Source organism: Denitromonas halophila (genome assembly GCF_007625155.1).
Taxonomy (GTDB): Bacteria; Pseudomonadota; Gammaproteobacteria; order Burkholderiales; family Rhodocyclaceae; genus Nitrogeniibacter; species Nitrogeniibacter halophilus.
In genome coordinates this window covers 166,643-220,394 of sequence record NZ_VMNK01000003.1, presented here as the reverse complement: position 1 = coordinate 220,394, position 53,752 = coordinate 166,643, and the positions used below count along the sequence as shown (strand labels likewise).

60 protein-coding genes (3 of these 60 running past the window's edge) are annotated in these 53,752 nt (G+C 65.3%); 34 read left to right on the top strand and 26 right to left on the bottom strand.

Translation table 11 applies throughout. The features are described 5' to 3' along the window. Positions 1–69: the 3' portion of a hypothetical protein gene (locus FHP91_RS21255; RefSeq protein ID WP_222105094.1), read on the top strand. The gene continues 402 nt to the left of window position 1, outside the view; only the last 69 of its 471 coding nucleotides appear in the window; the start codon falls outside the window, past its left edge; its stop codon occupies positions 67–69. After that, positions 1–1,055, top strand: partial view of a glutathionylspermidine synthase family protein gene (locus FHP91_RS03125; protein ID WP_222105093.1) — the 3' portion only. The gene continues 19 nt to the left of window position 1, outside the view; 1,055 of the gene's 1,074 nt are visible here — the last part of the coding sequence; the start codon falls outside the window, past its left edge; the stop codon is at positions 1,053–1,055. Before FHP91_RS21255 ends, FHP91_RS03125 begins: the two co-directional genes overlap by 88 nt. Positions 1,056–1,064: 9 nt before the next feature. On the opposite strand, the gene FHP91_RS03120 is transcribed toward FHP91_RS03125, so the two are convergent. Both FHP91_RS03120 and FHP91_RS03115 read right to left on the bottom strand, forming a co-directional pair. Beyond that, entirely contained in the window at positions 1,065–1,538 is a 474-nt protein-coding gene (locus tag FHP91_RS03120) for a copper chaperone PCu(A)C (protein ID WP_144308201.1), read from the bottom strand. A 46-nt stretch (positions 1,539–1,584) separates the two neighbouring features. Further along, complete coding sequence (locus FHP91_RS03115; RefSeq protein ID WP_144308200.1) at positions 1,585–2,091, bottom strand: hypothetical protein; 507 nt, start codon at positions 2,089–2,091, stop codon at positions 1,585–1,587. A 217-nt stretch (positions 2,092–2,308) separates the two neighbouring features. Between FHP91_RS03115 and nosZ the strand changes: the two genes are divergently transcribed. The 14 genes from nosZ to FHP91_RS03045 all read left to right on the top strand — a co-directional run bounded on the left by nosZ (position 2,309) and on the right by FHP91_RS03045 (position 15,593). Beyond that, a complete protein-coding gene (nosZ, locus tag FHP91_RS03110) occupies positions 2,309–4,606 on the top strand; it encodes a Sec-dependent nitrous-oxide reductase (protein WP_144308199.1) in 2,298 nt (765 codons plus the stop codon). 82 nt (positions 4,607–4,688) lie between these two features. Then, positions 4,689–5,000, top strand: coding sequence for a c-type cytochrome (locus FHP91_RS03105; protein WP_144176351.1), 312 nt, complete (start codon positions 4,689–4,691; stop codon positions 4,998–5,000). A gap of 162 nt (positions 5,001–5,162) precedes the next feature. Next, positions 5,163–5,876 (top strand): c-type cytochrome, encoded by a 714-nt coding sequence (locus tag FHP91_RS03100; protein WP_144308198.1) that lies wholly within the window; start codon positions 5,163–5,165, stop codon positions 5,874–5,876. 185 nt (positions 5,877–6,061) lie between these two features. Continuing rightward, positions 6,062–7,072, top strand: coding sequence for a hypothetical protein (locus FHP91_RS03095; protein ID WP_144308197.1), 1,011 nt, complete (start codon positions 6,062–6,064; stop codon positions 7,070–7,072). Then, a complete protein-coding gene (nosD, locus tag FHP91_RS03090) occupies positions 7,069–8,526 on the top strand; it encodes a nitrous oxide reductase family maturation protein NosD (protein WP_246116203.1) in 1,458 nt (485 codons plus the stop codon). Before FHP91_RS03095 ends, nosD begins: the two co-directional genes overlap by 4 nt. Beyond that, positions 8,523–9,431, top strand: coding sequence for a 4Fe-4S dicluster domain-containing protein (locus FHP91_RS03085; protein ID WP_144176348.1), 909 nt, complete (start codon positions 8,523–8,525; stop codon positions 9,429–9,431). The genes nosD and FHP91_RS03085 overlap by 4 nt, the downstream gene beginning before the upstream one ends. Then, a complete protein-coding gene (locus tag FHP91_RS03080) occupies positions 9,428–10,396 on the top strand; it encodes a NapH/MauN family ferredoxin-type protein (RefSeq protein WP_144308196.1) in 969 nt (322 codons plus the stop codon). The genes FHP91_RS03085 and FHP91_RS03080 overlap by 4 nt, the downstream gene beginning before the upstream one ends. Before the next feature lie 10 nt (positions 10,397–10,406). Beyond that, a complete protein-coding gene (locus FHP91_RS03075) occupies positions 10,407–11,279 on the top strand; it encodes an ABC transporter ATP-binding protein (protein WP_144308195.1) in 873 nt (290 codons plus the stop codon). Then, positions 11,276–11,722, top strand: a complete 447-nt coding sequence (locus FHP91_RS03070) for a protein NosL (protein WP_144308194.1) — start codon at positions 11,276–11,278, stop codon at positions 11,720–11,722. Before FHP91_RS03075 ends, FHP91_RS03070 begins: the two co-directional genes overlap by 4 nt. Continuing rightward, a complete protein-coding gene (locus tag FHP91_RS03065) occupies positions 11,723–12,550 on the top strand; it encodes an ABC transporter permease (RefSeq protein ID WP_144308193.1) in 828 nt (275 codons plus the stop codon). It begins immediately after the preceding gene. A gap of 12 nt (positions 12,551–12,562) precedes the next feature. Continuing rightward, positions 12,563–13,051 (top strand): TlpA family protein disulfide reductase, encoded by a 489-nt coding sequence (locus tag FHP91_RS03060; protein WP_144308192.1) that lies wholly within the window; start codon positions 12,563–12,565, stop codon positions 13,049–13,051. Continuing rightward, positions 13,048–14,334, top strand: a complete 1,287-nt coding sequence (locus tag FHP91_RS03055; RefSeq protein ID WP_144308191.1) for an FAD-dependent oxidoreductase — start codon at positions 13,048–13,050, stop codon at positions 14,332–14,334. Before FHP91_RS03060 ends, FHP91_RS03055 begins: the two co-directional genes overlap by 4 nt. Positions 14,335–14,354: 20 nt before the next feature. Then, positions 14,355–14,756 (top strand): hypothetical protein, encoded by a 402-nt coding sequence (locus FHP91_RS03050; RefSeq protein ID WP_144308190.1) that lies wholly within the window; start codon positions 14,355–14,357, stop codon positions 14,754–14,756. Positions 14,757–14,894: 138 nt separating this feature from the next. Then, entirely contained in the window at positions 14,895–15,593 is a 699-nt protein-coding gene (locus FHP91_RS03045) for a glutathione S-transferase N-terminal domain-containing protein (RefSeq protein ID WP_144308189.1), read from the top strand. Positions 15,594–15,798: 205 nt separating this feature from the next. Here FHP91_RS03045 and FHP91_RS03040 read toward each other — a convergent pair whose 3' ends face one another. Continuing rightward, entirely contained in the window at positions 15,799–16,302 is a 504-nt protein-coding gene (locus FHP91_RS03040; protein WP_144308188.1) for a DUF411 domain-containing protein, read from the bottom strand. Between the two features lie 10 nt (positions 16,303–16,312). Further along, positions 16,313–16,816, bottom strand: a complete 504-nt coding sequence (locus tag FHP91_RS03035; RefSeq protein WP_246116202.1) for an ankyrin repeat domain-containing protein — start codon at positions 16,814–16,816, stop codon at positions 16,313–16,315. Between the two features lie 412 nt (positions 16,817–17,228). Between FHP91_RS03035 and FHP91_RS03030 the strand changes: the two genes are divergently transcribed. The 5 genes from FHP91_RS03030 (at position 17,229) to FHP91_RS03010 (ending at position 21,755) form a co-directional block, all read left to right on the top strand. Further along, entirely contained in the window at positions 17,229–18,515 is a 1,287-nt protein-coding gene (locus tag FHP91_RS03030; RefSeq protein WP_144308187.1) for a hypothetical protein, read from the top strand. Then, a complete protein-coding gene (locus tag FHP91_RS03025; protein WP_144308186.1) occupies positions 18,512–19,342 on the top strand; it encodes a hypothetical protein in 831 nt (276 codons plus the stop codon). Before FHP91_RS03030 ends, FHP91_RS03025 begins: the two co-directional genes overlap by 4 nt. A 130-nt stretch (positions 19,343–19,472) precedes the next feature. Continuing rightward, positions 19,473–19,841: a response regulator gene (locus FHP91_RS03020; protein ID WP_144308185.1), complete on the top strand. Its 369-nt coding sequence runs from the start codon at positions 19,473–19,475 to the stop codon at positions 19,839–19,841. Next, entirely contained in the window at positions 19,838–20,449 is a 612-nt protein-coding gene (locus FHP91_RS03015) for a hypothetical protein (RefSeq protein ID WP_144308184.1), read from the top strand. Before FHP91_RS03020 ends, FHP91_RS03015 begins: the two co-directional genes overlap by 4 nt. Position 20,450: 1 nt before the next feature. Further along, complete coding sequence (locus tag FHP91_RS03010) at positions 20,451–21,755, top strand: ATP-binding protein (RefSeq protein WP_144308183.1); 1,305 nt, start codon at positions 20,451–20,453, stop codon at positions 21,753–21,755. A 27-nt stretch (positions 21,756–21,782) separates the two neighbouring features. On the opposite strand, the gene FHP91_RS03005 is transcribed toward FHP91_RS03010, so the two are convergent. The 5 genes from FHP91_RS03005 to FHP91_RS02985 form a co-directional block, all read right to left on the bottom strand. Then, positions 21,783–22,547: an ABC transporter ATP-binding protein gene (locus FHP91_RS03005; protein ID WP_144308182.1), complete on the bottom strand. Its 765-nt coding sequence runs from the start codon at positions 22,545–22,547 to the stop codon at positions 21,783–21,785. After that, complete coding sequence (locus tag FHP91_RS03000; protein ID WP_144308181.1) at positions 22,544–23,272, bottom strand: ABC transporter permease; 729 nt, start codon at positions 23,270–23,272, stop codon at positions 22,544–22,546. The genes FHP91_RS03005 and FHP91_RS03000 overlap by 4 nt, the downstream gene beginning before the upstream one ends. Continuing rightward, positions 23,269–23,955 carry an ABC transporter permease gene (locus FHP91_RS02995; RefSeq protein ID WP_144308180.1) on the bottom strand — a complete coding sequence of 229 codons (687 nt, stop codon included), beginning with the start codon at positions 23,953–23,955 and terminating at the stop codon, positions 23,269–23,271. Before FHP91_RS02995 ends, FHP91_RS03000 begins: the two co-directional genes overlap by 4 nt. Before the next feature lie 66 nt (positions 23,956–24,021). Continuing rightward, positions 24,022–24,813 carry an ABC transporter substrate-binding protein gene (locus FHP91_RS02990; RefSeq protein ID WP_144308179.1) on the bottom strand — a complete coding sequence of 264 codons (792 nt, stop codon included), beginning with the start codon at positions 24,811–24,813 and terminating at the stop codon, positions 24,022–24,024. Positions 24,814–25,005: 192 nt separating this feature from the next. Then, complete coding sequence (locus FHP91_RS02985) at positions 25,006–25,923, bottom strand: ATP-grasp domain-containing protein (RefSeq protein ID WP_144308178.1); 918 nt, start codon at positions 25,921–25,923, stop codon at positions 25,006–25,008. Positions 25,924–26,076: 153 nt separating this feature from the next. Between FHP91_RS02985 and FHP91_RS02980 the strand changes: the two genes are divergently transcribed. Further along, entirely contained in the window at positions 26,077–26,922 is an 846-nt protein-coding gene (locus tag FHP91_RS02980; RefSeq protein WP_144308177.1) for a DMT family transporter, read from the top strand. Here FHP91_RS02980 and FHP91_RS02975 read toward each other — a convergent pair. The 6 genes from FHP91_RS02975 to FHP91_RS02950 all read right to left on the bottom strand — a co-directional run bounded on the left by FHP91_RS02975 (position 26,919) and on the right by FHP91_RS02950 (position 31,126). After that, on the bottom strand, positions 26,919–27,773 hold the full coding sequence (locus tag FHP91_RS02975) for a bile acid:sodium symporter family protein (protein WP_144308176.1): 855 nt from the start codon (positions 27,771–27,773) through the stop codon (positions 26,919–26,921). The two genes, FHP91_RS02980 and FHP91_RS02975, sit on opposite strands and share 4 nt — an antisense overlap. 16 nt (positions 27,774–27,789) lie before the next feature. After that, positions 27,790–28,704 carry a 1,4-dihydroxy-2-naphthoate polyprenyltransferase gene (locus FHP91_RS02970; protein ID WP_246116201.1) on the bottom strand — a complete coding sequence of 305 codons (915 nt, stop codon included), beginning with the start codon at positions 28,702–28,704 and terminating at the stop codon, positions 27,790–27,792. Then, a complete protein-coding gene (locus tag FHP91_RS02965; RefSeq protein WP_144308175.1) occupies positions 28,701–29,441 on the bottom strand; it encodes a class I SAM-dependent methyltransferase in 741 nt (246 codons plus the stop codon). The genes FHP91_RS02970 and FHP91_RS02965 overlap by 4 nt, the downstream gene beginning before the upstream one ends. Positions 29,442–29,520: 79 nt before the next feature. Continuing rightward, positions 29,521–30,114: an SCO family protein gene (locus tag FHP91_RS02960; protein ID WP_144308174.1), complete on the bottom strand. Its 594-nt coding sequence runs from the start codon at positions 30,112–30,114 to the stop codon at positions 29,521–29,523. Next, the gene (locus FHP91_RS02955) at positions 30,114–30,455 is read right to left on the bottom strand and encodes a hypothetical protein (protein WP_144308173.1); all 342 of its coding nucleotides are present in this window, start codon (positions 30,453–30,455) and stop codon (positions 30,114–30,116) included. The genes FHP91_RS02960 and FHP91_RS02955 overlap by 1 nt, the downstream gene beginning before the upstream one ends. Beyond that, entirely contained in the window at positions 30,455–31,126 is a 672-nt protein-coding gene (locus FHP91_RS02950; RefSeq protein WP_144308172.1) for a c-type cytochrome, read from the bottom strand. Before FHP91_RS02950 ends, FHP91_RS02955 begins: the two co-directional genes overlap by 1 nt. Before the next feature lie 174 nt (positions 31,127–31,300). Between FHP91_RS02950 and FHP91_RS02945 the strand changes: the two genes are divergently transcribed. Further along, entirely contained in the window at positions 31,301–31,903 is a 603-nt protein-coding gene (locus FHP91_RS02945; RefSeq protein WP_144308171.1) for an FmdE family protein, read from the top strand. 73 nt (positions 31,904–31,976) lie between these two features. Further along, positions 31,977–32,861, top strand: coding sequence for an HDOD domain-containing protein (locus FHP91_RS02940; protein WP_186301427.1), 885 nt, complete (start codon positions 31,977–31,979; stop codon positions 32,859–32,861). Between the two features lie 63 nt (positions 32,862–32,924). Here the strand turns inward: FHP91_RS02940 and FHP91_RS02935 are convergent, their stop codons facing one another. The 3 genes from FHP91_RS02935 to FHP91_RS02925 all read right to left on the bottom strand — a co-directional run bounded on the left by FHP91_RS02935 (position 32,925) and on the right by FHP91_RS02925 (position 36,163). Next, positions 32,925–33,677 (bottom strand): pentapeptide repeat-containing protein, encoded by a 753-nt coding sequence (locus tag FHP91_RS02935; protein ID WP_144308169.1) that lies wholly within the window; start codon positions 33,675–33,677, stop codon positions 32,925–32,927. Positions 33,678–33,791: 114 nt separating this feature from the next. Next, entirely contained in the window at positions 33,792–34,856 is a 1,065-nt protein-coding gene (alr, locus tag FHP91_RS02930) for an alanine racemase (protein WP_144308168.1), read from the bottom strand. Further along, on the bottom strand, positions 34,853–36,163 hold the full coding sequence (locus FHP91_RS02925; protein ID WP_144308167.1) for a D-amino acid dehydrogenase: 1,311 nt from the start codon (positions 36,161–36,163) through the stop codon (positions 34,853–34,855). Before FHP91_RS02925 ends, alr begins: the two co-directional genes overlap by 4 nt. A 133-nt stretch (positions 36,164–36,296) precedes the next feature. On the opposite strand from FHP91_RS02925, the gene FHP91_RS02920 reads away from it, so the two are divergent. The 8 genes from FHP91_RS02920 to FHP91_RS02885 all read left to right on the top strand — a co-directional run bounded on the left by FHP91_RS02920 (position 36,297) and on the right by FHP91_RS02885 (position 43,445). Next, entirely contained in the window at positions 36,297–36,761 is a 465-nt protein-coding gene (locus FHP91_RS02920; protein ID WP_144176318.1) for a winged helix-turn-helix transcriptional regulator, read from the top strand. A gap of 16 nt (positions 36,762–36,777) precedes the next feature. Next, positions 36,778–37,176: a TerB family tellurite resistance protein gene (locus tag FHP91_RS02915; RefSeq protein WP_144308166.1), complete on the top strand. Its 399-nt coding sequence runs from the start codon at positions 36,778–36,780 to the stop codon at positions 37,174–37,176. Next, positions 37,176–37,481, top strand: coding sequence for an RNA-binding protein (locus FHP91_RS02910; protein WP_186301426.1), 306 nt, complete (start codon positions 37,176–37,178; stop codon positions 37,479–37,481). The genes FHP91_RS02915 and FHP91_RS02910 overlap by 1 nt, the downstream gene beginning before the upstream one ends. 134 nt (positions 37,482–37,615) lie before the next feature. Continuing rightward, a complete protein-coding gene (locus tag FHP91_RS02905) occupies positions 37,616–39,676 on the top strand; it encodes a TonB-dependent receptor (RefSeq protein WP_144308165.1) in 2,061 nt (686 codons plus the stop codon). 1 nt (position 39,677) lies between these two features. Further along, the gene (locus FHP91_RS02900) at positions 39,678–40,670 is read left to right on the top strand and encodes an ABC transporter substrate-binding protein (protein ID WP_144308164.1); all 993 of its coding nucleotides are present in this window, start codon (positions 39,678–39,680) and stop codon (positions 40,668–40,670) included. After that, positions 40,670–41,458, top strand: coding sequence for an ABC transporter permease (locus tag FHP91_RS02895; RefSeq protein ID WP_144308625.1), 789 nt, complete (start codon positions 40,670–40,672; stop codon positions 41,456–41,458). The genes FHP91_RS02900 and FHP91_RS02895 overlap by 1 nt, the downstream gene beginning before the upstream one ends. Beyond that, entirely contained in the window at positions 41,440–42,246 is an 807-nt protein-coding gene (locus tag FHP91_RS02890; protein ID WP_144308163.1) for an ABC transporter ATP-binding protein, read from the top strand. The genes FHP91_RS02895 and FHP91_RS02890 overlap by 19 nt, the downstream gene beginning before the upstream one ends. Next, positions 42,240–43,445: an NnrS family protein gene (locus FHP91_RS02885; RefSeq protein WP_144308162.1), complete on the top strand. Its 1,206-nt coding sequence runs from the start codon at positions 42,240–42,242 to the stop codon at positions 43,443–43,445. The genes FHP91_RS02890 and FHP91_RS02885 overlap by 7 nt, the downstream gene beginning before the upstream one ends. Here the strand turns inward: FHP91_RS02885 and FHP91_RS02880 are convergent. Then, positions 43,437–44,141 (bottom strand): SDR family oxidoreductase, encoded by a 705-nt coding sequence (locus FHP91_RS02880; protein WP_144308161.1) that lies wholly within the window; start codon positions 44,139–44,141, stop codon positions 43,437–43,439. The two genes, FHP91_RS02885 and FHP91_RS02880, sit on opposite strands and share 9 nt — an antisense overlap. A 178-nt stretch (positions 44,142–44,319) precedes the next feature. Here FHP91_RS02880 and FHP91_RS02875 point away from each other — a divergent pair, with 178 nt between their 5' ends. Further along, positions 44,320–45,213: a LysR family transcriptional regulator gene (locus tag FHP91_RS02875; RefSeq protein WP_144308160.1), complete on the top strand. Its 894-nt coding sequence runs from the start codon at positions 44,320–44,322 to the stop codon at positions 45,211–45,213. Here FHP91_RS02875 and FHP91_RS02870 read toward each other — a convergent pair. The 6 genes from FHP91_RS02870 to hpf form a co-directional block, all read right to left on the bottom strand. Continuing rightward, the gene (locus FHP91_RS02870; protein ID WP_144308159.1) at positions 45,141–47,105 is read right to left on the bottom strand and encodes a sensor histidine kinase; all 1,965 of its coding nucleotides are present in this window, start codon (positions 47,103–47,105) and stop codon (positions 45,141–45,143) included. The two genes, FHP91_RS02875 and FHP91_RS02870, sit on opposite strands and share 73 nt — an antisense overlap. Further along, the gene (locus FHP91_RS02865; protein ID WP_144308158.1) at positions 47,105–49,351 is read right to left on the bottom strand and encodes a putative bifunctional diguanylate cyclase/phosphodiesterase; all 2,247 of its coding nucleotides are present in this window, start codon (positions 49,349–49,351) and stop codon (positions 47,105–47,107) included. The genes FHP91_RS02870 and FHP91_RS02865 overlap by 1 nt, the downstream gene beginning before the upstream one ends. Positions 49,352–49,538: 187 nt before the next feature. Further along, positions 49,539–49,937 carry a c-type cytochrome gene (locus FHP91_RS02860; protein WP_186301425.1) on the bottom strand — a complete coding sequence of 133 codons (399 nt, stop codon included), beginning with the start codon at positions 49,935–49,937 and terminating at the stop codon, positions 49,539–49,541. Positions 49,938–50,052: 115 nt separating this feature from the next. Then, the gene (locus FHP91_RS02855; protein ID WP_144308157.1) at positions 50,053–50,487 is read right to left on the bottom strand and encodes a CBS domain-containing protein; all 435 of its coding nucleotides are present in this window, start codon (positions 50,485–50,487) and stop codon (positions 50,053–50,055) included. A gap of 49 nt (positions 50,488–50,536) precedes the next feature. Then, positions 50,537–50,932 (bottom strand): tellurite resistance TerB family protein, encoded by a 396-nt coding sequence (locus tag FHP91_RS02850; protein WP_144308156.1) that lies wholly within the window; start codon positions 50,930–50,932, stop codon positions 50,537–50,539. Between the two features lie 58 nt (positions 50,933–50,990). Next, entirely contained in the window at positions 50,991–51,359 is a 369-nt protein-coding gene (gene hpf, locus FHP91_RS02845) for a ribosome hibernation-promoting factor, HPF/YfiA family (protein ID WP_186301424.1), read from the bottom strand. A 109-nt stretch (positions 51,360–51,468) separates the two neighbouring features. Here hpf and FHP91_RS02840 point away from each other — a divergent pair, with 109 nt between their 5' ends. Next, a complete protein-coding gene (locus tag FHP91_RS02840; RefSeq protein WP_144308154.1) occupies positions 51,469–52,407 on the top strand; it encodes a LysR family transcriptional regulator in 939 nt (312 codons plus the stop codon). A gap of 30 nt (positions 52,408–52,437) precedes the next feature. Here FHP91_RS02840 and FHP91_RS02835 read toward each other — a convergent pair whose 3' ends face one another. Further along, a protein-coding gene (locus FHP91_RS02835) for a c-type cytochrome (RefSeq protein WP_144308153.1) crosses the window boundary here: on the bottom strand, positions 52,438–53,752 show its 3' portion. The gene runs 149 nt beyond the window's last position; 1,315 of the gene's 1,464 nt are visible here — the last part of the coding sequence; the start codon falls outside the window, past its right edge; the stop codon is at positions 52,438–52,440.

The window sequence follows — 53,752 nt, the reverse complement described above, 5'->3', positions numbered from 1 at the left end:
AGGCGGTGCTGCATGACGACAGTCTGCTGGTGCACTTCAATATTCCGTCGGTGCTGTGGCCACGCCTGAAGGTGTCATGGGATCGTCGGCGCAGCCAGATGATCACCGGTCGCTTCGATTTTTCGGTGTCGGAGCGGGGCGTCAAAGTCTACGAATACAACGCCGATTCGGCATCCTGCCGTATGGAAACGGGCAAGGTGCAGGGGCGCTGGGCCGAACATTTTGGCTGCGATGACGGCGTGTGCCCGGGCGACGGGCTGTTCGACGGCTTGATCGAGGCCTGGCAGGAGAGCGGGGTGGATGATGTGCTGCACATCATGCACGACCGCGATATGGAGGAAACCTATCACGCCCGCTACATGAAGTCTGCCATCGAGGCCGCGGGCATTCCATGCAAGATGATCAAGGGCGTTGCCGGCCTGGGCTGGAACGCACAAGGGCAGGTGGTGGATGCCGACGGCCAGCCGATCCGCTGGGTGTGGAAAACCTGGGCGTGGGAAACTGCGCTGGATCAGTTGCGGGCCGAGTGCGATGAAGACGACGCGCGACGGCTGGCCGAGATCAATTCCGGCGAGGGCTCGCCGCAACCGCCGCGCCTGGTGGATGTGCTGCTGCGCCGCGACGTGGTGGTGTTCGAGCCGTTGTGGACGCTGATCCCCAGCAACAAGGCGATCCTGCCCATTTTGTGGTCAATGTTTCCGAAGCACCCGTATTCGCTCGACGCACGCTTCGCGCTGGATGCTGATTTTCCGGTCGAGGCGGGCTATGTGGTCAAGCCGATCGCCGGGCGCTGCGGTAGTAATATCAGCATTTTCGACGGCCAGGACGCCCTGGAAACTGAAACCGAGGGGCGCCTCGATCGGCAGGCGCAGGTTTATCAGGCCTTTTTCGGCCTGCCACATCTGGGGGGCTTGAATGTGCAGGTGTGCACCTTCTCGGTCGGCGGCGTCTATGGCGGCGCGTGTGTGCGGATCGATCCGTCGCTGGTGATCACCACCGACAGCGATCTGCTGCCGCTGCGGGTGGTGGAGGATGCATATCTGCTGCGGGCATGAGCCGAGTTGTCAGTGCTTCATGCCGGGCATGACGGCGGGGCGGATCGGGGTGACCGGGGCGCTGAGGGCATACTCGCTGCCGTCGGCGAATTGCAGGGTGAGCTGCACCTGGGTGCCGCCCTTGAGGGGTTGCTTCAGCCCGATCAGCATTACATGCTTGCCGCCCGGCGCCAGCGCGGCGCGGCTGCCGGCGGGGATGTCGACGCCGTCGATGCGGCGCATGCGCAGGATGTCGCCATCCTGGATGTGATCATGCAGCTCCACGGTGTTGGCCACCGCGCTGCGCGCGCCGGTCAGGCGGATCGGTGTGGTGGCGGTGTTGATGACCGTCAGAAACGCGGCCGTATTGGGCGCGGCCGGCGGCATCTGGCGGACATGCGCGTCTTCGATCGCCACGCTATCGGCCATGCCGGCAGCCGGGGCAAGGGCGGGCAGGCCGAGGGCCAGCAGTGCGGTGGCGAGGTGGAGCGGGGAGCAACGCATGGGGCAGGTCTCGTTGGGAGCGGGCGCGCGGGTTGCGCAAACGCGGCTATTTTAGCGGCTTGGCGAGCTCGGTGTCGTCGCTGTGCGCCGAGTCGAAGACAAAGGGCAGCAGATAACGGGTGCGTCCGTAGTCGACCTGCAGTATGGCCTGCCATTGCATGGCGCCGGTAATGCACACCGACAGCGCGGTCTTGCCTTCAAACCGGTTGTTGCCAACGGGCTGCAGCTGCGGCTGATTGGCTGCCATTTTCATGGTGGTGCCGTTCAGATCGACGGCCACGCGGTCAGGCGTCTTGCCGGTGAAGTCAGCCTTCAGATCGAGGTCTTCCATGACCGGGATCGGCTGCGGCCCGATGGCGAAGCGCACTGTCGCACCGGTGGGCAGCATTTGTGCGCATGCGCCGGCATTGAGGTCGCAGCTTGAGCGCGGCAATAACACCTCGGTGGGCGGCGCTGTCCACACTTGCCAGCCATAGAGGGCGGCTGCCAGTGCGGCAAGCACACCGCCGAGGGCGGTAAGTTTGGGCGTCAGGGAGCGCAAGGATTCGGTCATGAAAGGGGGGCGACGGGGGAGCCCTGATTAGTGCCGCGCCTTAGTTGGCGAGGGTTTCAAGCATAAGTGCGACACTTCGTCGCATAACTTGATTAACATCAACGTTAGGGAAACCTGATGCGCGCAACATGTGCGGCAAATTATCGCAGTGTACTTTTTTGCGACGATTGGCGTGTTTGTGCCCTTATCCGAGCTTTCTGTTCAGGGAGAGAACAATATGAAAACCCGTATCAAGCAGGCGGTTGGACTGGCGCTTGCGGCTGGCTTCGGTCTCGCAGCGACTTCTTCGGCATTTGCGGCCGAATCGCTGCAGGACGTCATGAAGCGCCGTGGGCTGTCCCAGCAAGACCTTATGGCTGCGGCCAAAACCTATGTGCCCACCGGCAAGCGCGATGAATTCCTCGCGTTCAGCTCGGGCGGTCAGTCTGGCCAGATCATTGTGTATGGCATTCCGTCCATGCGCATCCTCAAGTACATCGCCGTGTTTACGCCGGAACCGTGGCAGGGCTATGGCTTCGACGAGAACTCGAAGGCCGTGCTGCGTCAGGGCAACATCGATGGCAAGGAAATCAACTGGGGCGATACGCACCACCCGGCCATTTCCGAGACGCAAGGTCAGTACGACGGTCAGTTCCTGTTCATCAACGACAAGGCCAACCCACGCCTCGCCGTGATCGACCTGCGTGACTTCGAAACCAAGCAGATCGTGGTCAACCCGATCTTCAAGTCCGAGCACGGTGGCGCCTTCGTGACGCCGAATACCGAGTACGTGATCGAAGCCGCGCAATACGCCTCGCCGCTGGAAAACCAGAAGTTCGAGCCGCTCACGTCGTTCAACAGCAAGTACCGTGGTGGCGTGACCTACTGGAAGTTTGATCGTCACGAAGGCCGTCTGGTCCCGAACGAGTCCTTCTCGCTCGAACTGCCGCCGTATTCGCAGGATTTGTCCGACGCCGGTAAAGGCCCGTCGGAGGGCTGGTCCTTCACCAACTCCTTCTGCTCCGAGCGTTATGTGGGCGGTATCGAGAAGGGTCGTCCGCCGTATGAAGCCGGTTGTTCCGCCAAGGACACCGACTACATGCACGTGGTCAACTGGAAGAAGGCTGCCGAGCTGGTCAAAGCCGGCAAAGCCACCAAGATCAATGGCCACGACGTGCTGCCGATCGAAGTGGCCGTCAAGGAAGGCGTGCTCTTCCTGGTGCCCGAGCCCAAGTCCCCGCACGGTGTCGACGTGACGCCTGACGGCAAGTTCATCACCGTCTCCGGCAAGCTCGACACGCACGTGTCGGTGTACAGCTTCGAGAACATCATGGCCGCCATCAAGGCCGGCAAGTTCGAATCGAAAGATCCGTACGGCATCCCCGTGATCGCCATGAAGGATGCGCTGCACACCCAGGTCGAACTCGGCCTTGGCCCTCTGCACACCCAGTACGACGCCAAGAACTGCGTAGCCTACACCTCGCTGTATGTGGACTCGCAAGTTGCCAAGTGGAACTACTGCGAAGGCAAGGTGCTCGACAAGATCAGCGTGCACTACAACATCGGTCACCTGATGACCATGGAAGGCGACACGATGGCGCCGCAGGGCAAGTATCTGGTGGCCCTCAACAAGCTGTCGATCGACCGCTTCAACCCGGTAGGCCCGCTGCATCCGCAGAACCACCAGCTCATCGACATCAGCAACGACAAGATGCAGCTGCTGTACGACATGCCGCTGCCGCTGGGTGAGCCGCACTATGTGGTCGCCATCAAGGCCGACAAGCTGAAGCCTGCCGTGCGCTACAAGGTCGGCACCGATAGCCGCACCGACAAGCCGCACCCGGGTGCCGTTCGTGCCGGTCAGGAAAAGACCGTCCGCAATGGCAACAAGGTCGAAGTGTTCGGTACGCTGATCCGCTCGCACATCACGCCGGAAACCATCGAAGTCGAGAAGGGTGATGAAGTCACGATTCACCTGACCAACCTTGAGCGTGCGCAGGACGAGACCCACGGCTTCACCGTCTCGACCTTCAACGTGCATGCGTCGGTTGAGCCGGGCAAGACGGTTACCGTCAAGTTCAAGGCCGACAAGGAAGGTGTGTATCCGTACTACTGCACCGAGTTCTGCTCGGCGCTGCACCTCGAAATGCAGGGCTATCTCCTGGTCAAGCCGAAGGGCTGGAAGCCGGAGAAGGACGCCTCGCTGGCGGGTGCTGGCTATACGGAAGAGGACTACAAGAAGACGCTGAAGAAAGTGGCAGACACCCAGGTCGTCATCGACCAGGTTGTGGGCTACATCACCAGTGTTAACTACACCGACTTCCCGGACGTGGTTGCCATGATGGAAGACGCTGTCGATCAGCTCAACCGCACCAAGGAAGCCAAGGCCAAGCACGAAGATGCCGCTCGCGGCGCTGACTGGGACCAGGCTAACCTCTGGGCCGAGCAGGTGTGGCAGTACCAGGTGAAAGCCGCCGACCTCGGTCTGCGTGCCAAGACCTACCTTGAGCAAAATGGCGCCAAGAAGGTTGAGTAATTCTTGACCTGAACCAAAGCGGTACCGACCGGGGAGTGATATCTATTGCTCCCCGGTTTTTCATTTACGAGAGGGAATACCCATGAAGAAAGCAGTAGTATTCGCCGCATTGATCGGCCTGATGGCTACGCCGGCGCTGGCCGAAGATGGCGCCGCGCTTTACGCATCAAAGACCTGCGCCGCCTGTCATGGCGCCGACGGCAAGAAAACCCTGATGCCGAACTACCCGAAGATCGCTGGTCAGAATGCCGCTTATCTTGAAGCGCAGATGGCCGACATCAAGAGCGGCAAGCGCAACAACGGCCAGACGGCTGCGATGAAGGGTGTGATGCACCTGGTCGATGATGCACAGATCAAGGTGCTCGCCGACTACATCTCGAAAATGGCACCCTGAGCGATTCCGGCTGTTCGTGCCGCACCGTGCATTGGCCTTCGGGTCGATCCACGGTGTCTGTCTTTCAGGCGCATGCGGGCAGTTTTTGATGGGTATCAACGTACGCTTGCGAATGTTCGCGTACTTTAGCGATTACTAATTCTCCTCGGAGGGATGAGAGTCATGAAACAGTTTTTGATTGCAGCGTCGCTGGCCGTATTTGCCGTCGGCGCAGTGCAGGCGGCCGGCGGCCCCGCACCGAAGAAAACCGGTATTGAAGGCGAAGGCTATGTCTGGAACGCCGAGGGTGGCGAAAAGAACGAAGCGCTGACCCTCAAGGGCGATCTCAAGAAAGGCAAGGAAGTCTACGAAATCTGTGGCGCCTGCCACCTGCCCTCGGGCGCGGGCCGTCCGGACGGCACCTTCCCGCAGCTGGCGGGTCAGCACTCGACCGTGCTGATCAAGCAGATGGCCGACATCCGCGCCGGCCTGCGTGACAACCCGACCATGTATCCGTTTGCCGCAACCATGACCGACGCGCAGGACCTGGCCGACGTCTCCGCCTACATTGAAAGCCTGTGCGTGCCGGTCGATCATGGCAAATACGACGAAGCCGACAAGATGCTGCAGATCGCCAAGGGCCGCACCCTGTACAAGAAAGAGTGTCAGGAATGCCATGGCGACAACGGCGAGGGCGTGAAGGACAAGTTCTACCCGGTGATCGCCGGTCAGCACTATGCCTACCTGCTGCGTCAGATGACCGAAATTCGCGACGGTCACCGCCGCAATGCCAACCCGGACATGGTGAAAATCATCTCCAAGTATTCGGACAAGGATCTGGTGGCGATTTCGGCTTACCAGTCCAGCCTGAAGATGCCGGGCAGCATGTGTAAGTAATGCATCATTCCCGACATCGCGACCGGTGGTTGCGGTGTCGGGGTTCAGCGCGACATGAATGATTGCGCGACAACAATAATCATTGGCGCCGAAAGCGCCCGGACGGACCCCGTCCCGATCGGGCGCACTGTGTCCATGGTGCTGGCACCACACCGCGACGGGACTTCCAACGACACGGTGAACGTATGCAACCCCAAAACACTGCCGCTGCGAGCAAGCAATCGCTGATCGTGCGCGGATTGACCCTGATCGCTCTGGTGCTGATGATCGGCGCCTATTTTTCGCCGACCTGGTGGGTCGCGCTGACCGCGCCCAACTACCCGGAAGACGCCTTTCCCGATGGTATCCGCATCCACTTCAGCTTTACCGGCGTGGAGAACGGCTGCAGCACGGCACCGAAAACCAGCCGTCTGATGACCGAGACCTTCCAGGAAGACCTCGGCTCCCAGAAAGAGCGCTACAACCCGATTCTCGAAGCCCAGAAAAAGCAGAAGACCGACGTCAACAAGAACGCCGAGGCCCTCGACTGCGTGCACGAGATGAACACCATCAACCACTACGTCGGCATGCACCCGATCGGCATCGGCGCGCCCGTCGAGCGGCAGGTGTCGCGTTACATCTTCGGTTTCTTCGGGGTGATGCTGCTCGGCTTCGCGATGGCCAAACGCAAGGCGCGCCTGACCGTGATGGCCATCGGTTTCGCCGCGGTCGCCGCCTGGATGGTCGGCGAGCTGTTCGTGATGGGCAAGCTGCAGTCCTACGCCGAGTACTACATGGGCGAGGCCGGTGCGTTCTTCAATGAACCCGAGCGCATTGCCGAGTGGGGCAGCATGCTCAAGAGTGTGACCACTGGCGTGGCGGTGGGCCTGATGGCGGCGATGGCCGTGGTGTGGGTCGGTGTCTGGAAGATCCGTGGCTTTTCCTTGCTGCTGGCCTTTGTGCCTGCGCTCCTGCCGATCTTCTTCGTCATCGACTACGCGGGCTGGCTGTGGTTCTTCGGCCACAACCTGCACCCGTGGGGCGCATTTACCGTCAAACCCTTCATGCCGACGGTGTTCGGCGTGGGCAAGGTGGCCCAGTTCTCTACCTATTCCTACCCCTACTGGGGCTATCTGCTGGTGGTGCTCATGAGCCTGTGCCTGTTGCTGGCCACGCTGCTGCGTCGCAAGCAGATGCGAGAGGGGACGGCCGAGTGAAAACCCTGGCGCGGCTTTTGCCGGTCGTCGCGGTGCTCGCTGGTTCGCTGTTCCCGCAAACCATCGCCCTGGCCGATGTCGATTCGATTCTCGACAAACTCAAGGCCTCGGGCCTGAAGGCGGCGGGAGAGGCGCCCAAGGCGGGGCCGGCCGAGCCGTTTGATCCCCGGGTGGCGTTTCCTGGCGCCGGCATGGAAAAAGAGGCGCCGAGCGAATCGGCTGCCGACTCCTGGGGCGATTCCAGCCGGCCGGCGCCCAAGCCGACCGCGCCCAATCGCACCGACATGCCCTGGTTCCAGACCCTGGTGGATGCGGCGCCGGTCGGCAGTGTGCTCAAGGTGCCGCCCGGCGACTACGCCGGCCCGGTGCTGGTCGACAAGACGCTCACCATCGAAGGCGATGGCAAGGTCGTGATTCATGGCGGCGGCAGCGGTACCGTGATGGTCGTGCAGGCGGCGGGCGTGACCTTGCGAGGGCTGCACCTGACCGGCTCTGGCGGTTCGCACGACTCGGACGACGCCTGTCTGAATGTGCGCGGCCAGCACGGCCTGTTCGAATCGATCCGGATGGATGATTGCCTGTTTGGGGTCGATCTCAAGCAAGCGAACCACAACACCCTGCGCAATAGCTACATCAGCTCCAAGCCCGCTGAGCTGGGTCTGCGAGGCGACGGTATCCGGCTGTGGTCGAGCCATCACAATCTGGTGGAGGGCAACGAGGTTGTCGATTCACGTGACGTGGTGGCCTGGTACTCGAACGACAACATCTTCCGCAACAACCTCGGCCGACGCTCCCGCTACTCGCTGCACTTCATGTTCGCCAACCGCAATCTGGTGGAGGGCAACAAGTACTACGAAAACTCGGTGGGCGTATACGTCATGTATGCCGGCTACTCGACCATCCGCAACAACGTCATTTCGCAGGCCAATGGCGCCACCGGCATGGCGGTCGGCATGAAGGAAGCCTCGGATGTGATTATCGAAGGCAACGAGATCATCTACTGCGCAGTCGGCATCGGCAGTGACATCTCGCCCTTTGAGCCCGACAGCACCGTAACCATCCGCGGCAACCGTATCGCCTACAACGGCATCGGCATTCAGTTCACCTCCGACATCGGCGGTACTGAGGTGAGCGGCAACGTCTTCGAAGGCAATCTGTCGCAGATCGCCGTCGGCGGTGCCGGCGCCGCCACCAAGAGCAAGTGGCACGGCAACTACTGGGACGATTACCAGGGCTTTGACCGCAATACCGATCGTGTGGGCGATACGCCTTACGAGCTGTACGCCTTCACCGATCAGCTGTGGATGGAGCAGCCCTACGCCCGCTTTTTCAAGAATGCGCCCATGCTCGAGGCGCTCGATTTTCTGGAACGGCTCGCGCCCTTCACCAGCCCTGTGCTGTTGCTCAAGGACGACGCACCGCTGTTCTACAACCCCAAAGAGGCAAGATCATGAGCCAGGAGACCGAATCCGGTCCGGCCGTGCCGGCCGAGTCTGACGCTGCGGCCGCACCCCGTGCCAAAAAGGGCGGCGCTGCACCGCGCTCGAACGCCCGGGCGCTCGAGGCGCGACGGCGATTCATTCGCACCGCGGTGATGAGCACTGGTGTGGTCGGCGCGGGGCTGGCCGGCTATCTGCCAGTGGCCGCGCAGGCCGACAATCCCCGCCTGCGCCCACCCGGTGCGCTGGACGAAAACGATTTTCTGTCGTCCTGTATCAAGTGCGGTCAGTGCGTTCAGGTGTGTCCGGTCGAAGCGATCGTGCTCGGTGACATCACCGATGGCTTTGGCCTGGGCGTGCCGCATATCGACTCGCGCAAGCAGGCCTGTGATTTCTCCTGCGATGCGGTGCAGTGCATTCTGGCCTGTCCGACCGGTTCGCTGGTCTATCGCAAACCCGATTTCCTGAAGATCCGACCCGGTGCAGAACTGGCACACAAGCCGGTGCTCAAGGCCAAGGCCAATGACCCGGAGCCCACGCTCAACCTGATCGAGCGTGCCGGTCTTGCGCGTCTGTCGCGTCCCGAGGCCTGTCTGGCGACGCAGGGCAAGGGCTTCAAGGGGCCGGCGCGTGGCGCCGACTTCACCGGGCAGATGCGCTACATGGACGTGGATCGCTGGGCGCCCATTCCGGTGGCCGACCACCCCTATGAGCGCGATCTGTGCGACCTGTGTGTCACCGAGTGCCCGATTCAGGACGCCATTCGCCTGGAAGTGACCGAAGCCGCCGACGGCAGCAAGCGCGGCATCCCGGTGGTGATGGAGCAATGCGTGGGCTGTGGCGTGTGTGAAATGATCTGCCCCGTGGAGCCGACCGCCATCGTGGTTGATTCGCGGGCAGTGTGGGAGGGCGAAGCATGAAAGGCCGATTCCTGGAGCAGATCATGCTCATGCTGGGGCAGGCGCCGAAGAAGCCGGTCGAGTTCACGCCCGAGGCCCAGAAGATTCACAAGATGAAGCGCCTGACCAAGGATGATTTCGAGGCCATGAAAAAGCATGTGCGCGACCATGCCCTCGAAAAGAACACTTGGCGCAACCGCCGCTGGACGGTGCTGATTCTGGTGAACATCCTGTTCACCTTCTCGTTCTGGCTCGACATCCAGATTCTGGAAGGTGCGCTCACCGCCTCACGCTTTGTCGGCTTTCACCTCATCGACCTGAACTCCGCCTTGCAGGTGATGCTGGCGCACAAGCACATCATCGTGAACCTGTTCATCGGCACGGCCACGGTGTTTCTGCTTTGGGCGGCGCTGGGCGGGCGCAGTTTCTGTTCCTGGGTGTGCCCCTATCACCTGGTGGCCGAGCTGTTCGAAAAGCTGCACCTCAAGCTGGTAGAGAAGAAGCTCGTTACCGACCATGAGTTCCATCGCGGTGCCCGTACCGTGATGTGGGTGCTGTTTTCGCTGCTGGCGATCGTCACCGGCTTCACCGTTTTCGAAACCCTGTCGCCGACGGGCATCCTCAGCCGCGCGCTCATTTACGGGCCCAGCCTGGCGCTGGGCTGGGTGGCGCTGCTGCTGGTGTTCGAGGTGGTGTATTCTCGTCGCGCCTGGTGCCGTTATGTGTGCCCCATCGGGCTGACCTACGGCGCAGTCGGTGTGATCTCGCCTGTGCGCGTGGTGTATGACCTAAATCATTGCTTCCACGAGGGCGACTGCCGCAAAGTGTGCCTCGTGCCCCACGTGCTCGAAGTTGTTATCAAGGGCCGCTCGCCGGATGTCAAAGTCCCGATCGGACCCGACTGCACCCGCTGCGGTCTGTGCGTGGATACCTGCCCCAGCGGTGCCCTCAAGTTCGAGGTCAAGGGGCTTAACAAGCTGCTTTAAGCGACCCCGGATGATTCGTTTCGATAGCGTCAAAAAACTGTTCCGGCGTCACCCCGTCCTTGACGGCGTGACGCTGGACATCGCCACTGGCGAGCGTATTGCCCTGATCGGCTCCAACGGTGCCGGCAAGACCACCTTGATCCGTTGCCTGCTGGGTGAGTACACCTTCGACGGCGAGGTACTGGTCGATGGCGAATCGCCGCGCAAGCAACGCGCCAGTGTGCTCGGCAAGATCGGCTTCGTGCCCCAGTTGCCGCCGCCGCTCAAGATGCCGGTCGGCCAGTTGGTCACTTTTGCCGCCGCGGTGTGCAATAGCGACCCCAAGCGGATCGAGACCATCGGCACCCGGCTCGGTCTGAACATCGACGAGCTGCGCAATCGCCCCTTCAATCGCCTCTCGGGCGGCATGAAGCAAAAGCTGCTGATCGCCATCGCGCTCGGGCGCGACGTGAAAGTGCTGGTGCTCGACGAGCCCGCCGCCAACCTCGACCCCGAGGCCCGGCATATTTTCTTCAGCCTGCTGGCCGAGCGGATTGAAAACACCTCGATGATCATCTCCAGCCACCGTCTCGACGAAGTGGCGCAGTTGGTCAATCGTGTGATCGAAATGGACATGGGTATGGTGGTGCTCGACGACCGCGTGGCCGACGACTCGAATCTCGCCGCCATGCTCAACACCAAACTGCGTCTGCATCGCGCGGATGACGCCATTGCCCGGGCCCTGAGCGAGTGGAGCTTCACCGACGTGGGTGAGGGCATGGAGTGGCACGGGCTGGTGGCGGGCCCCGACCGGCTGCGCTTCCTCGGCATGCTCTCGCGCTACGTGGGTCTGCTCAAGGCCATCGATATGGTCGAACTCGACCCGGGAGTCACCCTGCAATGAGTCGCCGCCACTTTTTTCGCCAGATCGGTGCACTCGCCGCCGTGCCGCTGGCCGGCAGCTTGCTGACCGCCTGCGGGCCGGACGACCCGAACACCGGTCCGGTCGAGGTCAAATGGGATCGTGACCCCTGTGAGCGCTGCAACATGGTGCTCTCCGATCGCCGCTTTGCCGCCCAGATCCGCGACCCGCAGAAGCTGCCGCACAAGTTCGACGACTTCGGCGACGCCATCATCTTCATGAGCGAGAAAGGCTGGCCCGAAGACCAGATCGAATTCTGGGTCACCGACTACAAAACCACCTTGTGGATTGACGCCTTCAAGGCCCGTTATTTTGGCGGCAAGATCACGCCGATGGGCTACGGCCTCGGCGCCACCACCATCCCCAATCCGGGCGACATGTCCTACGAAGAAGCCAAGCAGTACGTGCTGGCGCGAGGCAAGTAAATGAAACACCTGTGGCTCACTGCCAAGCTCGACTTGGTCGAATCCCTGCGCTCGCGCTGGTTCCTCATCTACTCGCTGGTCTTCGGCGGCATCGTGGCGCTGCTCTTTGCCTTCGGCCTGACCGAATCGCGCGTCCTCGGCTTCATCGGCCTGTCGCGCTTGCTGGTCACCTACATCCAGCTGGCCATGGCAATCCTGCCCATCTTCGTGCTCATCACCACCGTGCGCTCCGTCGCCGGTGACCGCGAAGCCGGCGTTTTCGAATACCTGCTCTCGCTGCCCGTGTCGCTGTCGGCCTGGTACTGGGGCAAGATCGTCGGGCGCTACGTCTCCATCTTTCTGCCGGTGTTCGCCGCCATGGCTGGTGCCGCGCTGTGGGCGATGTTCCAGGAAATCGAAGTGCCCTGGGGCATGTTCCTCTACTACACCGCCATCCTCGCCGCCATGGGCTGGTGCTTCCTCGGCATCGGCATGCTGCTGTCCACGCTGGCGCGCAGCACCGACGTCGCCCAAGGCCTGGCCTTTGTCACCTGGCTGGTGATGCTGCTCTTCCTCGACCTGATCCTGCTCGGCCTGCTGATTCAGTCGCGCGTCGCGCCCGAGTTTGCCATCACTCTGGCGCTGGCCAACCCGCTGCAGGTCTTCCGTACCGCCGCGCTGTCGATGTTCGATCCGCAGTTGATCGTCTTCGGCCCCTCGGCTTATGTGATTCTCGATCTGTTCGGCGTCGCCGGTTTCAAGATTTTCGCGGTGGTTTATCCTGTGCTTCTTGGCACCCTGTCTGCCGCGACCGGCTTTGTGCTGTTCCGCCGCAGCGATCTGCCTTAAAAAGGAATCGCCATGCGCCACCTGTTTGCCCTGCTGTTTTTCGCGGTCACCAGCCTGTCGGCACACGCTGCCGACGAGGCCACGGCGCTGTTCGCGGCGGGATTTCCCGGTCTGGATGGCAAGCCGGTCGCGCTGGCATCGCTCAAAGGCAAGCCGGCGGTGGTCAACTTCTGGGCGCGCTGGTGCGGCCCCTGCCGCAGCGAGATTCCGCATCTGGCCGAGCTCGCCAAGCAGCACAAGGCGGCCGGCTTGCAGGTGGTTGGCATCGGGGTTGAAGACCTCGGCGACAGCGCCCGCGACTTTGTCGCTGCGTATGAGATGGACTATCTCGTCGTTTTTGCCGGTGCCGGTAAAGGCGTCGAACTCATGAAGGCGCTGGGCAACACCAAGGCCGGCTTGCCCTTCACGGTGGTCATCGACGCCGACGGCAAGATCACCACCCGCAAGCTCGGCGTGATGAGCGCCGACGACATGCAGGCCGCCGTCGCGCCCCTGCTGTGAAACGCCGCCAGGCCCTGCACGCGCTGGCCGGCCTCGGGGCCGGCCTCGTTTTCGGTCAGGCGCGCAGCGCGCAAGCCCTGCTGCCGCCCGCCAAGAAAGGCCGGGTGGTCGTTGTCGGCGGTGGCTGGGGCGGCCTCTCCGCCGCCGCCCACCTGCGCCGCGCGCTCCCGGCGAGGGACATCGTCCTCATCGAACGGCAGCCGCGTTTCTTCTCCCTGCCGCTGTCCAACGCCTGGCTCATCGACCGGGTGCCCGACGCCACGCTCGAGCACGACTACCGGCAAGCGGCCGCGCGTCATGGCTACACCTTTGTGCAGGCCGAGGTGCAGGGCATTGACCGGCAAACCCGCCATATTGAAACCGCCGACGGCCGCCTGAGCTACGACTGGCTCGTGCTCTCGCCCGGCATCGCCGAAAATCTCGCGCCGTGGGTCGGTGGCGACGCTGACGCGCTCACCGCGATTCGCCAGCAATTCGATGGCGGCTTCGTTGGCGCGGCCGGCGTCCGGCAGCTCAAGCAACGGCTGCACGCCTTCAAAGGCGGCGATCTGCTCATGACCATCCCGCCCGCGCCCTACCGTTGCCCGCCCACGCCCTACGAGCGGGCCATCGCCATCGCCACCTGGTTTCGCACGCACCAGATCAAGGGCCGGCTCATCGTGCTCGACCCCGGCGCCGGCATGGCGGGCTTCCGCGACAGCTTCGACCGCCAGCTCTCTGACTATGTCGACTTCAAGCCTTTTCAGCGCATCGAGCGTGTCGACCCGTTCAAGAAAGTCGTCGTCACCGATTTCGATGAATTCCCCTTCGCCGACGCCATTCTCGCCGGCCCACAACAGGCTGGTGCGCTGATCCGTCTCGCCGGCCTTGACCGACGTAACGACCACGGCGAGCCCACCGGCTGGGCCGACGTCGATGCCCGCACGCTGCAATCCGTCGCCGACGAGCAGGTCTTCGTCATCGGCGATGCCGCCGGCCTTGTCTCGCCGCTCTTCGGTCACTACCCCAAGACCGGCCATATGGCCGTCCACCACGGCCGCATCGCCGCCGCCGCCATCGCCGCCCGCGTGCAAGGCACAGCGTTCGACCCCCCGTTCCCCGACAGCACCTGTTGGGTCTACGACAGCTTCACCCCGCCCGAAATGGTCCGTATCGACGCCAGCTACCGTATCCGCGGCGACGGCGCGCTCGAACAGCGTATCGACCAGGCGCGCGAGAACCAGCCACGCGGCGAGGAGATGGCCTGGGCGGCGGGGATGTTTGCGGAGATGTTCGGGGAGTAGTCCGGCACCGAGGATTTAATTTGTCGTATCCTTATGGGGTGGAAAAGAAAACAATAGAATTGGCATGGGTAGTCGGTGGCTTGGTCGCTTTGGCCACCAGTTTTGTGCTTGGTCGTCAGTTCGCCTTGAAAAGAGAACTCCCTGAGCATAGGGCGCGTGTCGAGCGAGTCGTCGAGGGGACCCTGGTTGGCGGCCAGGCAAAAATGGCGTCGCTGCATGTTTCGCTCTATCAGAATCTCCGGGCAGGAAATCTCGACTACGTCGAATCCGCCCTTTGCCAACTGATCAAGGCGGATGCGACTCTTCTCGCGCACGCCGAGCGGTCTGGCGACGGTATCGAAGATGCCTTCGATGCGCTGAACCGGCCGCATGTCGCCGGCGCATTGGCGCGTACTCGCGACAGCGGCTGTGCGCCGGGTTGAGCCGGCCGCGCCTGCGCCAGCATTGGCCGGAACTTCCGGCCTGTCGCCGCAGTCCAGGGGGTGTCGCAACCCACTCAGAGACGTCCGGCGACCGCCCGTGCGAGATTGCAGCCTGGCGGCGCCGGCAAGGATGCCCCGATGACCGATCTTTCCACCTTCCCCATCACCCGCAAGTGGCCGGCGCGCCACCCCGACCGGCTTCAGCTCTATTCGCTGCCGACGCCCAATGGCGTCAAGGTGTCGATCATGCTCGAAGAGATCGGCTTGCCGTATGAAGCGCACAAGGTCAGTTTCGACACCAACGACCAGAATTCGCCGGCCTTCCTGTCGCTGAACCCCAACAACAAGATCCCCGCCATCCTCGATTCGGACGGGCCGGGCGGCCAGCCGCTGCCGCTGTTCGAATCCGGCGCGATCCTGATCTATCTGGCCGACAAGTGCGGCCAGTTGCTGCCCACCGATGCCCATGGCCGCTACCTGACCTTGCAGTGGTTGATGTTCCAGATGGGCGGCATCGGGCCGATGTTCGGGCAGCTGGGGTTCTTCCACAAGTTTTCCGGCAAGGACATCGAAGACAAGCGCCCGCGCGATCGCTATGTGGACGAATCGCGGCGTCTGCTGCGTGTGCTCGACCAGCAACTGCAGGGGCGTGCCTGGCTGATGGGCGAGGCCTATACCATCGCCGATATCGCCACCTTCCCGTGGGTACGCAATCTGATCGGTTTCTACGAGGCCGGAGATCTGGTCGGCATATCGGATTTTGCCAACGTGACCCGTGTGCTGGAGGCCTTTGTCGCCCGGCCGGCGGTGCAGCGGGGCTTGAAGATTCCGGCATAGGGAAGGTTCGTTGGTTGGGTCTCGCCCCGGCCAATCCAAGTGCGTCGAGGGCGGGCCCGTCGAGCCGTCGAAAGCGTAACGTGCCAGCGCCCCGATACGGCAGACAAGGCAATCGTGCCTGATCAATAATCAACGGCTGGTGAGGGCCGCCGCGTCGGCGGGAATCGGTCGGAGGCGGCCAGTGGCGCCGCCGCCATCACACCCCTCAGTGCCGCCACCACACCTTGCTGTCCCCGTCCTTGAGAATCAGGAAGGTGTTGAAGGGCTCTCGCCGTGGGCGCTCGGTGCCTTTGGTCTTGTCCAGCGTGGTGCAGCCGGTCTCGCAGGTGGGGCTGGAGTATTCGCGGCCCGGCGCGCCGAGCGGCAGGCCGGGTACGGCGAGGCCGCGGGCGTCGGGATTTTTCTCGAGCAGCAGCTGGATGTCTTCGGCGGGCACGTGGCCTTCAATGAAGTAGCCGGCGATGGTGGCGGAGGGGATGGCTTCGTAGCCGCGCGGGACCTTGAGGCGTTCTTTGGTGGCCTTGAGGTCGTCCATGGGCAGGCGATTGACGGTGACCTTGAAGCCGTGCTGGCGCAGGTGTTCGGCGTAGTCGATGCAGGCCAGGCAGACGGTCGGGGCGTACATCTCTATCTCGGCGGCGGGGGTGTCAGCGTTTGCGGCGGTGCTCAGCGTGAGTGCGGTGAGTGCGGTAAGGAACAGGGTTTTCATGGCGTCTCCTTCAGCACGGCTTGCCGGCCTGGCAGCCTTTGAGAATCCACAATGAGATAACGCCGACGGTTTCGTCGGCCTTGACCTTACGGCCCATCGCGGCGGGATCGCGGCCGTGGATGTTTTTGGCCACCGGGTCGGCGCCGGCTTCGAGCAACAGCTGGGCGTTGTCGGTTCGGGTGGCGTAGGCGGCCATGTGCAGCGGGGTGGAGCCGTCCTGGTCGCGGGCGTTGGGGTCGGCGCCGGCGGCGATCAGGGCGCGCATGGCGCTGAGGTCGGAATTCATGGCGGCCAGATGCAGCGGGGTGGAGCCGCGGGCGGTGCGCGCGTCGCGGGCCTTGGGGTCGGCCTTGAGTGCGGCGACCACCTCGTCTCCGGTGCCGGTGCGGGCGATCTGGTGAATGGGTTGTTCGCCTGGGTTGGCGTCGGCGGCGGGGGCCAGCGTCGGCAGGCCGAGGGCCGCCGTGAGGGCGAGCAGGCGGCTCAGGCCGCGCAGTCGGGTCAGCATCGACATCGGTCAGTTCTCCTGTGAGGTTGGGGCGCGCCCATGAGGCGCACACCTTGCCGTGGACGCACACAACCTGCCTTGCGCGGACGCAAATGCAGGGCGATTGGTCGCCATCGGATGGTCACTCGCCATGATCCTATAAACCGCAGTTGACCGCTTGTGCCCATGAGCAAAGGTATTGAACATGTGAAGCTTTTCGGCTTCGAGGCCGATGACCCGGTGGGTGATCGCGCTACGCGCCCGATTGCGGGTCCAACTACGGTTTCTAGGATGATGCCACCGAGGTGGTTTGGCGTGGCGTGCTTCAGCGTTTGCTGATTTGGACCCGGATTGCGCTGAAGCGTTGCAGTGCTATAGCTCAAGTATGCCCACACGTGGCGCCGACCGATGTGGGTGGCGGTGCGGCGCCCTGTTGCTTATGAGACGGTCGGACGTCCGGCGCTATGTCGTGTTGTGCTGCCTGCCTGCGACGGCCTGGGCGGCGTCGGCGAGTGCGGACTGGCTGGCGCAGATCGCGATGGGACTTGGCGAGGGTTTGCGTCGAGTGGCCATCGCGGTGGTGCACGGGGTGCTGCATCCGGGGGTGAGTGCCGACGGCATCGCTTTGGCCTTGTCGGATCGGCGACAAGGCCTGGAGGCCTGGCAGGCGACGGTGACGCATTGGTGGGCGGGCTTGGCGCTTGATCCGGCGGGCAGCGCCGGTGTGGCCGTGATGTGGGTGGTGTGTGCGGCTGGCAGTGTGGTAGTTGCGGCGGGTCTGAGTGCTGGCGGTGCGCGGCTGTGGCGCTTGGCAACGCGGCGGCGACCGGCGCCTCGACGAACGGGGTGCGCTGGCCGCTTGCGCCGGGCGTGGGCGATGCGGGTGGAGCGTCGGCGCGGTGAGCTCAGCGTGCGGTGGCTGTGGTGGCAACGCGTGGGGCATGGCATTGCGGATCTGCTGGCGACGCCGCGCTTGCTGCGCCGGCATGGGTTGGCCGGGGTGCGTTTCCTGGGGTGGCGGCTGCGGCGTGCGCTGGGGCGGCTGGGGGCGGTGCTTTTGCGCCAGCTCGGCCAGCAGTTCGCTTATCTGGCCTTGCCGCTGGCGTTGCTCGCCGGGCCATGGATTGATCTGGGCTTGCAGCGTGAGGCGACTGCGCGCCAGGCGGCGCGGACGCTGGTGCCGGCGACGCGAGATTTTCTCGCCGATGCGTCGGGGGCGAGCGTGCCCTCGCTCGAGGCGCAGGCGATGGCGCTACGGCAGCGCCATGCGGCGCACCGGCAGGCGTTGTTGGCACCGATCGCGCGATTGGATCAACGCCTGGATGCTGATCTGAATGTGCTTGAGGTGCAGCTCAGCGCGGGATCAGCCGACAGCACACTGCTCGATCATCGTCTGGATGGCGCGCTCGATCGGTTTGTGTCGGACCGTCTGCGTTGGGTGGGGCTACTGGTCTGGCCCCTGCCCGAAAGGCCACCCGATCCGCTCGCCGTGCCCCACACCTGGTTTGAGAGCCGGGCGACCGAGTACCGCATCTTTGCCCAGGCGCGCGAACAGGCGGCTGACCCCGCCGCGCGCGCTGCGCTCGATACGCTTCTTACCACGCTGGATGCGGAGTGGGACTACGACATCTGCCTGCGCGCTTGGGATCCGAACCTCTTGCTTGATCGGCCCTGGTCAGCGAAAGCGGCCGCGGAAGCGGCGCGAGAATGCGGGAGGCGGCCATGAACGTGCTGGTGCGCTACTGCAACATGCTGGCGGCGTGGGTGGTGTTGCTGCATCTGCTCAGTCGCGGCAGTGTGACCGGCGACGGGCTGTCGGCGTCGATGGCGGCCATGGGAAGTGCCGCCTTCTTTCTGAGCGGTCGTGTGCTGGCGGCGGTCGAGCGGTGGTGGATACAGCGCAGACGGGATCGTCGCGCCGAGGCGGTGCTGCTGCAACTGCTCAGCGGGGTGGACGATGTGCCGCCGCGGTTTGCGGTCTACCTGCGCCCGTTCTCGGTGACCGGTCGCCTGACGGTGATCAATCGCCGCTGGCGTGGTCTGCCCTTCATGCCGGCGTATTTCGCTCATGAGGCAGAGATGGAGTTCGAACGGGTGCTCGCCGCCGCGCTGTCGCCCGATCTGCCTCTGATTGCCCTGGGGCGGCCGGGCGAGGCGATTGGTGCGGGCCGGATCGCGGTGACGGACGCGGCGTGGAGGACCATGTTTCAGCAGCTCATCAAGCACGCCTGCTGGATTGTGATGATCCTGAGCGATCAGGGCGAAACCCGCTGGGAGGTCCAGCAGCTGGTCGCCCAGCAGCGCTTGGGTAAGACCGTGTTCATCATGCCGCCGGTGCTCAAGCATGGCAGCATCGATCTGCCTGGCTACTGGCGGCAGGTGCGCATCGGCGTGGCGCCGGATGGCGTGTGTTTGCCGGCCTATACGCCCGCCGGCCAGGCGTTCCGGCTCGGCCCGGGCGGGCGATTTTATCGCAGCCGCTACTTGCACCGCATGGGGGTGGCGGCCTTGCGCCGTACGCTGGCGGGCCTGACCACGGAGCGGCCACGCTAGCACCAAAGCAATAGGTTTTTCATCGGGTCGCCTAAAGTCTGACGATGCTCCGCCGTAGGCTGCTTTGTACGTCACGGTGACGGCTCGCGCGTAGCGGTTGCGGGGACTCGATCAGGCAGAGGAGGTTTTGATGGCGTCGACGGTGTTGGTGGTGGACGATTCGGCCATGGCGCGCAAGATGCTCATCCGCTCCTTGCCCGCGACCTGGGACGTCGAAGTTCGTCAGGCCACGAATGGGCTCGAGGCGCTGGCGGCGTATCGTCAGGGCGATGTGGATCTGATGTTTCTGGATCTGACCATGCCCGAGATGGACGGCTTTCAGGTGCTCGAAACGCTACGGGCCGAGGGCCTCAATTGTCTGGTGGTGGTCGTGTCGGCCGATATCCAGCCGGAGGCGCAGGAGCGCGTCAAACGCCTCGGTGCGATCGCTTTCGTCAAAAAACCGGTCGATCCAGAAAAGTTGGGCGGTGTGCTGCGCGAGTATGGAGTCGCCCTATGACCACTGCTCTGTTTTCCGAAGATCAGCGCGACGCGCTGCAGGAACTGACCAATATCGGCATGGGGCAGGCAGGCGCCTCGGTGGCGGCGGTGCTGGGCGAGTTTGTTCAACTCTCGGTGCCGCGGATTCTGGTGCTAAAGCCCAGTCTGATTCCTCCCGCACTCGAGCGTATCGTCGGGCCTGAGAAGGTGACCGCCGTACGCCAGGGCTTTCATGGCGATCTGCGTGGCGAAGCGGTGGTGGTGTATGGCGTCGCGCATTGTCGCGAGCTGGCCGATCTGATGGGCTATGACGAGGTACCCGACGAGGCCACTGAGCATGAACTGCTGCTCGATGTGAGCAATGTGCTGATCGGCGCCTGCCTGGGCGGGCTGGCCGAGCAGATCAGTGCCGAGATGGGGTTTTCGGCACCGTCGTTGATGGCCACCGAAGTCGAGGTGGGCAGTTTGCTGGATGTAAGCCGCATGGACTCGCCCTGTGCTTTGTTTGTCGAGGTGAACTTCAGCCTGGAGAAGCGTTCCTTTGCCTGCCACCTGATCATGCTGCTGCCGGAGGATCAGATTCTGGTGCTGCGCGACGCGATCGACCGTTTCCTGGCGAGCCTGTGACATGACCGAGCTGACCCACGGCGAACTGGGCGGATTCATCGCCGACCGGGTCGAGATCGGTGTCTTCGCCGTGGACGTTGAGTTCAAGGTCACCCTGTGGAATCGCTTCATGGCCACGCATAGCCGGCATTCGGCGGCGGATGTGCTGGGGCGCAACCTCTTCGAGGTGTTCCCCGAGCTGCCCCGATCCTGGCTTGAACGCAAAGTGCGTCATGTGCAGGCACTGCGCAATTACGCCTTCACCTCGTGGACACAGCGCCCCTATCTGTTCCGCTTCGATCACAACCGGCCGATCACCGGGGGCGTCGATGCCATGCGTCAGAACTGCACGTTTTTACCGGTCAAGAACGAAGCCGGTGAGGTGGTGCAGGTGTGCGTGACCGTGCAGGACGTGACCGACAACGCTATCGCTCACGAAGAGCTGGCGGCCAGCATGGCCGAGATCGAGCGCGAAAAGGCCGAGCAGCGAAAGCTGATCGGCGAACTGGCGCAGGCGCAGAACCAGCTGCTGCAGTCCGAAAAACTTGCCTCGATCGGGCAACTGGCGGCCGGCGTGGCGCATGAAATCAACAACCCCATCGGCTTCGTCAATTCCAACCTCGGGACGCTGGCCAGCTATGTGGATGAGTTGATGGTGGTGCTCGACGCCTACACCGGCGCGCATGACCAGATCCCCGAGAGCCTGCGGAGTGCGATCGATGCGCAGATCAAGGGCGTTGATCTCGACTACTTACGCGAGGACCTGGTCAATCTCGTCACCGAGAGCCGTGACGGGCTCGACCGGGTCAAAAAAATTGTGCAGGACTTGAAGGATTTCTCGCGCATGGGCGAGAGCGAGGCGGCCTGGGCTGATCTGCATCACTGTCTGGACACCACGCTCAATGTGGTCGCCAACGAGATCAAATACAAGGCCGAGGTGGTCAAGCAGTACGGCGAACTGCCCGAGATCGAATGCGTCGCTTCGCAGCTCAACCAGGTGTTCATGAATCTCGTCGTCAATGCGGCGCAGGCCATCGCCGAGCAGGGCACGATCACGGTGAGCACCGGCACCGAGGGCGAGCAGGTGTTTGTCTCGGTACGCGACACCGGCGCCGGCATTCCGCCCGAGGTGCTCAAGCGCATCTTCGACCCGTTTTACACCACCAAGCCGGTGGGCACCGGGACCGGTTTGGGGCTGTCGGTGTCCTACAGCATCATCGAGCGCCACGGCGGGCGCATCGTGGTCAATAGCAAACTTGGTGAGGGCACCGAGTTCAAGATATGGTTGCCGCTGCATTACCCGGCGGCCAAGACCGACGATAGCTGACGGGGGCTTTGGCTGGCGTCGGCAGGCTTATTTCAGGCTACCAGACAGAAATTGCCGCAGGCGCTCGCTGCGCGGATGATCGAAGACATCTACCGGGACACCGACCTCTTCGGCCAGACCCTGATGCAGAAACATCACCTGGCTGGACACCTCGCGGGCAAAGCCCATTTCGTGGGTCACCACCACCATGGTGCGCCCCTCCTCGGCGAGTGCGCGCATCACCTTGAGCACTTCACCGACCAGCTCCGGGTCGAGCGCCGAGGTGGGCTCATCGAACAGCAGCACGGCAGGTTCCATGGCCAGCGCCCGGGCGATCGCCACGCGCTGTTGCTGGCCGCCCGACATATGCGCCGGGTAGGCATCGCGGAAGCGGGCAATGCCCACCTTGTCGAGATAGGCCTCGGCGCGTTCGCGGGCTTCAGCCTTGCTCAGGCCGAGCACATGCACCGGGGCTTCCATGACGTTTTCGATCACCGTCATGTGCGCCCACAGGTTGAAGTGCTGAAACACCATCGCCAGCCGGGTGCGCAGACGCTGGAGTTGCTTGGCGTCGGCGACTTTCAGATGGCCATCGCCACCGCGCACCAGTCGGATTTCTTCGCCCGCAACATGGATGCGGCCGGCGTCGGGCTGCTCGAGGAAGTTGATGCAGCGCAGGAAGGTACTCTTGCCTGAGCCGGACGAGCCGATGATGCTGATCACGTCGCCGGCTTCGGCCGAGAGCGAGACGCCCTTGAGCACCTCGTGGTCGCCATAGCTTTTGTGCAGGTCTTCGACGGTCAGTTGGGTCATGCGGTGTGTCCTTTGATCGCCTTGCGCGGCTGCAGATGCGCCAGATAGCGCCGCTCGGCGAGGCGGAACAGGCCGACCAGGGCGAAGGTCAGCGTCAGGTAGAGCAGGCCGGCAAAGATGAAGGCTTCGAACGGCGCGAAGTGTTGCGAGTAGGCGTTGCGCGCCGCGCCGGTCAGGTCCATCAGCGTGACGGTCGAGGCAATTGCCGTGCCGTGCAGCATGAAGATCGCCTCGTTGCTGTACGCCGGCAGCGCCCGCCGCAGCGCGCCCGGAATCAGGATGCGCCGTAGCATCGTGACGCGGCTCATGCCACAGGCCTGGGCGGCTTCGATTTCGCCGTGCGGTGTGGTGCGCAGCGCACCGGCGAGAATCTCGGTGGTGTAGGCGCAGGTGTTGAGCGTGAAGGTAACGAGCGCGCAACCATAGGGCTCGCGGAAGGTCAGCCAGAAAGTGTTTCCAGCCTGCCACTGCGCCTGAATCCACTCGAATTGCCCGAGGCCGTAGTAGATCAGCAGCAGCTGCACCAGCATGGGTGTGCCGCGAAAGAAATAGGTGAAGGCCCACACCGGGCCGGCGACCAGGCGCTTGCGCGAGATCCGCATCACCGACAGCGGAATCGCGATCATCAGCCCGGCGGCCAGCGACAGCACGGTGAGTTGCGCGGTGAGCCACAGGCCGCTGGTGTATTGCGGCAGGCTCTCGGTGATCACGCTCCATTCGATCATGCCGCGCTCCGGCGCACGCCGACCGAGTAACGGCGTTCGAGGTGATTGAAGACCACCGATGACAGCGCGGTCATGCCCAGATAAAACGCGCACACCACGGCGTAGAACAGGAAGGGCTGGTGGGTGCTGCGCCCGGCCTGGTCGGCCAGCCAGGTGATGTCCGACAGACCGATGATGGACACCAGCGCGGTGCTCTTCTGCATGACTTGCCAGTTGTTGCCCAGGCCCGGCAGCGCGTGGCGCAGCATTTGTGGAAACAGGATGCGGCTGAACACCTGCCAGCGGCTCATGCCGTAGGCGGCGCCGGCTTCGAGCTGGCCGGCAGGCACGGCCAGGAAGGCGCCGCGGAAGGTCTCGGTGAAGTAGGCGCCAAAGATGAAGCCCAGCGTGGCAATGCCGGCGACGAAGGGATTGACGTCGATATAGTCCCATTCGAGCGCGTCGGTGGCGATGTTGATGAGCATCTGCCCGCCGTAAAACACCAGCAGCATCATGAGCAGATCGGGGATGCCGCGCACGATGGTGGTGTAGGCCACCGCGGGCGCGCGTACCAGACGCAGCTTCGACAGCTTGGCCGAGGCGCCGGCCAGGCCGAGCATCAGCGCCAGCACGAGCGAGAGCACGGCGACCTGGAAGGTCAGCCAGGCGCCGTCGAGCAGTGAAGCAGCGTAGCCGTGGAGCATGGCGTTAACGATCACGCCCCGCGGGCGCGGGGCGATCGATCAGCCGGGCGGCAGACAGCGTGGGGCTCATTCGCCGTAGATGTCCTGGGCGAAGTACTTTTTGCGGATGCTGTCGTAGGTACCGTTGGCGCGGATCTCGGCCAGGGCCTTGTTGATCTTGGCTTTCAGATCGGCGTCCTTTTTGCGCACGGCCACGCCCACGCCTTCGCCGATCACGGCTTTCTCGTCGGCGTTGCGGCCGAAGATGGTCGGCCCGGCAAAGGCATAGCCTTCTCCGGTCGGTTTGGTCAGGAAGCCGCCCTCAGCTTCGAGCGCGTCCACCCAGGTGGCGTCGAGACGGCCGGCGGCCAGGTCGAGATAGACCTCTTCCTGTTTGCCGTAGCGGATCACCTCAACACCCTCGCTGGCCCAGAAACGGGTGGCGAAGTTGTCGGCCACGGTGCCGCGCTGCACGCCGATGCGCTTGCCTTTGAGCAGTGCCAGGTCGGGGCGCAGTGCGCTGCCCTTGGCGGTGACCAGACCCAGCGGCGTGGCGTAATACTTGTCGGAAAAATCGACTTTTTTCTTGCGGTCTTCGGTGATCGACATGGAAGCGGCGATGGCGTCGAACTTGCGGCCCATCAACGCCGGGATCATGCCGTCCCACTCTTGCTTGACCCAGGTGCACTCGGCTTGCATCTGCTTGCACAGCGCGTTGGCGATGTCGACGTCAAAGCCCTGCACCGTGCCGTCGGGCGCGGTCATGTTGAACGGGGGGTAGGCGCCTTCGGTGGCGAAGCGGATCTTGGTCCAGTCTTTGGCCAGGGCGTTCTGGCTGAGGATGGCCAAGGCGGCCATCAGGCAGATGCGTCGGATCATGGGTGTCTCCTCCCGTCTTGTTCGAGTGAGCCGCTTCGGCCTTGTGGGCGGCGGCGCGTGGGCCGCATGATCGCAGGATCGCACACTTGGTTCAATGTGCGGCCGGCCGAAAGGGAAAAACGCGCGGAGATGGCCGGCTTCGCGGAAAAAGCCGTCGGAATTCGGCATTTTGGCAAAAATTGATTCTTGCCCTCAGGCCTCGCTTGCGTCGGCCAGGCGTCTGATGATGGCCTCGGCGAGGGCGTCGGCCGCTGGTGGGTGGAAGCGGAAGAACAGTTCGGGCTCGACCAATTCGAGTTCCATGAGGCGAAAATCGTCCGGCCCGCGGCGCACGAAATCGACTCGCGCATACAGTGGCAGCGTGGCGCAGGCGCGTACGGCGGCTTCGGCAAAAGCGCGTTCGTCGTCGGCCGGTGCGTGCGCGTGCACGGTGCCGCCGTGGTCATCCTGCACGCGGAAGTCGCCGGCCTTGGCGGTCTTGCGGATGGCGTGGGTGGTGAGGCCGTCGATGACGATCAGCGACAGCTCGCCGTCGTTGACGATGGCCGGCTCAAAGGCTTGCACCATCATCGCCTCGGCGGCGGCGCAGTTGGAAAAGATCGCTTCATGGGTGGCGGCGTTTTCGGTGTTGATACGGTAGGTGAGCCGCGCGGCGCCGGACACCACGGGCTTGAACACCGCTTCGGACCAGCCTTGTGCGGCCAGAATGTCGGCCAGCCTCGTCGCCTCGCCGCGTTCGACATAGACCGTGGGCACCATGGCCACGCCCGCGGCGCCCAGCTCGGCCAGATAGCGCTTGTCCATGTTCCAGCGCAGCGTGGCCGCATCATTGAAAAAGCGGGTCTGCGCGGCGGCCTTGTCGAACCATCGGTTGAACTCGTCAAAGCGGTCGAAATAATCCCAGGTGCTGCGAAACAGGGCGCAGCGGGTCTCGCGCCAGTGCATGTCGGGGTCGGCCCAGGAGCGACGTTCGACACGCTGGCCACGGGCGCGCAGTGCGTCGGCCACCAGGCCGTCCTCGGTGGCAATCTGCTGCTGATACCAGTCGCGGGGGTCGGGCGTGGTGTAGCGATCTTCGGTGAGGATGATGACGTCGGTGGTGGCGGACATGGTCGGGCGGGGTGGTAGCGCAAAGGCGGCATTCTATCCGCTTGCCCGGGCGCTTGCCGCGTTGAGGCTGGCGCGCTGGGCCGCCAGGCTGCATCATGTCGAAAGACTATCTTGACGCGCAAAGGTGGCGTTGCCGTGAGCCTGGAAGCCCTGATGCTAGTGATTGCCGGCGCGGTGTTGCATGCCGTGTGGAACCTGTCGGCCAAGCGGGCGGCGGGTGGGGTGGTGTTTGTCTGGGCCTTCAATATGGTCAGCGTGCTGGTCACGGCGCCGGTCGCCGCCTGGCTGTGGCTGGACTTGCCGCAGGTGCTCGGCGCGCACGCCTGGCTGGCGATTTCGACCAGCGCGGTGGTGCATATCGTCTACAACCTGGTGCTGCTGCGCGGCTATCGGGTCGGTGAGTTTTCGGTGGTGTACCCGGTGGCGCGCGGTAGCGGGCCGATGTTTGCGGTGCTCGGCGCCATGCTGTGGTTTGGCGAAAACCCGTCGCTTGTTGGCTGGCTGGGCATTGGCGCGGTGCTGGCCGGTTTGTTTCTGATCGGCGGCGTGGTGCGCACGGTGGTGGCCTCGCCCGGCTTGTTGCCCGGCATTCACTGGGGGCTGATGACCGGCGTGTGCATCGCGGGCTACACCTTGATCGACGCTTGGGCGGTCAAGGCGATTGGCGTGCCGGTGATCTTGTATTACAGCCTCGGCCTGATGGTGCGCACGGTGTTCCTGGCGCCACAGATGCTGGCCCGGCGCACGATCTTTCGTGCGGAGGTTCGGCGGAACCTGCGTCATATTCTGATGATCGGCGTGCTCTCGCCTGCTGCCTATCTGCTGGTGTTGCAGGCGATGACGATGGCGCCCTTGAGCTATGTGGCGCCGGTGCGTGAGGTGTCGATGCTGATTGGCGTGCTGATCGGGGCACGGGTTTTGCGCGAGGCGGTGAGTGCGTCGCGGCTGGCCGGCGCCGGCCTGATGGTGGCCGGCGTGGTCTTGCTCGGCCTGGCTTAGCCTGCGACCGGCTGATGTCGTGCGCGGCGGACGGCGATCACCGCAAAGGCGGTGATGTTCATCAAAAAGGCGTAGATCACCGCCGGTACCGCCAGCGCCGGGGCGGCCAGCAGGCTGACGGCGAGGGTGATGCCGAGCGCGCTGTTCTGCATGCCGCACTCCATGGAGAGTGCGACGCGGCCGGCGCTGTCGAGCCGCACCAGCGCGCCCAAGGCAGCGCCCGTGGCCATGGTGATCAGGTTGAGCAGCAAGGCGGCCGGCCCTACGCTGGGGAAGTGCTTGGCCATCGCCGGCCACTGGCTGGCGAAGGTGAACAGCACGATCAGCAGAAACAGCCCGGTGGCGACGCGGTGAATCACGACGGTGTGACGTACGCCGATGCGTTCGGTTTCGTTCAGCCACAGGCCGAGGGTGACCGGCAGCAGCGTGATCAGAAACAGGCCGCCGACGGTCTGGCCGAGGGGCAGTTGCACGGTCGCCGATTCGCCCATGAAGTGGGTCAGGCTGATGCCGACGATCAGTGGCACCGAGATGAAGGCGGCGATGCTGGTCAGTGCGGTCAGGCTGATTGACAAGGCAGTTTCGCCGCGTGCCAGATGCGTCACCATGCCGGCCGTGACGCCGCCGGGGCAGGCAGCGAGGATCATCAGCCCGACAGCGGCTTCCGGCGCCAGATTCAGGCCGGTGGCGATCAGCCAGGCGGTCAGCGGCAGCAGCAGGATCTGCGCCAGCAGGCCGAGGGCGATCGCGTCGGGGCGGGTCATCACCCGGCGGAAATCGGCCAGTTTCAGGCCCAGCCCGAGGCTGAACATGATGAAGGCGAGGCCCAGGGGCAGCAGGATCTTGATCATGGTCGGTGGGTCCGGTTTACCACAGCAGCGCGATGCTCAGCAGCGCGCCGAGCAACAGTTGGGCCTGCGCGGTGCGTGCCAGGTGGTGGTTCATCTGCGCGCCCGGTGGCTGGTGGCGGAAACGCAGCGCCAGCCACAGGCACACCGGCAGGGCCAGCCAGGCGGCGCCGACGCCGATCACGCCAAGTTGCTGGGCGAGCAACGGAAACGGCGCCAGCATGAGGACGGCGTAGAGGCCACGGGCGGGCCCGGTGCCGAGCACAGAGGCCAGGGTGCGGCGACCGGCGCGGCGGTCGGCTTCGAGGTCGCGCACGTTGTTGACCAACAGCACCGCTGCCGCGTGGCAACCCAACGCCAGGCCAAGCCACAGCGCGGACACGGTGAACCCGCTGCTTTGCAGATAGTGGCTGCCGGCGACGGCGACCAGCCCGAAAAACAGCATCACGAAGACTTCGCCCCAGGCGGTGTAGGACAGCGGCCGTGGCCCGCCGGAGTAGGCCCAGCCGGCAGCCAGCGAGGCCAGCCCGATGGCAAGGATCGGCCAGCCGCCAACCACCACCAGGTAGATGCCACCGAGCAGCGCGGCCAGAAACGTGGCCAGCGCGGCGCGGCGCACCTGGCCGGGCGTGGCGAGGCCGGAGGCGGTGACCCGCGCGGGGCCGAGTCGGGTCGGTCCGTCGTTGCCGCGCAGGGCGTCGCCGACGTCGTTGAACAGGTTGGTGCCGGCCTGGATGAGCAGGGCGCAGAGCAGGGCGACGATCAGCGGCAGCCAAACGACGCTGGCGCCTTCGTGCCAGGCCAGCGCGCTGCCGGCGACCACCGGAATGGCGGACAAGGACAGGGTGCGAGGCCGGATGGCCATCCACCACAGACCGAGCTTGAGACCGCGTCGGCCGGTGTCGGCCATGCCGGTGCCGGAGCGCAGGTTCATGCTGCGCCCTCCGTCTTGGGCTTGCGGCCGGTGTGGATGCAGGCGATGCCGAAGGACACATTGCGCCAGCGCACCTCGCCAAAGCCGGCCTCGGTCACCATCTGCGCGAAGGCGCGCTGGTCGGGGAAGCGGCGAATGGATTCGACCAGGTATTGATAGGCTTCCGGCGCCTTGGCCACCCAGGCGCCGAGGCGCGGGATGACGAGGAAAGAGTAGGCGTCGTAGAAGGGTTTGAGCCACCACTGCGGGCGCGAGAACTCGAGGCAGGCGAACTGCCCGCCCGGTGCCAGCACGCGGTGGATCTCGGCCAGTGCGGCGGCCAGGTGGGTGGTGTTGCGCAGGCCGAAGGCGACGGTGAGCGCCTGCACGCTGCCATCGGCAAAGGGCAGGCGTTCGGCTTCGCCGCCGAGCCAGCGCAGCGCCGGCGCATCGGCGCGGGCGCTGCCGGCCTGCATCATGGCCAGGCTGGGGTCGCACACCACCAGGGTGCGGCCGGGTTCGCCGGCCATCAGGCGGGCGACATCGCCGGTGCCGCCGGCCAGGTCGACGATGAGTCCGTCGCGCGGCAGATCACGCACGAAGCGACGCTTCCACAGGCGGTGGATGCCGAAGCTCATCATGTCGTTCATCAGGTCGTAGCGGCCGGCCACGGCGTTGAAGACGTGGCGGATGCGTCGCTGCCGCTCGGCAGGGGCGACGTTCTGATAGCCGAAGGTGTCGTCCAGGGGTGCGGTCATGGGCGCGGGTGTGTTTCGGTTCGGTGGCCGGGCACGGCCATTTGGCCGCGCGTTCGGGCCGATTGTAACGCGCGCCGGCTCATGGGCGCGGTGCGGGGGCCTGTTCGATGAGCTGGCGCAGGTCGTCGACGATCTGGCTGACGGGGGTGCCGAAGGCAAATTTCTTGACGAAGCTGCCGCCCGGGGCGAGGACGTACATGCCGGCTGAGTGGTCGACGGTGTAGGCGTCGGGCGCGGCATCGGGCTCGCGCACGATCTCGTAGCGCACCTTGTAGTTCTGCGCCACCTTGGCGACCAGCGCCGGCGAGCCGGAGAGGCCGATGATGCGCGGATCGAAGAAGTCGGCGTACTGCTGCAGGTTGACCGGGGTGTCGCGCACCGGGTCGACAGTGATGAACACCGGCTGCACCCGCTCGGCCAGCGGCCCGAGTTGCTTCATGACGTCGGCGACTTCGGCCAGCGTGGTGGGGCACACATCGGGGCAGAAGGTGTAGCCGAAGCTGATGAGCTGAAATTGCTCGGGAAAGGTTTCGTTGGTGACCGCGCGGCCCTTGGCGTCCATCAGCAGGTAGCGCGGGCGCAGGGGCTGGGCGTCGTCGTCCGGTGCGGCCGCGGCGGCGCCCAGGCTGGCCAGCGCCAGCAGCGCTGCGGCGAACAGGGGGCGGAGGCGCATCAGCCCTGCGACTTGAAGTGAGCCTTGAGGCGGGTGTCGATGCCATGCACGCGCTGCGACAGCTCGGTCTCGGAGGGGCAGGGCTCGCCGCTCTGGCCGAGGAAGGCCTCATTGGTGGCGGCCTCGAACACTTCGCCGTTGGCGCGGGTCTTGGGTACGGTGTGGATCATGACGACCTTGATGGCTGACATGTTGGTGGTGTGCTTGCAGGCCAGGGCCACGCCATTGGCTGCGCCCAGCTCGGTGATCAGCTCGTTGCCGACATCGGCAGCACGTGCCGGTGTGATGGCAAACAGGGCCGATAGCGCGAGCAGAATGGCGACGTGCAGAGTGGTTTTCATTACTTGTCCTCGATGTTCTGGAGGGTGGTGAAATAGGCCAGCATGTTTTGCAGCTCGGCTTCCTTGAGGCCCTTGAGCACGCCCTCGCCGGGCTTTTCTTCGTCGTGCGGGCGCTCGCCCGCTTGGAAGCTCTGCATCTGACGCATGAGGTAGCTGCTGTACTGACCGGCGAGCATGGGCACCAGCCGCTTGCCGCGGGCGTCGTCACCATGGCAGGTGGTGCAGCGGGATTCATAAAGCGTTTTGCCGGCGGCGATGTCGCCCTCGACGCGCGGGATGAGCATCACCTTTTGCATGGCGGTGAGGCGGGTCAGCGCGTCGTCGGTGTCCTTGAACTTCGGTGGCCGGGTCGGCAGCTCGATGGCGGCCAGGTAGGCGGCGATGTCGCGGATGTCCTCGTCGGGCAGTTCGCGCTCTTGCGTGTAGGGGAACATTGGCAGGTTGATGCGCTCGCGGGCGCGAAAGCTCTTGAGCGTGAACTCGATGAACTTGGCGCTCTGGCCGGCAATGCGCGGGTATTCGCCCTGTTTGCCGCCCTGGCCGTTTTCGCCATGGCAAGCCGCACAGGTGCCGTTGACTTCACGACCGTTGTCGAGATTGGGCTCGTCCGCGAACGCGAGCGCAGGCAGGCAGAGGGCGAGCAGGGCAGAGCGAAAGAGACGAGTGACCATGGCAAACCGACAAATCAGGGATGGCTGAAGTATCGCCGCCCGCGCTGCGCGACGGTTTGACGCAGCGCAAGTGAGACTGAGGTTGGCGGGCGATACCGGCCTCACAGGCGTAACATTTGGCGGCGTCCGGGGGGGCGCGTGTGAGGCTTTTTTGAAATGAAACGAGGGGGGTTCATGTCCGCAGATTTTTTTGATCAGGTCGCACCCATCCGTCTGCGCGACCCGCTGGCCGCCTTGCTGGGGGCGTTTGATGACGGCGTGTACGACATTGGTTACCGTGAGGTGGTTAAGCTGGCCGGCCATTCCTGCCCCACCGTGGCCGGCGCTTACCTCATGGCGCGCACGGGCTTGCAGGCGCTTTACGGCGATGCGCTACCGGTGCGTGGCGATGTGCGGGTGGATTTGCCCGCGTCGGTGGATGAGGGCGTGACCGGGGTGATCGCGAATGTGCTGTCCTTCATTACCGGCGCCACCGAGCGCAGTGGATTTCATGGGCTGGCGGGCCAGTTCGACCGGCGCAATCTGCTGCATTTTTCGCAGCCGGTGGCGCACGCGCTGGCGCTGACCCGGTGCGATACCGGCGAGAAAGTGTCGGTGCGCTACGACGCCAGCGGCGTGCCGGCCGACCCGGCGATGCGGCCGCTGATGTCGCGGGTGCTGTCGGGCCAGGCCTCGCCGCAGGAGACGGCGACCTTCGGTGCCTTGTGGCAGGCCCGGGTGCGCGCGATCCTGATCGATCATGGCGATGATCCGGCGGTGGTGTCAGTCGCGGCCTGAGCGCGTCAGTGCGCGCAGTTCAAGCGGGTATGAGAGGATGTCGCCCCGCAGGTGGCAGCAAGCGGCAAGGACCATGACCGAGCATTTCACCGACGATCCGAATATCGACAAAAAAGACGCGGCGCTCGCGGCTCAGCGTTTTCGCATGCTCGAAGACATTGCTCGCGAGTTGTCGGCGAAGGATGTTTCCTTCCCGACCTGTTTCGATGCCGCGCTGAAGATCCGCAACGCCCTGCGCGACCCCGATGTGCAGGTACGCAAGGTCGCGCAGATGATCGGCATGGAGCCGCTGGTGGTGGTCAAGCTGCTGCGGATGGCCAATTCGGTGGCCTACAATCCGGGCGGCCGCACCGTGACCGATGTAGACGCCGCCGTCATGCGGATTGGCCTGGAGGCGACGCGCACGCTGGCGATCTCGATCGCCATGGACCAACTGCTGCGTTCCAAGGATCTGGTCTGCTTCGGTGAGTTGCCCAAGGCCTTGTGGATGCACACCTTGCGCACGGCCGCCGCCGCGCGCGTGGTGGCAGGCCGGCTCACGCGGGTGAATCGTGAAGAGGCGATGATGGCCGGGCTGGTGCACGACCTGGGCGCGTTCTACATGCTCTACCGTGCGGCGCAATATGAAGAGATGCGCATCCGGCCGGACTCGGTCAGACACCTCATCGCCCAGTGGCACGAGAGCATCGGGGAGTCCTTGATGGGCGCGCTCGGTCTGCCAGAGCACATCATCCAGGCCACGCGTGAGCACGACCAACCGCACGCGCTTGACTACGGCGTGCGCACGCTTGAAGAGGTCGTTTACGTCGCCAACCAGTTGGCGGGCGGGATGGCTGGCTGGTTGTCCAGCGGCAAGGCGACCGCCGAGGGCTATCCGGCATTGAATGATCCCGAGCTGATTGCGCTGGCCGACGAGATCGAGGCTGAATACCAGGCGTTGATGGCCGGGTTGTCCTGAGCGCTGTTTTTCGTGCGCTCGTCCTGACCGCGCGCAGTATCTGAAAACGCGCTGGCCCGACGCTTATCGGGTGAACACGCCGATGTGCGGCCCGATCAGCAGGTCGGTGACGGTCTGCGGCAGGTTTTTGGCGTCGGTGAAGTCGCCTTGCGTGATGGTGGCGTGCGAGAAGTCGGCGTCGGTGAGGTCGGCATCGCGGAAAATAGCCGCGCGCAGCGAGGCGCCGCCGAGACGCGTGCCGTGCAGGACGGCGGACGAAAAATCGGCCGATTCGCCATCGGCGCCGGTGAAGTTGCTGCCGGACAGGTCGGCGCCGATCAGGATGGAGTCGGTGAGCACGGCGCGCAGGGCATTACAGTCGCGCAGGATGGCACCGCTCAAGTCCGCTTCGGGTATCAGCAGATCCTTGAGGAAGGCGCCGCTAAAATCGGCCTTAGGTGCCCGGGTGGCGATCAGGTTGGCGCCGAACAGGTTGGCGCGCTGAAGCTGGGCACCGGACAGGTCGGCCTTGTCGAAAATGGCATGAAACAGATCGGCGTCGGCCAGTTGCGCGCCCTTGAGCTGGGCGCCGTGAAAGTTGGCCCACTTGGCGGTGATCTTGTTGAGTCGGGTGCCGTTGAGGCGGGCGTCGGTAAAGCGCACGTTGTCGAGGTGGGCGCCGCTCAGATCCAGCCCCGACAGATCACGCCCGGTGAAATCACAGGCGGTCAGATCGTGCCCGGCGGCCGGGGTCAGGCAGTCGCCCTTGGGCAGTTCGGCCGCCATTGCCGCAGTGGCAAAAAGCGCTGGCAGGACGGCGTAAAAAGCAGATCGCATGGCAGGCTCCGGCAAGGCACCCGACCGTCACTGGACGACCGCGAGGCGTGTTGGCTCACCGAGTATAGGCGGCTGCGCGGCCGGCGGCGAGTGGCGCCGGTGCGCGCAGGGCGATCAGCCGATGTAGTCGCGCCGCACGCGTTTGATGTTGCACAGCAGCTCATACGCGATGGTGCCCGCCGCATGCGCGACGGTATTGATCGGCACGGTGTTGCCCCAGAGCTCGACCCGGCTGCCGATGCGGGCGGCCGGCAGGTCGGTGAGGTCGACGGTCATCATGTCCATGGACACGCGACCGATGACGCGGGTGAGCTGGCCGTCGACCGCCACCGGCGTGCCGGTGGGCGCCACGCGCGGATAGCCGTCGGCATAACCCATGGCGACCAGGCCGACCCGCGTGGGGGTGTCGGAGACGAAACGGCCACCGTAGCCCAGGGCTTCGCCGGGGGCGAGGTCACGGATGTTCATGATTGCGCTTTCGAGCGTCATCACGGGCTTGAGGCCGTGATCGTCACTCGGCATCGGGTCGGCGCCGTAGAGCAGGATGCCGGGGCGTGCCCAGTCACGATAGCCGGCCGGCCAGCAGAGGATGCCGCCGGAATTGCACAGACTGCGTTCGCCCGGCAGATTCGCCGTGGCGCGGTCGAAGGTGGCGATCTGATCGGCCGTGGCGGCTTCGTTGGGCTCGTCGGCGCGGGCGAAGTGGGTCATCAGCACGATCGGGCCGACCTGCGGCAGCGCGCGCAGGCGGGCGTGGGCGGCGGCGTAGTCGGCCGGCGCAATGCCGGCGCGATGCATGCCGCTGTCCATTTTCAGCCACACCGTGAGCGGGCGGATGCTGCGGTGGGCTTCGATCAGGGCGAGTTGTTCGGCGTTGTGCGCGACCATCCACAGGTCGTGCATGGTGGCGTGGGCGAGGTCGTCCGGGCCGAAGGCGCCTTCGAGCACCAGGATGGGCTGGCGGATGCCGGCGTCGCGCAGCTCCAGCGCCTCTTCGACGATGGCGACCGCGAAGGCATCGGCCTCGCTGGCCAGCGCGCGGGCACAGGTGACGGCGCCGTGGCCGTAGGCGTTGGCCTTGATGACGGCCAGTGCCCGCCCGCCGTGGCGGCTGCGCGCCAGACGGTAGTTGTGGCGCAGTGCGCTCAGGTCAATGCGGGCGATGGCAGGTCGACTCACACGGCACTCCGATGGGCGCCCTGCAGGCGAGGCGCCATGCGGGGCTGTTCTGGGCGAGTGTAGCGGTCCAGCGACAGCCCATCGGTGGAAATGTCCGGATGGCGGTCGGTGGCCAAATCGGCAACGAGCTTGCCCGATCCGCAGGCCATCGTCCAGCCCAGGGTGCCGTGACCGGTGTTGATGAACAGGTTGCCGTAGCCGGTGGTGCCAACAATCGGCGTTGAATCGGGCGTCATCGGGCGCAGACCGGTCCAGAACTCGGCGGCCGGCACATCGCCGCTGCCCGGGAACAGGTCGTTCACCACCATCTCCAGCGTTTGACGGCGGCGCGGGTTGAGCGACAGATCGAAGCCGGCCAGCTCGGCCATGCCGCCGACGCGGATGCGGTTGTCGAAGCGGGTGAGGGCGACCTTGTAGGTTTCGTCGAGCACGGTCGATACCGGTGCGGCCTCGGCGTTCGTCATCGGGATGGTCAGTGAGTAGCCCTTGACCGGATACACCGGCAGCTTGAGGCCGAGCGGGGCGAGGAGGTCGCGGCTGTAGCTGCCGAAGGCCAGCACGTAGCGGTCGGCGCGCAGCACGTCGTTGCCGACGCGCACACCGGTAATGCGATTGTTCTCGGTGAGCAGGCCGGCCACGTCCTGATCGAAGCGGAAGTCGACACCCAGCTCGGTGGCCATCTCGGCCAGGCGGCGGGTGAACAGATGGCAATCGCCGGTCTCGTCGTTGGGCAGACGCAGGCCGCCGGCAAGCTTGTCGCGGGCATGCGCCAGCGCGGGCTCGGCACCGGCGACCTGGTCGCGGTCGAGCAGCTCGAAGGGCACGCCGAAATCCATCAGCACCTCGATGTCGCGTTTGGCGGCATCGACCTGGGCCTGGGTGCGGAACAGCTGCAGCGTGCCGCGGCTGCGGCTCTCGTAGTCGATGCCGGTGTCGGCACGCAGACCGCGCAGGCAGTCGCGGCTGTATTCGGCCAGGCGCATCATGCGCGACTTGTTGACGGTGTAACGGTCGGCCGCGCAGTTGCGCAGCATGGCCATCATCCATTCGAGCTGGAAACGCGTGCCGTCCGGGCGGATGGCCAGCGGTGCATGGCGCTGAAACAGCCACTTCATGGCCTTGAGCGGGATGCCCGGCGCGGCCCACGGGGTAGAGTAGCCCGGCGAGACCTGGCCGGCGTTGGCGTAGCTGGTCTCCAGCGCGGGGCCGGGTTGGCGCTCCAGCACGGTGACGCGGGCGCCGTTGCGGGCGAGGTAATAGGCGGTGGAGGTGCCGATGACGCCGCTTCCGAGTACGATAACGTCCATGACGAGCTTCCTGGTGCGCTGATGTTGTGATTCGCTACTTTATTGCCTTGTTTGCAGTGAATTTCACTTAATATCAAGACGATTTGTTAGACAATCACTTTATTTCGGCCGTTTCTAGTCATGGAGAGGTGAAATGCGCGAGCTCGATCGTCTGGACCGGAAAATCCTCGATCTGCTTCAGAAAAACGGCCGCCTGCCGATGACTGAACTTGCCGACAAGGTGGGTTTGTCGAGTACGCCGTGTACCGAGCGGGTGCGCCGGCTCGAGCGCGATGGGGTGATTACTGGCTATCACGCCCATCTCAATCCGGTCGCACTGGGCAAGCCCTTGCTGGTGTTTGTCGAGATCAAGCTGTCCGCCAAGTCGGGCGATGTGTTCGACAAGGTCAAGCATGAGATGCTCTTCATCCCCGAGGTGATGGAGTGTCATCTGGTGTCGGGCGAGTTCGATTACCTCATCAAGGCGCGCATCAGCCAGATGGGCGAGTATCGTCGACTCTTGGGCAACATCCTGCTCAAGCTGCCGGGCGCGACCGAATCGCGCAGCTCGGTGGTGATGGAAGAGATCAAGGAAACCTTGTTTCTACCGACTGACTGATGATGGAGATGGACTGATGCCGACCTCTGGTCATGACACCCGAAACGCCATTGCCCGCCTTATTGGACTGACCCTGATGGCCGACGGCGAGCTGGCCGATGGTGAATTGGCGGCGCTTGACCGCCATGACATCCCCGGACTGGTCGGCCTGAGTCGCGATGCGCTGTTGCGCGCCGTGGCCGATCTGAGTGCCGAGCTGCTCGACGAGTCGGCGGAGGCGCGGGTTGCCGTGCTTGACCCAGCGCACATCGACGCCTTGCTCGACGCGGTGACCAACCCGCAGCAACGCCTGCTGGTCATCCGCGCTATGGTCGTCCTGGCAAAATCGGACGGGTCGATCAGCGACCCTGAACAATCCCTGTTGCGCCGCGCGCTGGAGCGCTGGCACCTGACCCTGGACGATGTGGTGGCCTGATGTATTTCATTCTTGGCGGCTTGCAAGCCGATACGACCGTTGAGCTTATCGCCGATGGCCTGCGCCCGTATTTTCATGTGACCGATGTCGTGCTCTATCGCGAAGGCGATGCCGACCATCCGATGGCCAAGGTGGCGGTCAGTGACAGCTATGTACATGTGTGGGAAACCGCCAACCGGCTGCGCGGCATCTATCATCGTGGGCGGGCGCTGGCTTTCCATATTCCGGCGCACCAGCACTTCGATCACTTGTTCGACGCCACCGAATCGCCGGACGATCCGCGCGAGGCCATCCACCTCGATTGAATCACGCCATGACGGCAGTCCCGGAAATTGATGATCATCAATTGCGAATGATTCTCGTTTGTATAAACTGAGAATCATCAAATCCCCGGGTCAGCCAGCCGAACGCCAGCCAGCCCACTCACTTGGAGTGGAGCATGCTTTTCCAACTGCGTCCCTTGGCGCTGGCTATCCTGTGTTTGCCGGCGACCGCTACGCTGGCCAATGCCGACGCCGAACTCGGCACCGTTAACGTCACCGCCCGCGGCACCCGGGCCGACACCCTCGACACCCCGCAGGCCGTCACTGTGGTCGCCCCCGAAGCGGCCGATGCCGGCGCGCCGGCCGGTGCACTGTTCCGCGGTCAGCCCGGCCTGGCGGTACAGACCGACGGCGCCTGGGGTCAGAACCCGGTTATCCGTGGCCTGAAAAAAGAGAGTGTGGTGGTGCTGGTCGACGGCGTGCGCCTCAACTCGGCCCAGCCCTATGGCTCGATCGCCTCTCTGCTCGACGTCGGCCTGCTCGAACGCGCCGAGGTGGTCAAGGGGCCGAGTTCGGTGCTGTATGGCAGCGGCGCGCTGGGCGGCACGGTGAATTTCATCACCGCGCCTACCCGTTTTACCGATACCCCCACCCACGGCGGCCAGTTCTCGCTCGGTGCTTCGAGCGCCGATTCGGGCGTCTCTGGCGCCGCGCTCTACCGCTTCGGCAGCCCGGACCATGCGCTGGTGGTCGGTGTCGCGGCCAAGGAGGTCGACGACTATGACAGCCCGTCCGGCACGGTCGATCGCACCGGCTACTCGACCGACGACCTGCTGTTCAAGTACGCCTTCCGCGTCTCCTCCGCCACCGAACTGCATCTCAACCTGCAGCGCCACCGCGACCACGACGTGTGGTACCCCGGCTCGGCGCGCACCGGCGGCCAGCCGGGCGGGGCGGGTATTCCGGCGCCGTTGGGCACGGTCACCATCCACTCGCCCGAGCAGCACCGCGAGCTGATCGAAGGCGGCATCAAGACCGCGCTGGGTAGCGGCACCTTGATGGCCGAGGTCTACCGGCAAGAGGTGTTCCGCCAGATCCGCGCCTGGTCCGATACTATCCAGCGCAACTATGTGCGCAACGATGTTACCTTCGTCACCCACGGCGCGCGCGGCCGCTACCTGCTCCCGATCGGCGACGACCACCTGCTCACCATCGGCGCCGACACCTGGCAGATGACCGGCGACCCCGCCCGCTACATGGACAACAACGCGCCGCTGTTCAACAACAATGTGCGCAACGACCCCTTCAGCGACGGCGAGATCACCTCGACCGGCCTGTTTGTGCAGGACGAGATGCGCTTCGGCGCCACCCAACTTGTCGCCGGCTTGCGCTTTGACCAGGTGCAGGGCGATGCCGCGAAAAAAGGCGCGGCCACCACCAGCCTCGACAAGACCGACAACACCGTGTCGTGGACCCTCGGCGCCATTCGCGCCGTGTCGCCGCTGCTCAATCCCTACATCAACATCGGCAGCGCCTACCGTGCTGCCGACATGCGCGAGCGCTTCGAGGACGCGGCCCGGGGCGATGGCTACTACCACGTCGGCAACCCGCAGCTCGACCCCGAGCGCTCGACCAGTATCGAGATCGGTATCAAGGGCCGCAACGCGTCGCTCGACTACAACCTGGCGCTCTTCCACACCCGCATCGATGACTACATCGCTGGCCGGGTCACCGGCACCAACGCGCCCAATGGCCTGCCGGTCAAGCTCACCGAGAACCTCGACCAGGTGGTGATCTATGGCGCCGAAGGCAGCCTGAGCGTGCCGGTGGGAAGTTATGTGGCCGATGCCGGCTTCACCTGGCTGCGTGGCGATAACAAGCAGGACGACGAGCCGCTGGCCGAGATGCCGCCGCCCGAAGTGCGCATCGGCGTCGGCCAGCCGGCCGGGCAGGGCTTCTACTGGCGCGGGCAGGTGCGTGCCGTGGCCCGGCAGGACCGCGTGGCGACGATCTTTACCAATGGCGGCGAGAATGAAACCGCCGGCTTCGTCACCACCGACGCCGCCTTCGGCTGGCGCTTCGGCAAGCTCGGCAGCCTGAACAGCGCCGATCTCGGCGTGAAGCTGAGCAACCTGTTCGACCGCGAGTACCACGAGCACACCACGCTCGGCCTGTCGGGGCAGGAGATCGCCGCCACCGGGCGCAACATCACCCTCACCCTGACCGGGCGTTTCTGAGATGGCACGGCGACTGTGGTGGGCGGTGTGCCTCAGCGTGCTGCTGGTCAGCGCACCGGCGCAGGCGGCGGACAAGCTGGCGCGGCTGGTGCTCGCCGGCCCGCCGGCGGCGGTGTCCTTCCCGCTGGTGCGCATGATCGAATCCGGCGCGCTGGCCGACGTGGCCGAGACGGTCGAGTTCGTGCTGTGGCGCGACCCCGACCAGCTGCGCGTGTTGGCGCTGAACGGCAAGGCTGACGTGCTCGCCATGCCCACCAACGTCGCCGCCAATCTCTACAACAAGGGGGTTCCGCTGCAGCTGCTCAATGTGTCCACCTGGGGCATGCTGTGGCTGGTCAGCCGCGACCCGGCGGTGCGCACGCTGGCCGACCTCAAGGGCAAGGAGGTTGCCATTCCCTTCCGCGCCGACATGCCGGACATCGTCTTCAGCGTGCTCGCCGAGGCGCAGGGCATCGCCCCCAAGCGCGACTTCCACCTGCGCTACGTGGCCTCGCCGCTCGATGCCATGCAGCTGCTGATCATGCGCCGCATCGACCATGCCTTGCTGGCCGAGCCGGCGGTGTCGATGGCGCTGCGCAAGACGCAGTCCTTCCCGATCAGCGTGATCGCGCCGGAGCTGCATCGCGGCGTGGATCTGCAAGTCGAGTGGGGCAAAACCTTCCAGCGCGAGGCGCGCATGCCGCAGGCCGGTATCGTGGCGATGGGCGCGGCCCTCAAAGACCCCGCGCTCGCCGCGCGCGTGGCCGAGGCCTACGCCGACGCCCTGGTGTGGTGCGGCGACCATGCCACCGAATGCGGCCAGGCCGTGGCCCGCCATGTGCCCCAGCTCATGCCCGAGGCGGTGGCCGACTCGCTCGCCCACAGCCGCCTTGAGGCCGTGTCGGCGCAAGCGGCGCGTGCCGAATTGCAGTTTTTCTTCGACCGCCTGATGGCCAAGGACCCCGCGCTGATCGGCGGCCGGTTGCCCGACGACGGCTTCTTCGCCGCGCCATGATCGGCATCCTGCGCCAATGGCTGGCCGGTCTGCCCGCCTACCTGTGGGGCGGCTGGGGCGCCATCGCCAGCCTCTTGCTGTTGCTGGCGGGCTGGGAGTTTGCCAGCCAGTGGCTGGACCCGCTGGCGCTGCCCGACCCGCGCACGGTGCTGGCCACCTTGCACGGCCTGCTCACCGACGGCAATGCGTGGTCCGAGCTGGGCATCACCGGCCGGCGCGCGCTCACCGGCTTTGCCTTGTCGCTGGGCATCGGCAGCGCGCTGGGCATGCTCGCCGGGCTGTCGATGACCGCCTCGATGATGGCGCGGCCGTGGGTCACCGTGCTGGTCGGCACGCCGCCCATCGGCTGGCTGGTGCTGGCCATGCTGTGGTTTGGCGCCAGCGACGGCACGCCGGTGTTCACCGTGTTTGTCGCCTGTTTTCCGCCCATCTTCATCGGCGCCATGCAGGGCGTGCGTACGCTGGACGGCCAGCTGCGCGAGATGGCGCAGGCCTTCGCGCTGCCGCCGCTGCAGCGCCTGTTCGACCTCTATCTGCCACATGTGCTGTCCTACCTGTTTCCGGCCTGGATCACCGCCCTGGGCGTGTCCTGGAAGGTGGTGGTGATGGCCGAGCTGCTGGCCACCGCCGATGGTGTGGGTGCGGCGCTGGCGGTGACCCGCTCGCAGCTCGACACCGCCGGCACGCTGGCCTGGATCGTGGCCGTGGTCGGCGCACTGCTGGCGGTGGAGTACCTGTTGCTGGAGCCCGTCAAACGCGAGGTGGAACGATGGCGCACATTGGCGTGACCGCGCCCGCGCTGGAGCTGGCCGGCGTCGGCCACGCCTACCGGGCGCGCACGGTGTTGTCGGGCATCGACCTGCACCTGCCGGCCGGGCGCATCCACGCGCTGGTTGGCCCCTCGGGCTGTGGCAAGACCACCCTGCTGCATCTGGTCGCCGGCCTGCTGCCGCTGCAAGACGGCGCCATTCGCAACGGCTTCGCGCGCAGCGCTTGCATGTTCCAGCAGCCGCGCCTGCTGCCGTGGAAGAGCGCGCTCGACAACATCGCCCTCGGCCTCAAGGCGCGTGGCGTGCCGCGTGCCGCGCGCCATGCGCAGGCGCGCGATCAGGCGCGGCGCTTCGGGCTGGACGACACCGCGCTGGCGCAGTATCCGCAGCAGCTCTCCGGCGGGATGCAAAGCCGCGTCGCGCTGGCCCGTGCGCTGGTGCTGGCGCCCGATCTGCTGCTGCTCGACGAAGCCTTCTCGGCGCTCGATGTCGGCCTCAAGGCCGAGCTGTACCGCCAGTTGCTGGCCGAGCAGGCGCGACGGCCGATGGCGGTGCTGATGATCACCCACGACTTGATGGAAGCCGTGCGCCTCGCCCACGCGGTGTGGGTGATGGCGCCCGAGCCCGGGCGCATCGCCACGGGCTTTCGCTTCGACGATGCGCCCGCGCAGCGCACCGACGCGCAGGTCTATGCCCGTACCGCCGGCCTGCTCGACGACGCCACGGTGCGCGCCTGCTTCGGTCTTGATGCGCCCGCGCCGGCGGCGCCGCTTGCCCTGGCGGCCGTCGGGGGGCTGCGATGCTGAACCGCCTGCTCGCCGCGCCGCTGATGCTGTGCGCCTTCCGGCCACTGTTTTTGCTGGCGGCCGGCGCGGCCGTGCTCGGCATGGCTGCATGGCTCGGCTTCTTACTCCTCGGCTGGCCGCTGCCCGGGGTGCCGGGCGGGCCGGTGGTGTGGCATGCGCACGAGTTGCTCTTCGGTTTTACCTTTGCGGCGATTGCCGGCTTTGTGCTCACCGCCGTGCCGGAGTTCGTCGACGGCCCGGCGGCGCCGCGTCCGGCGGTGCTCGCGCTGGTGTTGCTGTGGCTGGGCGGGCGGGTGGCCTGGTCGGCCAGCGGGGTGATCGGGCCGTGGCCGGCGGCGGTGCTGAACGTGGCGCCGGTGCTGGTGGTGATCGCGCTGGTGGCGCCCCTGCTGTGGCGTGATCCGGCGCGCCGGCATCTGAGCATCCTGTGGGCGCTGCTCGCCTGGCTGGCGGTGACGGCCGGCTTCTACACCGACGTGCTGCGCGGCGAGCCGCCCATGCGCAGCCTGCATGCGGCCATCGGCGTGGTGATGGTGCTGGTGGTGATCGTCATGAGCCGCATCTCGATGCGCGTGGTCAACTCCGCGCTCGACACACTCGGCGAAACCGCCGTCAGCTACCTCGCCCGGCCGCCGCGCCGCCATCTGGCGGTGGCCTGCATCGTCCTGTTCACCCTGGCCGACGTGCTCGCCCCTGGTGCCCCCGTGGCCGGCTGGCTGGCGCTGGCCGCGGCGGCGGCGCTGTTCAATCTGCAGGGCGACTGGCATCTGGGCCGCGTACTGCTGCGCCGCTGGGTGCTCATGCTCTATGCGGTGTATGTGGCGATGGCGCTGGGCTACGCGCTGATCGGTGTGGCCGTGCTGACCGACCTCGGCAGCGTCAGCGGCGGGCGGCATCTGCTCGCTATCGGCGCGCTGGGGCTGAGCATTTTCGTGGTGATGAACATCGCTGGGCGCATTCACACTGGGCGCGAGCTGGATACCCGGCGCTGGATTCCGATCGCCGCCGGGGTCTTGCTGCTCGCGGCCGTGGCGCGCGCCGCTTGGTCGTGGTGGCCGGCGGACGGGACCTTGTTGTGGCTCGCGGGCGGCGGCTGGGGGCTCGCCTTCGGCGCGTTCATTGCGCACTACCTGCCGCTCTATTGGCGGCCGCGCCCGGATGGCGGGCTCGGTTGCGAAGGTGTGATGGACTCAGACTGAGCGGGTGATGCCGCCATCGACCCGCAAGTTCTGCCCGGTGATGTAGCTCGCGTCGTCGCCGGCGAGGAAGACGATGGCCTTCGATACCTCCTCCACCCGCCCGTAGCGCCCCATCGGGATGCGCGCACGGCGGTCGTCCTTCTCCGGCAGGCTGTCGATGAAGCCGGGCAGCACGTTGTTCATGCGGATCTTGTCCTTGGCGTACTGGTCGGCAAACAGCTTGGTGAAAGCCGCCAGCCCGGCGCGGAAGACGCCCGAGGTGGGGAAGCTCGCTTCGGGTTCGAAGGTGGCGTAGGTCGAGATGTTGACGATGCTGCCGCCGCCCTGCGCCTGCATGATCGGCGTCACCAGCCGCGCGATGCGCACCACGTTGAGCAGATAGGTGTTCATGCCCGCCAGCCAGTCGGCGTCGGTCATGGCCAGGATGTCGCCCTTCGGGCCGTGGCCGGCACTGTTGACCACCGCGTCGATCCGGCCCCACTTGGCCATTGCCGCATCGACCAGCGCCTGCAGGTCGGCCGGCGACTGGTTCGAGCCGGTCAGCCCGATCCCGCCGAGCGCCGCGCCGAGCGCTTCGCCCTTGCCGGACGAGGACAGCACCGCCACCGCGTAGCCGGCTTCGGCCATGGCCCGCGCCGCGTCGGCGCCCATGCCGCTGCCACCGCCAATGATGAGGGCGACTTTCTGTTCGTTCATGTTGCGCTCCAAAAAGGGGGTTTCGCCATTCTAGGCGTGCCGGCATGCTGGCGCCGGTCCTGCGCGGCGAGGTGGCCCGGTCGGTGGCGGTGAAATCGTCATGGCATAGGGTGGCGATCTGGTGTGTACTGCGGTTGTGCGGTGCTGGCCGCACGCAACGATCACCCCAGGGTCTGCCATGGAGCTTTACCACCTCAAAACCTTCGTCACCGTGGCGGAGGAACGCCATCTGACACGCGCTGCCGAGCGCCTGTGCGTCAGCCAGCCGGCGATCAGCGCGCATATCAAGGCGCTCGAAGAAGAGCTCGGGCTGGCGCTGTTCGAGCGCACGCCCAAGGGCATGCTGCCGACCGCCGCCGGCGAGGCCTTGCTCGCACGTGCCCGGCACGCACTCGCGGCTGTCGGTGATGTCGGGCTGCACGCGCAGGAGTTGCGCGGCGAAGTGATTGGCACCGTGCGTATCGGGCTCAATACTGACGCCGGTTTTCTGCGACTGGTCGAGTTGCAAAGCCTGCTCAAGACGCGTCACCCGCGGCTCGAACTCGAATTCCTCGGCGGCACCACCGGCGCCAATCTGCCCAAGCTGAAGAGCGGCCGGCTCGACGCCAGCTTTGTCAGCGGCACGCTCGATGACAGCCTGTTCGACAGCCAGGTGCTGCGCGAAGAAGACATGGCGATCGCCGCACCCGTCGCCCTGCGCGAGGCCATCGGTGCGGCCGACATCGCCACGCTCGCCCGCCAGCCGTGGATCCACTCCTCACCCGATCGGGTGCAGCACAGCGTGATGCAGGCCATGTTCGAGCCCCACGCCCTGTGGCCAGAACGCAGCATGCTCGCCAACCAGAAAGACGCCGTATTGGCCATGGTTGCCGCTGGCGTGGGGCTGGCGATTACCCGGTTGCAAGACATCGAACGCGCCGCTCAAACGGGCAAGATCTACGCCGTCCCGCTGCCGCTGGAACCGACGCCGACCGTCTCGTTGCGTTTTGCCTGTTTGCGTCAGCGGGCGGGTGAGCCGGTGTTGCGCGCGGTGCGCTCGGCCGTGTTCGCGGTGTGGGGCGTGCTCGCCTGACCCACGGTTGGCTTGTCGGGGGCCGACATCGGGATTTTCAGCCGGAACTCGCAACCCTGGTCCGTCGCGGCACTGGCCAGCGTCAGCGTGCCGCCGAGCACCGCAGTGGCCATATGCTGGCAGAGGTGCAGCCCCAGGCCTGTGCCGCCCTGGTGGCGTCGCGTGGTAAAGAAGGGGTCCCAGATACGTTCCCGCGCTTCGACGGGAATGCCGTGGCCGTCGTCGATCACTGACAGCGTTACCTGATCTTCCTTGGGGCGGGCGACGATGCGGATATGACCTACACGACCATCGGTGTAGCCATGCCGCACGGCGTTGCTGATCAGGTTCTGGACGATCTGCCCGAGCGGGCCGGGATAGCTGTCGAGCGTCAGCCCCGGCGGGATGTCGAGCTCGACCTGGTGGCGAGTGTGCTTAAGATCGTTCTGCATCAGTGCCAGGACGTCGCTGACGGTGTCGGCCAGATCGAAGCTGTGGCGGGTGGCGGTAGCACGGTCGGCCGCGACCGCCTTGAATTGATGGATCAACCGGGCGGCGCGTTGCAGATTGTCGCGCAGCAGCGCCAGCCCGGCGGCGTGGGCTTCGGTGAAGCGCGTCATGTCGGATCGGCGAAGCCCTTCGGCAAAGGCTTTTTCGAGTGTGGCGAGTTGCTCCTTCAGGCTGCCGCTGGCGAGCATGGCCGAGCCGAGCGGGGTGCTCAGCTCGTGCGCGACGCCGGCGACCATCAAGCCGAGCGAGGCGAGTTTGGCGCTGCGGATGAGGTCGTCCTGGGATTGTTCGAGCTGAGCCAGCGATTGGGCCAATGCCTGGTTGCTGCGGGCAAGCGCGTCGCCAGTGCGCTGCTGGCGCAGGCGGCTGATGGCCAGGGCGAGGGAGAGGCCGGTGAGCGCCAGCAAGGCGGTACCGGCCAGCGCGAGGTGAGCGACGAGCTGCTTGTGGCGCACCTGGGCCAGGGTCTCGGGTGGAATCTGGCTGAGGACGTACCAGATGGGCGCGTGCAGTTGTGCCGAGGTGCCGGCCGGGGCGACGCGGCGGAAGGTCCACAGTCCGGAGTCGAGGCGGATTTGACCGGTATCGCGCGGGCTTGCGCGAATGTGCGCCCACAGCGCGGGATGTCGAACGCCGAGTCGTCTATCGTGCTGGCCGGTGACGAAGCCGAAAGCGTCGGCCGGGTCGGGGGCGTGCAGCCAGTAGCCGTCGGCGTTGATCAGCGCGGCATCGGTTCGACTATGGTCGGTGAAGGCGGCGAGTAGCGGGGCCGCGTCGTAGTTCAGAACCACGATGCCCAGGGGGGTGCCGTCTGCCTGTACGACACGCATGGCGATGCGCAGCACCGGCTCAAGGGGCAGCACCACGCGTTCGAACTCGATGTTGGCGTCGAGCGGCGACAGATAGACCTGTCCGTCAGGCAGCGCTTGAGTTTTGGTGCAATAGGGGCGTCGCGACTTGTCCTGGAGATCTTTGTCGGGAACCTGGGTGGGGCGCCCGTCGGCCGCTCGCTCGATCCGAAGGCGCTCGCGGCAGGCCGGGTCGAGCAGGCGGACCTGGGCATAGTCGAGGTGGGCGTCAAGCAGATTGCCGAAGAAACGCCCGAGGCGTTCGCTGGCAATGGGGGCGGGCAAGTGATCATGAGCGCTGCGCGTGACATGCTCGACCAGGCGGATGTCGTTGGTCAGGCGGATCAGGGCGTTGGTGAGGGTTGCCGTGCGTCCGCCGACATAGTCGGACTGTGCCACCGCAAGCTGGGTCAGGTCGTTCTGCAGCCGGCTCTGGTAGAGCAAGGTGGTGAGCGTGGGCACCAGAATCCACCAGGGCAGCACGTAGGGCAGCACGATCCAGAATGGTCGCAGCCGTGCACACAGTCCCGTGCTGCGGATGGGGCGGGCGGGCATCAGCGCGGGCTCTGCTGCCGGCAGAAGTCGATGAAATCCGGCAAGGCCAGGGGCCGCGAAAACAGCCAGCCCTGGCCAGTCTGGCAGCCATTGTCACGCAGCCAGTCGGCCTGGCCGCGGGTTTCGACGCCTTCGGCAATCAGGCCGACGCCAAGGCTGCGACCCAGCTTGATGATCATCCGGGCGATCTGGCGGCTGCGTTCGTCCTGTTCGAGGTGGCGGACGAAACTCAGATCGATCTTGAGATGATCGGCCGGCAGGTCGCGCAGGTATTCGAGCGAGGACAAGCCAGTGCCGAAATCGTCAATCGCGACAAGGCCGCCCGCGGCGCGGTAGCTGCGCAGCGCCTGGGCCACCTGACCGAAATTGGTCATGGCTGCGGTTTCGGTGATCTCGAGGCCGAGCCGGTGCAGATCGACCCCGGCCTCGGTGCAGCGGGCGGCCACCCGCTCGGCCAGCCCGGGGGTGTCGAACTGGCGCCCGGACACATTCACGCTCAGTGTTATTTCGTGAAGCCCGGCGGCATTGAGCGCCTTGAGTGCTGTGCAGGCCTGGCGTACCACCTGGTCGCCGATGGCGTGAATGTAGGCGGATTTCTCGGCGATGGGGATGAACTCGCCGGGCGGGATCAGGCCCGTGTCGGTGCGCCAGCGCAGCAGGGCTTCGGCGCCGACGATGTGACCGGTGCTCAGACAGAGTTGGGGCTGGAAGACCAGGAATAGGGCATCGCGCTGCAGGTCCTGGCCCAGGCGCGACATCAGCGCAAAGCGCTCGCCAGCGCGGCGTTCGATGTCCGGATCGTAGGCCACGCTGTTGCCGGGGCCGCGCTGTTTGGCGGCGCGCAGGCTGGTCCAGGCGGCGCGCAACAACTCAGCGGCGCTGCCCGGGACGGCGTCGAGGCGGATGTGGGTGGCGCAGGCGGTCAGGTGGTAGTAGTCGTTGTCTACGCGCAGCGGCGAGGCGAAGATGGCCATCGCACGTGGGTGGTCGACCTGCTCGACCGGGCCGATGACCGCAAACAGGTCGGCGGTGATGCGGGCGATCAGGGCCGGCGGCGGGAAGGCCTGGCGCAGCGGCTCGACCAGCGCGCCGAGGATGCGGTTGCCCAACACCACACCGAAGGCATCATTGAGGCCCGAGAAGTTGTCCAGGTCGATCAAGAGCATGCGGTGCTGGCCGCTCGCGGTGCCGATGCGCAGGCGTTCGATCTCGCGCAGCAGCGCGGCGCGGTTCGGAATACGCAGCAATTCGTCCTCATAGGCCATGCGGTCGAGGCGGCTGATCAAGGCTACATTGCCGAAACCTTTCGAAGCATTGGCCGCGAACACACCGAGCAGTTCGTGTTCGGCGGCCGCCAGTGGCCGGCCGGTCGCCAGGTAGACGGCATAGTCGGCCATGGCATGCTGACGCGGGAAATACAGCACCTGAAAATCGTCCCGTGCGATGGGGTGGCGTCCGGCCAGGGCGGCGGTAATGCTGTCGGCGATACTGCGGTCCGGCAGGGCCATGAGCGAGCCCTTCAGATAGACCTCGAATTGACCCGCGGCGCCGATGATCACTGGTTCAGCCGCCGGTGTCGCCTCGGCGCCGTTGAGACCTTCGACGCAGACGATGCCCTCGGCGGGCACCTTGAGCAGGTCGGCCAGTTCGACCAGCACCGCGCTGGCGATCTGCTCGATGGTACGTGCGGCGGTGAGCCGGTTGCTGGCTTCGAGAATCAGCTGCAGGCCTTTGCGTGCTGAGGATATTGCGCTGAGTTGGCTGTAGCCGCGGATGGCCGCGGTGAGCACGTTCTTGAGGCCGCGGCTGGCCAGGTCGGACTTGAGGCAGTAGTCGGACAGGTCGTAGGTTTCCATCACCTCGTCGACCGGCGCGAAGCCCGGTTGGCCGGTGAGCAGCACGATGCGCGGCTCGTGCAGGCCGAGCATCTCGCGTACGCCCTTGACCAGGCGCAGCCCGGCGTCCTCGGTCTCCATCACCACATCGGCGAGGATCACCGCGAAATCGCGATCCTTGGCGAGCAGGTGTGCTGCCTCGGACAGGCTGTAGGCCTGTTGCAACTCCAGCGATCGGCCGAGGATGTGGAAGTTGCGCAGGGCATGGGCCAGCGCTTGCTGGAAACCCAGGTCGTCGTCGACGGACAGGACGCGCCAGACGGGGGACGACGAGGTCGCGGGGGCGTCGTTTTCATCGCGAAAGCCGATCAGTGCGTCGGTCTCGCGAGGGTTGTGTGGCGTGTTAGCCATGAGGTGTCCAGGTGGTATGGCGTCGTACTAACGATACCCTGATCGTATGTCATTTGGCGCGCGGCGGCACGCCCGTTCAGCTGATGGCTGGCTCGCCAGTGTGTTGCGGCCCGATGGTGTCGCGCAAACGGGATGAATGCTTGCACGCAGATGAGCGATCGACAGCCCCGTGAATGTGGTGCTGCGCCTACAGGGTCTTCAAATATTCCACCACTGCCGCCTTGTCGTCCTCCGGCAAGCCGGTGCCGTAATCGTGCCCCTGATTGCTGCCGCCCTTGAGCCGGGTGTCGTGCAGACTGCCGTAGTACTCCGCGTCTTCGCTGGTGGTGATGTAGCCGACCCGTTCGTGGTCGTAGAGGGTGTAGCCGCGCCAGAACGTCACCGGGCGCGCGGCCGGCGGCTCGAGCAGGTCGCGTAGCGTGGGCACCGAGCCGTTGTGCAGGTAGGGCGCGCGCAGCCAGATGCCGTCGAGGAAGGCGGCCACGTCGTCGCGCAGAGGTTCTTCGACCAGGCCCTCGCGCTCGATGCCCATGTCGGTGACGACCTTGTTGGCTTCATATGCGGCCTCTTCATTCCAGGTATCCATGCCGCCGCGGCTGGTGCCAACCGTCTTCGACGGGCACGACGGTGCCGGTTCGCTCGCGCCCGTGCTGCGGGTGGCGCCGGCTGCAGCGGCGTTGGTTGGGGGCGGCGACGGCGGTTCAGAGGACTTCGGCCAGTTCCTCTCGTCGGTCCAGCTCCTGCTTGAAGCGGATCATGTCGATCTCGAGGGCGTCCCGCGCCGAGATGACGCCGAGCACCTTGCCGTTGATGTCCACCACCGGCACATGGCGGAAGCCGCCTTCAAACATCAGGTGCAGTGCGTGACCGAAGGGCATGTCCGGTCCGATCGCGACCGGATCGGTGGTCATCACGGCGCTCACTGGCGTGCAGAAGGGGTCGAGCCCGTTGGCCACGACGTCGAACACGATATCGCGTTCGGTGCAGATGCCGAGCAGGTGGCCGTCGTCGGCCACCAGGACGGCGCCCTGGCGGTGCTCCCGCATCAGTCTGGCCGCATCGCCCACGCTCATGTCGAGGGGCGCTGCGATGAAAAACCGGTTGGCGATGACGTTGCTGACAGATCGGTTCGGCATGATGTGCTTCCTTTTTTCTGTGCCCGCGCCACGGTGGCGGAGGCAATCCTCAGTGCTCCAGGCCATCGCCCCAGCGACGCAGGGCCTGGGTGAGCAGATCCGCTTCGCTGCGGGTGACGCGGCCATCGGCGGAGATGATGTCGAGCATGGCGCCGAGCAGGCGCAGGCGGTGCGCCGGGCGCTGGATTTCGCCCAGCAGCTGTTCGATCACTTCCGGCTGCATGTGCAGGCGGCCTGCGCTCCAGTAGGCCGAGCATTGCAGCAGGTCGTTGCAGAAGTCGTGCACCACGGCGTCGAACTGCTCCGCGCTCATGCCCATGTCTTCAAGCACGCCGGCGCGCTTGAGCTGGGCGGTTTCCGCTGGGTCGAGTCCGCCATCGACCAGCATCGCCAGGGAGACGATCCGGGCCGCGGCTTCGGCGCTGTCATTCGGGTAGCTACGCATACTGAAAGTCCTTGTGTTGTTCGATCGTGAGGTCGGGCGTACCAGTCGGCATGCCCGTTCAGGCGGGTTCGTCGGTGTTGGCGAGTGCGTCCATTACGGGGCGGCGCGACTCGCGACCCCGGCGGGCATGGGTGCGTGAGAGCCGGCGCATCAGCGAATTCATGGCGCGCTTCGACACCCGGTCGATCGCGCTGTACATGTCCTCCCGCGTGTCCTCGATCACCACCGGCGCGCCGCCGGCGATATGGATCGCGACCAGGCAGCGCTTGTCGACGCCGCCGCGCGGACCGTTCTCATCGGACAGATGCACGCTGACATGGCGGGCACGGTCGCGAATCCGGCCCAACGAGGATTGCAGCCGCTGCAGCGTGTAATTGCGCAAAGCCGGGGTCATTTCGAAGCCTTGGCTTTTGATGTCGACATGCATCATGAACTCCTGCTGTGGGTGAAAGACGATCTCACTCTAGATCAGCCAATCCATCGACAAAACTCCAATATACTGATCGTAATCATCAATATTTTGGAGGTGTCGGCGCATGGCATCGCTCAACTACAAGCACCTGCGTTACTTCTGGGCGGTGGCCAGGGCCGGCAGCATTGCGCGTGCCGCCGAGTCGCTCCACCTCACGCCGCACGCCATCAGCAGCCAGATCACGGCGCTGGAAGCCAGTCTGGGCGCCAAGCTGTTTGAGCGTGAAGGCCGGCGCTTGACGGTGTCGATGACCGGCAAGCGCATCCTCGAACACGCCGAAACCATCTTTTCGCTGGGCGATGAAATCCTCGACATCGTCGGCGACACCACCACGCGCGATACCCAGCCGCTACGCATCGGCATTGCCGATTCGGTGCCCAAGGCCGTGGCCTACCGCCTGGTCTCTCCCGCGTTGCGTCTGGATGACCCGGTCAAACTCACCTGTCGTGAAGGCCGGCTCGATACCTTGCTCGCCGATCTGGCGATCCACCGGCTCGACCTGGTCATTGCCGACCGCCCCATGCCCGCGCGCCTGAGCGTGCGCGGCTTCAACCACCTGCTCGGTGAAAGCCCCCTGTCGGTGATGGGGACCCCGGCATTGCGCGAAGCACACCCTGGGGCGTGTCCGGCGTGTCTGGACAACGCCCCTTTTCTGATGCCGGGCGAGGACACCGCCATTCACGCCCCCTTGAGTGAATGGTTCGATGGGCAGGGGATTCGGCCGCGCGTTGTCGCCGAATTCGACGACAGCGCCCTGCTCAAGGCCTTCGGCCAGGCCGGTGTCGGCTTCTTCGTTGCGCCAAGCGCCACCAACGACTACGTGTGCGGGCAATACGGTGTCGACGTGATCGGCCAGATCGACGCCGTGGTCGAGCAACTCTACGCCATCACCACCGAAGGCAAACTCACCCGCCCGGCGATCATCGCCATCTGGCAAGCGGCAAGAACGGAGGTTTTCGGTGAGCCGGTAGTGCGGGCGAAGGCGGCACGAAAGCGCAAGTGAAGTCGCCGCCCCCCGGCCGGGCGCCCATCCTCACAGCGTCTTCAAATACTCCACCAGCGTCGTCTTGTCCTCATCGGGCAAGCCCGTGCCGTAGTTGTGCCCCTGATTCCCGCCGCCCTTGAGCCGGGTGTCGTGCAGGCTGCCGTAGTACTCGGCATCCTCACCGGCGGTGATGTAGCCGACGCGCTCGCGGTCGTACAAGTTGTAGCCGCGCCAGAAGGTGACCGGGCGGCGCTCGGGGGGCTCGAGCAGGTCGCGTAGCGTCGGCACCGAGCCGTTGTGCAGGTAGGGGGCGCGTAGCCAGATGCCGTCGAGGAAGGCGGCGACATAGCCGCGCAGGGGTTCTTCGACCAGGCCTTCGCGTTGGATGCCCATGTCGGTGACGACCTTGTTGGCTTCATACGCGGCCTTTTCATTCCAGGTGTCCATGCGGTCGCGACTGGTGCCGACCTCTTCGACGGGCACCACCGTGCCGGTGCGCTCCGAGGCGTGGCAGCCGGCGCAGGTGGCGTCGAACACGGCTTTGCCTTGCTCGGCCAGCGCGGTGTCGATGGCGAAGGGGTAGGCCGGGGCGCGGGCGGCCTTGAGGTAGTCGAGCATCCAGTCGATCTGGGCGAGGAATTCGGCATTGTCCTTGGGCGGCGCGCCGAGCAGGCCGAGGGCGGAGTCGATGACCACCGAATAGGCGTTGTGGCTGTCGCCGGCGAAGTTCATGCGGTGGCCCTTGTCGGCCTGGTATTTGCCGAGGTTCCAGATTGACGGCATGTCGGTGGGGCCGAAGGTTTCGTCCATCGGCCACTCGATCATGAAGTACTTGGTGAGGTTCATCGAGTCGTCGCGGCCGCGCCCCCAGTCGGGGAAGGCGCTGTGGTAGAGCCAGGCGAACTGGGTCTGGCGTTCGAGCAGGCGCTTTTTGGTGATGGGGATCAGCAGGTAGCGGTAGATGAGCGCGTCGTCCCAGCTCAGGTCGGTGACCAGATTGATTTCGCGCATGAGCACGTCGGGGTCGAAGCGCGGGTCTTTGGCGCAGTCAATCAGAAAGCGGAAGAAGGCGGCCAGATCGAGCGTGTGGTTGGGGCCGGTGGGCACGAATACCGGGTTGGAATCGACCGATGTGCGGTAGGTGGCGGTGTGGCACACGGCGCAGGTGTTGGCGACGCGGTCGAAGCCGATGGTTTTTTTGGTGAAGCCGACGGGCAGCTCCATGCCTTGTTCCCAGGCGACGCCAAAGCTGGCGTAGCCGCCGGGGCCGGGGAGCTTGTCGGGGAAGACGCGCGGCAGCACATAGAAGATCCAGTACGGAATGCCGGCGTCAGCCTCGGCGCCGATCGAGCCGTACTTGAAG

What these genes read in the sequence shown, in the direction of transcription:
- FHP91_RS03095 (WP_144308197.1), top strand. Translation starts at nt 6,062, where the DNA reads ATGCAACCCCAAAACACTGCCGCTGCGAGCAAGCAATCGCTGATCGTG.
- FHP91_RS03105 (WP_144176351.1), top strand. Translation starts at nt 4,689, where the DNA reads ATGAAGAAAGCAGTAGTATTCGCCGCATTGATCGGCCTGATGGCTACG.
- FHP91_RS02915 (WP_144308166.1), top strand. Translation starts at nt 36,778, where the DNA reads ATGCCGACCTCTGGTCATGACACCCGAAACGCCATTGCCCGCCTTATT.
- FHP91_RS02925 (WP_144308167.1), bottom strand. Translation starts at nt 36,163, where the DNA reads ATGGACGTTATCGTACTCGGAAGCGGCGTCATCGGCACCTCCACCGCC.
- FHP91_RS02880 (WP_144308161.1), bottom strand. Translation starts at nt 44,141, where the DNA reads ATGAACGAACAGAAAGTCGCCCTCATCATTGGCGGTGGCAGCGGCATG.
- FHP91_RS03065 (WP_144308193.1), top strand. Translation starts at nt 11,723, where the DNA reads ATGAAACACCTGTGGCTCACTGCCAAGCTCGACTTGGTCGAATCCCTG.
- FHP91_RS02995 (WP_144308180.1), bottom strand. Translation starts at nt 23,955, where the DNA reads ATGCTCCACGGCTACGCTGCTTCACTGCTCGACGGCGCCTGGCTGACC.
- FHP91_RS02940 (WP_186301427.1), top strand. Translation starts at nt 31,977, where the DNA reads ATGACCGAGCATTTCACCGACGATCCGAATATCGACAAAAAAGACGCG.
- FHP91_RS02900 (WP_144308164.1), top strand. Translation starts at nt 39,678, where the DNA reads ATGGCACGGCGACTGTGGTGGGCGGTGTGCCTCAGCGTGCTGCTGGTC.
- FHP91_RS02960 (WP_144308174.1), bottom strand. Translation starts at nt 30,114, where the DNA reads ATGCGCCTCCGCCCCCTGTTCGCCGCAGCGCTGCTGGCGCTGGCCAGC.
- FHP91_RS02970 (WP_246116201.1), bottom strand. Translation starts at nt 28,704, where the DNA reads ATGAACCTGCGCTCCGGCACCGGCATGGCCGACACCGGCCGACGCGGT.
- FHP91_RS03060 (WP_144308192.1), top strand. Translation starts at nt 12,563, where the DNA reads ATGCGCCACCTGTTTGCCCTGCTGTTTTTCGCGGTCACCAGCCTGTCG.
- FHP91_RS02865 (WP_144308158.1), bottom strand. Translation starts at nt 49,351, where the DNA reads ATGGCTAACACGCCACACAACCCTCGCGAGACCGACGCACTGATCGGC.
- FHP91_RS02975 (WP_144308176.1), bottom strand. Translation starts at nt 27,773, where the DNA reads ATGATCAAGATCCTGCTGCCCCTGGGCCTCGCCTTCATCATGTTCAGC.
- FHP91_RS03080 (WP_144308196.1), top strand. Translation starts at nt 9,428, where the DNA reads ATGAAAGGCCGATTCCTGGAGCAGATCATGCTCATGCTGGGGCAGGCG.
- FHP91_RS02980 (WP_144308177.1), top strand. Translation starts at nt 26,077, where the DNA reads ATGCTAGTGATTGCCGGCGCGGTGTTGCATGCCGTGTGGAACCTGTCG.
- FHP91_RS02890 (WP_144308163.1), top strand. Translation starts at nt 41,440, where the DNA reads ATGGCGCACATTGGCGTGACCGCGCCCGCGCTGGAGCTGGCCGGCGTC.
- FHP91_RS03030 (WP_144308187.1), top strand. Translation starts at nt 17,229, where the DNA reads ATGAGACGGTCGGACGTCCGGCGCTATGTCGTGTTGTGCTGCCTGCCT.
- FHP91_RS03035 (WP_246116202.1), bottom strand. Translation starts at nt 16,816, where the DNA reads ATGTCGATGCTGACCCGACTGCGCGGCCTGAGCCGCCTGCTCGCCCTC.
- FHP91_RS03075 (WP_144308195.1), top strand. Translation starts at nt 10,407, where the DNA reads ATGATTCGTTTCGATAGCGTCAAAAAACTGTTCCGGCGTCACCCCGTC.
- FHP91_RS03120 (WP_144308201.1), bottom strand. Translation starts at nt 1,538, where the DNA reads ATGCGTTGCTCCCCGCTCCACCTCGCCACCGCACTGCTGGCCCTCGGC.
- hpf (WP_186301424.1), bottom strand. Translation starts at nt 51,359, where the DNA reads ATGCATGTCGACATCAAAAGCCAAGGCTTCGAAATGACCCCGGCTTTG.
- FHP91_RS02950 (WP_144308172.1), bottom strand. Translation starts at nt 31,126, where the DNA reads ATGGTCACTCGTCTCTTTCGCTCTGCCCTGCTCGCCCTCTGCCTGCCT.
- FHP91_RS02850 (WP_144308156.1), bottom strand. Translation starts at nt 50,932, where the DNA reads ATGCGTAGCTACCCGAATGACAGCGCCGAAGCCGCGGCCCGGATCGTC.
- FHP91_RS03020 (WP_144308185.1), top strand. Translation starts at nt 19,473, where the DNA reads ATGGCGTCGACGGTGTTGGTGGTGGACGATTCGGCCATGGCGCGCAAG.
- FHP91_RS02855 (WP_144308157.1), bottom strand. Translation starts at nt 50,487, where the DNA reads ATGCCGAACCGATCTGTCAGCAACGTCATCGCCAACCGGTTTTTCATC.
- nosZ (WP_144308199.1), top strand. Translation starts at nt 2,309, where the DNA reads ATGAAAACCCGTATCAAGCAGGCGGTTGGACTGGCGCTTGCGGCTGGC.
- FHP91_RS02920 (WP_144176318.1), top strand. Translation starts at nt 36,297, where the DNA reads ATGCGCGAGCTCGATCGTCTGGACCGGAAAATCCTCGATCTGCTTCAG.
- FHP91_RS03070 (WP_144308194.1), top strand. Translation starts at nt 11,276, where the DNA reads ATGAGTCGCCGCCACTTTTTTCGCCAGATCGGTGCACTCGCCGCCGTG.
- FHP91_RS03085 (WP_144176348.1), top strand. Translation starts at nt 8,523, where the DNA reads ATGAGCCAGGAGACCGAATCCGGTCCGGCCGTGCCGGCCGAGTCTGAC.
- FHP91_RS02955 (WP_144308173.1), bottom strand. Translation starts at nt 30,455, where the DNA reads ATGAAAACCACTCTGCACGTCGCCATTCTGCTCGCGCTATCGGCCCTG.
- FHP91_RS02860 (WP_186301425.1), bottom strand. Translation starts at nt 49,937, where the DNA reads ATGGATACCTGGAATGAAGAGGCCGCATATGAAGCCAACAAGGTCGTC.
- FHP91_RS02935 (WP_144308169.1), bottom strand. Translation starts at nt 33,677, where the DNA reads ATGCGATCTGCTTTTTACGCCGTCCTGCCAGCGCTTTTTGCCACTGCG.
- FHP91_RS03115 (WP_144308200.1), bottom strand. Translation starts at nt 2,091, where the DNA reads ATGACCGAATCCTTGCGCTCCCTGACGCCCAAACTTACCGCCCTCGGC.
- FHP91_RS02870 (WP_144308159.1), bottom strand. Translation starts at nt 47,105, where the DNA reads ATGCCCGCCCGCCCCATCCGCAGCACGGGACTGTGTGCACGGCTGCGA.
- FHP91_RS03010 (WP_144308183.1), top strand. Translation starts at nt 20,451, where the DNA reads ATGACCGAGCTGACCCACGGCGAACTGGGCGGATTCATCGCCGACCGG.
- FHP91_RS02885 (WP_144308162.1), top strand. Translation starts at nt 42,240, where the DNA reads ATGCTGAACCGCCTGCTCGCCGCGCCGCTGATGCTGTGCGCCTTCCGG.
- FHP91_RS02990 (WP_144308179.1), bottom strand. Translation starts at nt 24,813, where the DNA reads ATGATCCGACGCATCTGCCTGATGGCCGCCTTGGCCATCCTCAGCCAG.
- FHP91_RS03025 (WP_144308186.1), top strand. Translation starts at nt 18,512, where the DNA reads ATGAACGTGCTGGTGCGCTACTGCAACATGCTGGCGGCGTGGGTGGTG.
- FHP91_RS03005 (WP_144308182.1), bottom strand. Translation starts at nt 22,547, where the DNA reads ATGACCCAACTGACCGTCGAAGACCTGCACAAAAGCTATGGCGACCAC.
- FHP91_RS02965 (WP_144308175.1), bottom strand. Translation starts at nt 29,441, where the DNA reads ATGACCGCACCCCTGGACGACACCTTCGGCTATCAGAACGTCGCCCCT.
- FHP91_RS03040 (WP_144308188.1), bottom strand. Translation starts at nt 16,302, where the DNA reads ATGAAAACCCTGTTCCTTACCGCACTCACCGCACTCACGCTGAGCACC.
- FHP91_RS02910 (WP_186301426.1), top strand. Translation starts at nt 37,176, where the DNA reads ATGTATTTCATTCTTGGCGGCTTGCAAGCCGATACGACCGTTGAGCTT.
- FHP91_RS02875 (WP_144308160.1), top strand. Translation starts at nt 44,320, where the DNA reads ATGGAGCTTTACCACCTCAAAACCTTCGTCACCGTGGCGGAGGAACGC.
- FHP91_RS03015 (WP_144308184.1), top strand. Translation starts at nt 19,838, where the DNA reads ATGACCACTGCTCTGTTTTCCGAAGATCAGCGCGACGCGCTGCAGGAA.
- FHP91_RS03100 (WP_144308198.1), top strand. Translation starts at nt 5,163, where the DNA reads ATGAAACAGTTTTTGATTGCAGCGTCGCTGGCCGTATTTGCCGTCGGC.
- FHP91_RS03000 (WP_144308181.1), bottom strand. Translation starts at nt 23,272, where the DNA reads ATGATCGAATGGAGCGTGATCACCGAGAGCCTGCCGCAATACACCAGC.
- FHP91_RS03045 (WP_144308189.1), top strand. Translation starts at nt 14,895, where the DNA reads ATGACCGATCTTTCCACCTTCCCCATCACCCGCAAGTGGCCGGCGCGC.
- FHP91_RS02905 (WP_144308165.1), top strand. Translation starts at nt 37,616, where the DNA reads ATGCTTTTCCAACTGCGTCCCTTGGCGCTGGCTATCCTGTGTTTGCCG.
- FHP91_RS02985 (WP_144308178.1), bottom strand. Translation starts at nt 25,923, where the DNA reads ATGTCCGCCACCACCGACGTCATCATCCTCACCGAAGATCGCTACACC.
- FHP91_RS02945 (WP_144308171.1), top strand. Translation starts at nt 31,301, where the DNA reads ATGTCCGCAGATTTTTTTGATCAGGTCGCACCCATCCGTCTGCGCGAC.
- FHP91_RS02840 (WP_144308154.1), top strand. Translation starts at nt 51,469, where the DNA reads ATGGCATCGCTCAACTACAAGCACCTGCGTTACTTCTGGGCGGTGGCC.